Genomic DNA, 54,024 nt, shown 5'->3' on the forward strand with positions numbered 1-54,024 from the left:
TCGCTGTCCTTGACGACGCCGTCGGCGAGGATCATGCGGAACAACAGCAGCAATTCTGCCGACAGCACCGGGTCGCCGGCGACCTTGCGCACGCCGGGGTCGCCCTCGAAGATGTCCTTGAGTTGAGAAAGCAGTCCTGAAGCCATCAGCGGATCCCCGAGCCTAAAGGATTGATAGCGCGAAATCCGCCTTGCGCAAACGAAAAGCGTGTGGTCGATACGGGGACCCGCCCGGCGACCCAGCGCCCCGAGATCATGCCCGACCTCGAAATCCAGATCGTCCTCCTGCTCGGCCTCGCAGCATTTGCCGCGGGCTTCATCGATTCGATCGCCGGCGGCAGCGGCCTGATCACCATTCCGGCGCTGCTGCTGGCCGGTTTTCCGCCGGTCGCCGCGCTCGGCACCAACAAGCTGCAGGGGCTGTTCGGCACCGCCTCGGCGACACTTCACTATGCCGCCAAGGGCCATGTGGACCTGAAGCGCCAACTGCCGGCCGCGATGCTTTCCTTTGTCGGCGGCGTGCTGGGCGCGCTTCTGGCGACCGTCATTCCCGGCGGAATCCTGACGGCCGCCCTGCCCTTCATCCTGGTCGCCATTGCGCTCTATTTCGCGCTTAAGCCCGGCATGGACGACATCGACCGCGCCGAGCGCCTGCCGCCCTTCCTGTTCGGCCTGACGGTCGTGCCGCTGATCGGCTTCTATGACGGCGTCCTCGGCCCGGGCACCGGTTCCTTCTTCATGCTGGCCTTCGTGTCGCTCGCCGGTTACGGCCTGCTCAAGGCGACGGCCCACACCAAGCTGCTGAACTTCGCCTCCAACCTCGGTGGATTCGTGCTGTTTGCGCTTGCCGGCGCCATCTACTGGAAGATCGGCCTCTTCATGGGCGTGGCGCAGTTTTTCGGGGCCCGACTCGGCGCCAGCCTCGCCATCGCCAAGGGCGCCCGGCTGATCAAGCCTCTGCTCGTCATCGCCTGCGTCGCACTGGCGGCACGGCTGCTGATGGACCCGAACCACCCGCTTCGGTTGTCGCTCGGCTTCTGATTTGGGCTGGTCGAGGTATCCAGCCTCAGGCGTTGGCATTGCCGGCTCGACCGGAGGTGCTTTGCCCGGGCAGGAACGCCTGCTAACATCGACTGCAATTCACGGACAGGCGCATGATCGACCTTAATACCGCCGGCTCCGACCCGGTGCCGCCGAGCCATTGCGAGATGACGGCGCGCCAGCCCCATTTGAAGCTGGCGGGTCTTGTCGTCCGGCTGACCGGGTACAGCGAGACGCTTGCCGGCCATTTCCGCCACACCGCCGCGGCATCGCTTTCCGTCCCGCTGGTCATCAGCTTCGGCGAGGCCTTCTCGATCGGATTGGGCCGAAGACCGGGCAAGAGGGACCGTTTCGGCAGTTTTGCCGCCGGGCTTTATGCCGGGCCGGTGGTGATCGATTCCTACGGCCGGGCGAGTTGCGTCCAGATCGATTTTACTCCACTCGGCGCACGCCGGTTCCTCGGCCTGCCGATGAACGAGATTGCCGGCCGCATGGTCGATCTGGAGGATGCGCTCGGGACCGAGGGGCGAATGCTGCGCGAGCGACTGACAAACGAACCGGGCTGGAAGCGCCGGCTGGACATGGCCGAACGTTTTGTGGCCACGCGCCTGGCGGTGGCGGGATCAGGCTGTGAACGGATCGCCTGGGCCTATGACCGGCTTGCGGAAAGCGGCGGCCGTGTTGCGATTGCCTCGATTGCCGCCGACGTTGGCTGGAGCCGCAAGCACTTCGGCCAGCGCTTCGCCGAGGAGGTCGGGCTCGGACCGAAGGCCGTTGCCCGCATCATGCGCTTCAACCAGGCGCTCGACGCCGCGCGTAGCGGAACGAAAGATTGCTGGGCCGGCATCGCGGCGGACTGTGGCTATGCCGACCAGGCGCATATGGTGCGCGAGTTCCGCGAATTCGCCGGCGTCCCGCCCTCCGCTTTCCAGCCTTTGGGCGTTTCCGGGTAACATTTGTTCAATCACCGGACTTCCCGAGTGACCTAGACTGCGGTTTCCAACCTGGGAGATCTGACATGCCTGCACAGAGCGAGCCGCCGCGGCTCTTTCCGACATTCCGTTATCGCGATGCCGCCGCAATGATCGACTGGCTGGTCGAGGCATTCGGCTTCGTCGTCCATGCCCGCTATGAGGACAATGGCGTCGTGCACCACGCCGAACTGTCGCTAGGCTCATCGATGATCATGCTCGGCAGCGTCCGCGACAATGACTATGGGCAGATGGTTGGCGGTCCGGGCGTGCACGGCGGAAAGTCAGTCTATGTGGCGGTCGACGATGCCGATGCCGTCTATGCAAGGGCCAAGGCCGCCGGCGCGACGATCCTCAAGGACCTGGCCGACCAGGACTATGGCAGTCGCGACTTCATCTGCGCCGACCCGGAGGGCAACGTCTGGTCCGTCGGCACCTACTGGCCGAAGGCGGGCGACAAGGCATGAACGGGGCTGCGAAACGGCCGCCCGTGGTGCTGCAGCCCTGGGAGGGCCGCTCCTACCGGATGCCCGCCATGCGTGCCGTCTTCAAGGCCGACGGCGAGGAGACCGAGAACCGCTATGCCGTCTCTGAATGGTGGCTTGAGCCGGGCTGCGACGGGCCCGGCGCCCATTCGCACGAAGCCAATGACGAGATCTTCTACGCCATAGAAGGAATGCCGTCAGTGCTTGTCGGCAAGCACTGGATCGACGCGCCAGCGGGCAGTTGCATCATCGTCCCGGCGGGCGTCACGCATGATTTCGCCAACCGGACCGAGCAGCGCGCCGGCCTCTTCAACGTCTTCCTGCCCGGCGGCTTCGAACAAAACATGCCGGCGATCCTGAAATGGTACGCCGAGAACGGCTGACGCCTCAGCGCGCCGCCGCGAAGATGGCGTCGCAGTCGAGGTGCTTTTCGAGATGCGCGGCAAGCTGGTCGAGGGCGCGCTCGACCTCGGCGCGATAGTCGACGATGCCGCCGCGGATGCCGAGGCTTGTGAGATAGGCGGCGCGAAATTCATCCGATGAGAACAGGCCGTGCATGTAGGTGCCGAACACCTTGCCGTCGGCCGACGTCGCGCCGTCCTCGACCCCGTTGATCACCGCCGATGGGCGCAGGCAGTCCGCACCCGTCGTACGGCCGAGGTGGATTTCGTAGCCGGTCAGCGGCACGTCGAACTGCAGCGAACGGGCGGTGACGTTGCGCACCGTCTTTTCCGGCTCCATCACGGTTTCGATGTCGAGCAGTCCGAGCCCGTCGGCCTCGGTGACGCTGCCCTCGATGCCGTCGGGATCGCGCACCAGGCGGCCGAGCATCTGGTAGCCGCCGCAGATGCCGATGACATGGCCGCCGCGCCGCCGGTGCTCGGCAAGGTCGCGGTCCCAGCCGTTCTCGCGGAAGCGCAGCAGGTCGCCGATCGTCGACTTGGAGCCCGGAATGACGACCAGCCCGGCGTCATGCGGCAGCGGCCTGCCCGGCGCCACGAAGACGACCTCGACCTGCGGCTCCGCCTTCAGCGGATCGAGATCGTCGAAATTGGCAATGCGCGACAGCATGGGCACCGCGACCTTGAGCGCCCCGCGCCGACCCTCGGCGAGCCGCTCCAGCACGACGCTGTCTTCCGACGGCAGCAGTGCGGCGGCCGGCAGGAACGGCACGACGCCGAACGAGCGCCAGCCGGTGAAGCGCTCGATTGCCTTGAGCCCGTCGTCGAACAGCGAGACGTCGCCGCGGAACTTGTTGATGATGTAGCCCGCGATCATCTTGCGGTCTTCGTCGGGCAGGATGAGATGCGTGCCGGCGATCGAGGCGATGACGCCGCCGCGGTCGATGTCGCCGACCAGCACTACCGGCACGTCGGCGCGGGTTGCGAAGCCCATATTGGCGATGTCGCGCGGGCGAAGGTTGATCTCGGCCGGCGAGCCGGCGCCCTCGACGATGACGAGGTCGGCGCCCTCGCCCACCCTGGCCCAGGAGTCGAGAACCGCCTCCATCAGCTTCGGCTTCAGGAGCTGGTAGTCGCGCGCCCGCGCCTCGCCATACACCTTGCCCTGGACGACGACCTGGCTGCCGATGTCGCTCTGCGGCTTCAAGAGCACCGGGTTCATGTGGATCGACGGGGCAGCCCCGCAGGCGATGGCCTGCAGCCATTGCGCGCGACCGATCTCGCCGCCGCCGGTCTCGCCCGGAATGTCGGCGACGGCGGCATTATTGGACATGTTCTGCGGCTTGAACGGCCTGACGACCATGCCGCGATTCCTGGCGGCGCGGCAGAGGCCGGCGACCAGCACCGTCTTGCCGACGTCCGAACCGGTGCCCTGCAGCATGATCGCCCGCGCCATGCCTAGCGCTCCCCCGCCCGCGCGCCGGTGATGGTGGAGCGCGCCGCCAGCGGCCCTCCGCGCCACAGATAGAGCGCCAGCAGCGGCTCGTCGCCGCTGCGCATGGCGTGGTTGACGTTCGATGCGTGGTGGACGATCTCGCCCGCCGCGCGGCGGCGATACGGCCCCTCGCCCATGCGCCACTCGGTGCCCCCGGACAGCGGGATGTAGATTTCTTCGGCGACATGGTGGTGGTCGGGATAGGCGATGTTTGGCCCAAGAATCAGGAAGCCGCCGGCAGCCTTGCGGTTCTCGAAATGGCCGCGCGTGCCGAACACTTCGAGCCAGCCGTAATTGTCCATGAATTTCTGGCCGAAATCGGCGTTCGTGTAGGTCTGGCCCCAGCGAAAGTCATGGCAGCGCTCGTCGAGGAAGCGGACGACGGGTGCTGCCTGTTCGCCGGCGATCCGTGCCGCTCTGGAGAGTTGGCCAAGGCACGGCAGGCTCTTGGGTTCGAGCCTGCGGGGGCGCATCTGCCAATCATGGATGAAACGCGAGACGGCAGGACTGTCAGCCTGGGCGACGAGGCGTTGGAAACCCGCAAGCAGTTCGTCGAATACGGTGGTCAAGTCTCATCCCCATCGTGTGCGGCAGTCCGGTTGCGCGCGCGCATCATTGGTCTAGATTGGATGACGCGCATAGGCAAAAGTTCTGGAGGACGCCATGGATGCCGCAGTCGAGGTGCCGGCTGGCCAGTTCGAGCTCAACGAGGACCAGCGCGCCATTCAGGCCATGGCCGAGAGCTTCGCGGACGAGCGCGTCGCGCCCCATGCGCTCGCCTGGGACCGGGAGTGTCATTTTCCCGCCGATGTGATCCGCGAGACCGGGCCGCTCGGCTTCGGCGGCATCTATGTCGGCGAGGAAGGCGGCGGATCGGGCCTTGGGCGGCTGGACGCGGTGCTGATCTTCGAGGCGCTGTCGCGCGCCTGCCCGGGCTTTGCCTCATTCATCTCGATCCACAACATGACCGCCTGGATGGTAGACCGCTTCGGCAATGACGAGCAGCGCGAGCGCCTGCTGCCGAAGATGGCGTCGATGGAGTGGCTGGGCAGCTACTGCCTGACCGAGCCGGGTTCGGGCTCGGACGCCGCGGCGCTGAAGACGCGCGCCGTGCGCGAGGGCGACCACTACGTGGTCAACGGCGCCAAGCAGTTCATCTCCGGCGCCGGCGACAGCGATGTCTACGTCACCATGGTGCGGACCGGCGGCGACGGGCCGAAGGGCATCTCGACGCTTGTCGTGCCAAAGGACGCTCCGGGCCTCTCCTTCGGCGCGCCGGAGCACAAGATGGGCTGGAACATGCAGGCGACGCGGCAGGTGATCTTCACCGACTGCCGCGTTCCGGCCGAAAACCTGCTGTCGGCGGAGGGCGACGGTTTCCGCATCGCCATGGCCGGGCTCGACGGCGGGCGGCTGAACATCGCCGCCTGTTCGCTCGGCGGCGCGCAGGCCGCGCTCGACAAGACGCTGGCCTACATGGCCGAGCGCCAGGCCTTCGGCCGGTCGATCGACCAGTTCCAGGCGCTGCAGTTCAGGCTGGCCGACATGGAAACCGAACTGCAGGCGGCACGGATCTTCCTCTACGCCGCGGCGACGAAGCTGGACCGCCGAGCGCCGGATGCGGGAAAATGGTCGGCGATGGCCAAGCGCTTCGTCACCGATACCGGCTTCAAGGTGGCCAACGAGGCGCTGCAACTGCACGGCGGCTATGGCTACCTGCACGACTATGGCATCGAGAAGCTGGTCCGCGACCTGCGCGTGCACCAGATACTCGAGGGAACCAACGAGATCATGCGGGTGATCGTCGCCCGCGCGCTGATCGGGCGGTGACGGGTGAATGGGACACGGCTGAATCGAAATGCGCAGCATCCGTCCCGGTTCACCATTCTCCATTGACCATGCTTTCTTGACCTTCCGGAGGAACACATGACCACCATCGCCTTCATCGGCCTCGGCAATATGGGCAACCCGATGGCCGCCAACCTCGTCAAGGCGGGTCACGCGGTGCATGGTTTCGACCTGCAGCCGGAAAACCTGTCGATCGCGGCCGACAACGGCGTCGTCGCGGAGGCCGGCGTCGCCGCCGCGGTGAAGGGCGCGGAAGTGGTCATCACCATGCTGCCGGCCGGCAAGCACGTTCTGTCGGTGCATGAGGAGATCGCGGCGGTAGCGTCCAAGGGCACGCTGATCATCGACAGCTCGACCATCGACGTCGATTCGGCGCGCAAGGCGCACGAGATCGCTGCCAGCCACGGCCTGCTGTCGATCGACGCGCCGGTTTCGGGCGGCACGGGCGGTGCGGCGGCCGGCACGCTGACCTTCATGGCCGGCGGCTCGGAAGAAGCCTTCGCGAAGGCCGAGCCGATCCTCAAGCCGATGGCCGGCAAGATCGTGCATTGCGGCGCGGCAGGCGCGGGCCAGGCCGCCAAGATCTGCAACAACATGATCCTCGGCATCTCGATGATCGGCGTCGGCGAGGCCTTCGTGCTGGCAGAAAAGCTCGGCCTGTCGCACCAGGCGCTGTTCGACGTCGCCTCGACCTCGTCGGGCCAGTGCTGGTCGCTGACCACCTACTGCCCGGTGCCGGGTCCGGTGCCCACCTCGCCCGCCAACAATGATTACCGTCCGGGATTTGCCGCGGCCCTGATGCTGAAGGACCTCGGACTGTCACAGGACGCGGCCAAATCGACCGGCGCTTCCACGCCCCTGGGCAAGCATGCGGCGGAACTCTACGGCCGCTTCAACGAGAGCGGCCACGGCCACGAGGACTTTTCGGCGATCATCCGCTATCTGCGGGATAACCCTGCGTAAATATTTGTTTCGCAGGTATATTTGCGAATTAGGCAAGAAAAGTCGCAAATTTAGGTTTGCTTAATCTCCTGATAACCGCGCGGTAACGATGTCCCTATAGAACGGACTGCGAGGCGGTCATCGCAGCCGCCTCCACGCTCCGGATCAGGTCTCGCGTACCGGAGCCGTTACCATCGCAGTGTATTGTTGGCGATGGGCCATGCGTATCGATGGCAAAGCCGTGTTCCTGTCGGGAGCGCGGTCTTTGCCGTATCAGCCAAGCGGCGACAATCTCTTGAAGTTGGCCTTGACGCGCCGGCTTGCTGGCCTGAGCGCGGCGTTCACCGTGCGCTCGACAGCGACGCCATTGAGGATCGAAGGCGTCCTGCCCGAAAACACCTCGGGCCAGAACTGAGTGGCCGAATGGATCAGCGACATCTGGGCGGCGAATACGCCCTCGGCGATTGCCGAGGTCTTTTCGTGGACCGCACGTTCGGTCTCGGCGCGGCGCGTTTGACCGCTGCCGGCTTCGGCTGCCATCAACGGCAGTCGCATCAGCGCCACCATGGGCGCGAGCATGAGGTCTCCGGCGATCGACGTCGACTGCCGTGCGGTCTTGCGCTGCTTTTTCATGGAACTTCCGATGCTGAAAACGCCGGGATGCGGCGTGCACACTATAAGCCGGCCAGCCGCGTTTCGTTCCTGTTCATTGATCGATGATCGGGCGATTGCGAAAGGGTGCGGCCGAAAAGCCGCACCCTGCCGCGCCGCGGACTAGCGCAGGTCGGCTTCTGCCAGGTCGAGCGCCTTCAGGATGCGCTCGCAGGCAAGGTCGATCGTCTCGCGCGTCCAGATCAGCGGCGGCGAAAGAATCATCGTGTCGCCCGTGGCGCGCAGCATCAGCCCGTTGGCGATGGCGTGATCGCGCACCAGGACGGCCGCCCTGCCGACCGGCTGGAAGCGCTCACGCTTCTGCTTGTCGCTGACAATCTCGATGGCGCCCATCAACCCGATGGCACGCGTCTCGCCGACCAGCGGATGCCCCGAAACCCGCTCCTGCAGCGCCTTGGCGAAATAGGGGCCGGTGTCGGTCCTGACGCGCTCGATCAGCCCTTCGCGCTCGATGATCTCGAGGTTCTTCAGCGCCACGGCGCAGCACACAGGGTGCCCCGAATAGGTGTAGCCGTGGTAGAATTCGCCGCCCTTGTCGACCAGGGTCTTGGCGATGCGGTCGCCGACGAAAAGCGCCGACAGCGGCAGGTAGCCGGAGGTCAGCGCCTTGGCGGTGGTCATCGTGTCGGGCTCGATGCCGAAGGTCTGGGCCGCGAACCATTCGCCGGTGCGGCCATAGCCGGTGATGACTTCGTCGAGCATCAGCAGCACGTCGTATTTGCGGCAGATGCGCTGGACTTCCGGCCAGTAGCTCGCCGGCGGGATCTTGACGCCGCCTGCCCCCATGATCGGCTCGCCGATGAAGGCCGCCACCTTGTCGGCGCCGGCTTCGAGGATGGCGTCCTCGATAGCCTTGGCAGCGCGCAGCCCGAAATCGTGCTCGCTCTCGCCGGGTTCCGCCAGTTCGTAGGCATAAGGCATCATCACATGCACGATGTTGGGCACCGCGCCGCCGAGCTGGTTGTGCATGCCTTCCATGCCGCCGAGCGACGTGCCAGCAACCGTCGAGCCGTGATAGGCCATCTTGCGCGAGATGATGCGGTTCTTCTCCGGCTTGCCCTCCAGCGCCCAGAAATGACGCACCAGCCTGAGCGCCGTATCGTTGCTTTCCGAGCCTGACGAGCCGAAGAACACCTGGTTGAGGCCTTTCGGGGCAATCTCGGCGAGTTTCTGGGCAAGCAGCACCGCCGGCGGCGTCGCCGACTTGAAGAAGGAATTGTAGTAGGGCAGCTCCTTCATCTGCTCGTAGGCCACCTCGGCCAGTTCGTCGCGGCCGTAGCCGATGCTGACGCACCACAGTCCGGCCATGCCGTCGAGCAGCTCGTGCCCCTCGCTGTCATAGACATAGGGACCCTTGGCGCCGACGATCATGCGCGAGCCGGACTCGCGCAGCTCGCGGTGGTCGGTGAAGGGATGAAGATGGTGCGAGGCGTCGATCGCCTGCAGCTGCTTCAGCGAATAGTTCTTGTAGGTCATGGGCTTGCAGCCCTCCGTTGAATCTGTCCGGCGGAGCCGGCGAAGGAATTCAGCGTGACGGAGGCGGCGAGTAGCCGATGCGCGCGCAGAGCCGCAGCATCTCGGCGTGCAGTGTCCGGGACGACGGTTTGGAGGCGAAGTCGCCCAGAATATGTTGCCTGTCACTGCAAGCCATGGCGCGACTGTAGTCGAGCCGGCCGCTGCCTATCAAGAGGGCGTCGATCACCGGTCGCGGCGCCAGCGCACGAGGCTACGGTAGAGGGAAAAGACGACAAGCGTGCCGCTCAGCACCGCGATGACGGCTGGCAGGCCGGTCGGGCCGACATGCTGGATCGCAAAGCCAGATCCCGGCGGGCCGATGATGCCGCCGACGCCCCACATCAACCCGAAGGCGGCATTGCCGGCGACCAGCATCGAACCGCGGAAGCGGTTGCCGAGCTCGACCAGCGCCATCGTATAGACACCGTAGCCGACGCCACCGATGACGAGCAGCACCGGCCAGACCAGCGGCGTGGTGATGACGGCCGTCAGTGAAAGCGCGCAAGCCATGGTGAACGCCGCACAGACGACGATCATGGAGCGCGCGCCGAAGCGTTCGGCCAACAGGCCCAGCGGGATCTGCAGCACGATGTTGCCGAGCGACATTACCGAAATCATTGCCGCGAGCGTCGGAGACGGCAGCGCATAGGCGGCGCCAAAGACCGGCAACAGCGAATAGACGCTCTGCTGGGTCGCCGCTGCCACGGTGACGGCGACGAGCAGCGCGGGCGCCAGCCGCCAGAAACTCCAGAAGCCGCCCGGCCTTTCTTCGTCCGCCTCGAAGCCGGCGAGGTTTGCGGTGGTCAGATAGAGGATCAGCGCGCAGCCGGTAAAGCCGACGACGCCCACCAGCAAGGGCGGCCAGCCATGGCTGCCGACCAGCGCCAGCGTCAGCGGACCGGCGGCGTAGCCGGCCCCGGTTACCGCATTGAAGATGCCCATGATGCGGCCGCGACGCGCCTCGGGCGCCAGCGCGATCATCCACACCTCGCCCAGTATGTAGAGCGGGTTGATCGCCACGCCGATCAGGAAACGCACCGGAAACCAGGCGAAATCGTTCTGCAGCAGGCCGATCGCCGCAAAGAGGACGGCTGCGGCTAGCGCGCTGAACACGGCGAGCCCCCTAGCCCCGAAACGCTCGACGAGCTCCGGCACGAAGATCGACGAGGCGATCAGCCCGGCGGGCGTCATGGCCGCCGACAGGCCGATATAGGAAGGCGACATGCCCTGGCGCTGCATCAGGAAGGTGAACAGCGGGTAGCTCAGTCCCTGCGCGACGGCAAAGACCGACACGCTGGCGGTGACACCGAGGAGAGCGGCGCGCGGCATGGGCTGGTCGGGCACTTCGGGCGAAGAGCGAATCTGCATCGCCTCCGCTAGCACAGCTTTTCGGGCTGCGCCTCAGCGCCTGGCGCCACATGGGTCGCAGCCGGGACAGCGGTAGCCATTTTCCGGCGAATTCTTTTCAGGACAAGGGATCGGGCGCAGCCGCGAGCGCCACGAAAACCGGCACTGTCAGGCTGAATTGACCGATTATGCCCTGTTTTGTTGCTTTTTCCGAGAAACCGCACGGATACACAGCTGAAATCCCGCAGCATCGGTCCGATACACAGTAACCCTAAGTCAGGGCACGGCTGGTGGCACAGTCATGAACCAAGAGGGAATTTTTGAAATGGAACAGTCATGGACGGTCGACAAGTACGACGTACCGTCTGGCGACCTCGAATTCTGGGCGCGGCGGCGCGGATTGATATCCGATGCCGGGCCCAGGCGTAATGCGAGCAAGTCTTCAGGCGGATCTGTTACATCCAAGGCCCTGCCCGGACGCTTCGCGGTCGCGGCATGGCTGGCGGTTGCAGTACTCATTGCCTACAACATGGCGACGCACGCGGAGCCCTTCGGCGCGCTGGCGCTCGCCGCGGCATCCTAGGCATCGCCTGCCTGCAGGCGGCAGTTTGAAGGGCGTGTCCTTGCCCCGGGACGCGCCCTTTCCTGTACAGGCAAGACAAGTTGCGCAATGTCGCATCCCTCGCGCAAAGGGTCGCCGGCTCCGCAACCCTGCCGCGCCCGCCGGTCCATGATGCAGCGCATCATAGCACCGCGTGAGGATTTCATGACCGCAGCTCTTCAACCTGCTGAACCACCGCTGGCCACCGACAGGGCGCGCCGCGGCGGCCGCGCCGGAAGCCGTGCCCGGGGCTCGGCCGCCTTCGAACAGCCGGCATTCCGGCAGCTGAAGAACCCGTTCCAGCCGACCAAGCTGGTGTCGGACGACGAGCTGGAATCGATCCACCTGGCCTCACTGAAGGTTCTCAAGGAAATCGGCGTCGACGTGCTGCACGAAGAGGCGCGCCGCATCATGAAGGAACATGGCGCCGACGTGCGCGAAGGCACCGAGCGGGTGCATTTCGACAGCGACATGCTGATGGAACTGGTCGCGCACTGCCCGTCGGAATTCACGCTGCACGCGCGCAATCCGGCGCACAACGTCCGTTTCGGCGGCAACAATCTGATCTTCTCGCAGATGGGCTCGGCGCCCAACTGCTCCGATCTCGACAGCGGCCGCCGTCCCGGCAACCAGGTCGATTTCCGCAATCTCATCAAGCTGGCGCAGATGCACAACGTGCTGAACACGACCGGCGGCTATCCGGTCGAGCCGACCGACATCCATCCGGGCGTGCGCCATCTCGAATGCATCCGCGACCTCGCCACGCTGACCGACAAGGCGTTTCACATCTATTCGCTCGGCAAGGAGCGCAATGTCGACGGCATCGAACTGGCCCGCATCGCGCGCGGCGTTTCACGCGAGCAGCTGCAAGACGAGCCGTCGGTCTACACCATCATCAACACCAACTCGCCGCTGAAGCTCGACGTGCCGATGATGGAAGGCATCATCCAGATGTCGGGCAACGGCCAGATCGTCATCATCACGCCGTTCACGCTGGCCGGCGCCATGGCGCCGGTGACGATTGCCGGCGCGCTGGTGCAGCAGAACGCCGAGGCGCTGTCGGGCATCGCCTTCACGCAGATGGTGAAGAAGGGCGCGCCGGCCGGCTATGGCGGCTTCACCTCCAACGTCGACATGAAATCGGGCGCGCCGGCCTTCGGCACGCCCGAATACATGAAGGCGCAGCTCGTCGGCGGGCAGCTGGCGCGCCGCTACAAGATTCCCTACCGCACCTCCAATGTCTGCGCCGCCAACCAGGTCGATGCGCAGGCCGCCTATGAGAGCGTCTTCTCGCTCTGGGGTGCCGTTCAGAGCGGCGCCAACTTCATGCTGCATTCGGCCGGCTGGCTGGAAGGCGGGCTGCGCTGTTCCTACGAAAAGACGATCCTCGACATTGACCTGCTGCAGATGGTCGCCGAGTTCCTGACCCCGCTCGACCTTTCGGAAGATGCGCTCGGCGTCGAGGCGATCCGCTCGGTCGGACCGGGCGGCCATTTCTTCGGCACCCAGCACACGCAGGACCGCTACAAGACGGCGTTCTACTCGCCGATCCTGTCGGACTGGCGCAATTTCGAGAGCTGGGCCGAGGCTGGCAGCCCGACCGTGCTGGAGCGCGCCAACCGCGTCTGGAAGGAGCGGCTCGCCGCCTACGAGGAGCCCTACATGGACCCCGCCATCCGCGAGGAGCTCGACGCCTTCGTCGCAAAGCGCACCGCAGAAGGCGGCGCGCCGACGGATTTTTGAGTTCCCTGCCACCAATCGCTGACCGCCGTCTCACGCCGGCAACGGATTCATTCTCTTCACATACGGACCTATCCTCATGAAATCTCACGTCAAAGCAGTTGTCATCGGTGGCGGCGTCGTCGGTTGTTCGGTGCTCTATCACCTGGCCAAGGCCGGCTGGACCGACATCATGCTGATCGAGCGCTCGGAGCTGACCTCCGGCTCGTCCTGGCATGCGGCGGGCGGCTTCCACACGCTGAACGGCGACCCCAACGTCGCCAAGCTGCAGGCCTATACGGTGCAGCTCTACAAGGAGCTGGAGGAGCTTTCCGGTCAGTCCTGCTCGCTGCACCTGACGGGCGGCGTGATGCTGGCCGACAGCCCCGAGCGCATGGACTTCCTGCGGCTCGCGCACGCCAAGGGCCGCTATCTCGGCATGGACACCGAGCTGATCACGCCATCCGAAGCCAAGGCGATGTTTCCCTTCATGGACGAGAGCCATTTCGTCGGCGCCATGTGGGACCCGGTGGAAGGCCATCTCGACCCCTCAGGCACGACGATTGCCTACTCCAAGGCGGCAAAAAAACTTGGCGCCGAAATCGTGCTCCGAAACCCGGTCAAGGAACTGACGCAGGAGCCGGACGGCACCTGGAACGTCATCACCGAGCAGGGAACGGTCAAGGCCGAGCACGTGGTGAACTGCGGCGGCCTGTGGGCGCGCGAGATCGGCCGCATGGTCGGCGTCGAGCTGCCGGTGCTGGCCATGGAGCACATGTACCTCCTCACCGAGCCGATGCCGGAGGTCGAGGCCTTCAACAAGGAAACCGGCCGCGAGATGGTCGGCGTGCTCGACTTCAAGGGCGAGATCTACACCCGCCAGGAGCGCAACGGCATCCTGCTCGGCACCTATGAGAAGGCCTGCAAGCCGTGGTCGCCGGTCAACACGCCGTGGGATTTCGGCCACGAGCTGCTGGCGCCCGACCTCGACCGCATCGCGCCATCGCTGGAACTCGGCTTCCAGCATTTCCCGGGCATTGCGAATGCCGGCATCAAGCAGGTCATCAACGGCCCCTTCACCTTCGCGCCCGATGGCAACCCGCTGGTCGGGCCGGTGCAGGGCCTGACCAACTACTGGGTCGCCTGCGGCGTCATGGCCGGCTTTTCGCAAGGCGGTGGCGTCGGACTGGCGCTCTCGAACTGGATGGTCAACGGCGATCCGGGCTTCGACGTCTGGGGCATGGACGTGGCGCGCTGGGGCGAATGGGCGAGCCTGCGCTACACCAACGCCAAGGTGCGCGAGAACTATTCGCGCCGTTTCTCGATCCGCTTCCCGAATGAAGAGCTGCCGGCGGCAAGGCCGGCGCAGACCACGCCGCTCTACGACACGATGATCAAGCAGAACGCCGTGATGGGCGACTCGTGGGGGCTGGAGACGCCGCTCTGGTTTGCGCCGGACGGCTCCGAGCCCAAGGACGTCGTCTCCTTCCACCGCTCCAACGATTTCGAGCACGTCGGCAACGAGGTGCGCGCCGTGCGCGAGCGGGTCGGCGTCACCGAGATCGCCAACTTCGCGAAATATGAAGTGAGCGGAAGCGGCGCGGAGGATTTCCTCAACCGGCTGATGACCAACCGCATGCCGAAGAAGGGCCGCATCGTGCTGACGCCGATGCTGAACGAGTTCGGCAAGCTGATCGGCGACTTCACCATCGCCAGGGCCGGCGACGAGCGCTACATGATCTGGGGCTCATCGGCCGCCGCCAAGTACCACATGCGCTGGTTCGAAAAGCACCTGCCGAAGGACGGCTCGGTGCGCATCCACCGCTTCGACCAGACGCTGGTCGGCCTGTCGATCGCCGGCCCCAAGAGCCAGGAACTGCTGCAGAAGCTGGTCGATGTCGACGTGTCGTCGAAGAGCTTCCGCTTCATGGATTTCCGCGAGATGGCGGTCGGCGGCGCGCCCTGCATGGTCAACCGCATTACCTATACCGGCGACCTCGGCTACGAGATCTGGATGGCGCCGGCCTATGAGCGGCTGGTCTATGCCGAGATCAAGAAGGCGGGCGAGGAATTCGGCATCGTCGATTTCGGCATGCGCGCGCTGCTGTCGATGCGGCTCGAGAAGAACTTCCCGACCTGGTTCCGCGAGCTCAGGCCGATCTACGGCCCCTTCGAGGGCGGCATGGAGCGCTTCGTCAAGCTGGAGAAGAACGAGTTCGTCGGCCGCGAGGCAGCCGCGAAGGAGCATGCGGACGGTCCGAAGCTGAAGCGCGTCTCGCTGATCGTCGAGGCAACGGATGCCGACGTGATGGGCGACGAGCCGATCTGGGCAAAGGTCGGGACGAAGGACTACGGCACGGTCGGCAAGACGCACGAATTCGGCGCGCCGCGCTTCGACGCCGCCGGCAAGGAAGTGCGCGGCTCGACCGCGGCGACCGGCGCGTCTGCCGTACGCGGGCTGGTCGATGGCGACTGGCGCGTCGTCGGCTGGGTGACCTCGGGCGGCTATGCGCATTACGTCGACAAATCGATGGCGCAGGGCTATGTGCCCGCCGAACTCGCCGAGAACGAAAGCGAAGGCATGTTCGAGATCGAGATTCTGGGCCACCGCCGCCCTGCCCGCATCAATGTCGAGCCGCCCTTCGATCCGTCGGGCGAGAAGATGCGCGGCTAGGATTGAGCTGTGCTAGCATGCCGGCCGAACAAGCCGGCATGCCGCCGGACCTGAAAGGGAATTCAATTGGCTGCAGAACCACGCTCCCCCCGCCTCGCCGTCCTGATCGATGCCGACAATGCCTCGGCCAAGATCGCCGACGGCCTGTTCGAGGAAATCGCCAAGATCGGCGAAGCCAGCGTGCGACGCATCTACGGCGACTTTTCGAGCCCGCATTCAAAGGCCTGGGAAAACCAGCTGGCCAAGCACGCCATCATCCCGCAGCAGCAATTCGCCTACACCAAGGGAAAGAACGCGTCCGACATCACGTTGGTGATCGACGCCATGGACCTTCTGCATGGCGGCCGGCTCGACGGCTTCTGCCTGGTCTCCTCCGACAGCGATTTCACCCGGCTTGCCTCGCGCATCCGCGAACAGGGCGTCGACGTCTACGGCTTCGGCGAGCAGAAGACGCCGGAAAGCTTCCGCCAGGCCTGCCGCCGCTTCATCTACACCGAGAACCTGCTGCCGGCTCCGGCGTCCAGTGCCAACGCATCGCAAGGCGCCGCCAAGCCGCTGCAACCGCCGAGCGCTGCAGTACCGATCATCAGCAAGATCATCGAGGAAATGGACAGCGAGGACGGCTGGGTGCTTCTCGGCGTGGTCGGCAACCGGCTTGCCAACCTGACATCGGACTTCGATTCCCGCACATTCGGCTCCCGCAGCCTGGGCGACCTGGTCAAGAAGGCGGGCGCCTTCGAGGTCGATCACCCGAAGGAAGGCTCGATGCGGGTGCGCATCAAGCCTGCCGCCGAAAAACCGGCGGCGGCTGCGAAGACCGGCCGGTCGCGCCGCAAGAAGACCTAGCGCTCCAGGGCCGTAACGCACGAGACCTTCCATGGAAACCATGGTTCCCGCTTCCTTCGGCCGTCACAGAAAGATCATGCCGTTCGAGCCGGGTGGTGCCGACTCGGTGGAGGCTTTGCGCGCCAAGGCGCGGGAAAAGGCTGCCGCGCTCAACCAGCATGCGCTGGGCTACGGCGCGCTGGCCGAGGCGGAATGGGCAACTGCCGGCATCGCCGCCCCCGACCTGCCCGCCATGCGATCATACCGGCTGGAGCGCATCCGCGCCGAGCTGAAGCGGCGCGGCTATGCAGGCGCCCTGCTCTACGACCCGATCAACATCCGCTACGCCACCGACTCGACCAACATGCAGCTCTGGGTGGCGCACAACCCGACGCGCCACTGCTTCGTGGCGACCGAGGGTCCCGTCGTGTTGTTCGACTATTTCTCCTGCGAGCACCTGTCGGACCATTCGGGCGTCGTCGACGAGGTGCGACCCGCCGTTTCCTTCATGTACATGTATGGTGGCGAGCTGAGCGAAAACCGCGCGCGGCGCTGGGCGGCAGGCATCGCCGATCTGGTGCGCGAGCACGGTGGCGGCAACGGCCGCATCGCAGTCGACCACCTGAACCCGGAAGGCGTGGCGGAACTGGCGCGGCTCGGCGTGAGCATCGGAAATGGCGAGGCGGTGATGGAAGAGGCGCGGCTGATCAAGTCGCCCGACGAGATCCTGTGCATGCGCCGCGCGATCGTCGCCTGCGAGGCGGCGATGGGCGAAATGCAGGCTGCTCTGAAACCGGGCATCTCCGAAAACGAAGTATGGGCGGAACTGCACCGCGGCAACATCGCGCGCGGCGGCGAGTGGATCGAAACGCGGCTGCTGGCGTCGGGCCCGCGCACCAACCCGTGGTTCCAGGAATGCTCGTCCCGCACCATCGAGGCGGGCAACCTCGTCGCCTTCGATACCGATCTCATCGGCCCCTACGGCTTCTGCGCCGATCTGTCCCGCACGTTCCTGTGCGGCGACGGCGAGCCGAGCGAGGAGCAGCGCTGGCTCTATCGCACGACCGCCGACCAGATTGCTTTCAATACGGCGTTGATGCAGCCCGGCACGTCATTTCGCGAACTCGTCGAGCGCTCGATAAACCCTCCGGATGACTGCTTTCCGGCACGTTACGGCGTGCTTTATCACGGTGTCGGCCTGGCCGACGAATACCCAACCCTGCCGCATGCCGCGGATTGGACGGCGGATACGCCGGACGGCGTGCTGGAGCCCGGCATGGTGCTCTGCGTCGAAAGCTATATCGGCAGGCTCGGCGGCCACGAGGGTGTCAAGCTGGAGGAACAAATCCTCATCACCGCCACCGGCAACGAAAAACTCTCGCACTTTCCTCTCGATCCGCGGCTGAACGCGCGCTGACCTCGCACGGCGGCCTAGTGCCTGTGGCGCGAATGCAGGTCGTTATTGATCAGCAGCAGATAGGACACCACGGTCGCAATCACGAGCGGGGCGAAGACGGTCAGCGTCGGCAGCAGATAGTCGGACATGGCGATGCTCCTTTGCGCCATGAACGCTGCAACGGCGGTCAGGTTGCACGGATCGCGCCAATGTGAACGGCAGTGAAGTCAGGCCCAAGGCAGCGCGGCACGGATTTTCGCCAGCGTTTCGGGCGGCGTCCGCAGCGAGGTGATGAGAGGCAGACCCTTGCGCCTCGCCGTCCAACCCACGGCCAAAACCTCCTGGGCGCGCCGTTCGTACTGGCGCGCAAGCTGCCAGCTGCGGCAGTCGATGGCGCAGACATCCGCCCTGCCCTCGGCTACCGCCACGATCGAGCCGCGGTGCGAGCCGGTTTCCAGCCTGTCGGCGAAGATTGCGAGGCTTTCGCCCGCAGCCTCCAGGTCCCGCGTCAGCGCCAGGATGCCCGACATCGAGTCCGGCCCGTTAAAGGCGAGGCGTTTTCCGCGCAAAGAGCTGAGTGGCAGCACGGTGCCGCCCTCGGCAGGAGACGGCAAGCTGCCGCCGCCGACGCCCCGACGCATCAGCACGACGCTCGAATAGTACTCCCCCTGCCCGCCCTCGATGCCGTCATAGCTGGGCTGGCCGGCGACGGCGACATGCGCCGACAGGCCATGCTCCATCGGGCCCCAGCAGGTCTGCGCCAGAAGCAGCGCCGGGTGACGCCAGAGCGTATGAAAGTCGAGTTCGTCGGCTGGCAGTGTCGCCGGGTCGGGCGCGATGACCCGGCCGGCCCCGTCGCGGATGCCGCCAGGTACTGCCGGCATCTCGGCATTGCGGCGCGTCAGGCTTTCCGGCGCCTCGATGCCAGCCTGTCGAAGTCGCTCGCGCAGGCGCTGCCACTCGGCGTCGACCGAGGCACGCGCCTCGGGCCAGTCATACATCGGTAGGGCAGCAAGGAACGCGTTCATGCGGTCCTTTTGCCAAAGCCGGCGGCAAAGGCAAGCGTCAGCGCGCTATTCCTTCGGCGGCTCGGCGGGAACAGCCGCGGCATCGAGGCCGGTCAGCGTGTGGCCGTGCACGTGCGGGCGGAAGGCGCGGCCGGGGTCCGGCATGCGGCGCAGCACCGGGTGCGCCACCGGCTCCTTGGCGCGGAAAGCATAGCGCCAGAGCATCGCGGCGTAGCCCGAAAAGACATAGTCGTTGTTCATCGCGATCCACTGGTCGCGGCGCTCCTGGAACAGCGCCGGCAGCCTGTACCAGGCGACGTTCGGGCTCTTGTGGTGCACGAGGTGCAGGTTGTTGTTGAGGAACAGCAGCGACAGCGGCGAGCTCTCGACGATGATGGTGCGCCCGTCCGGCCGCTCCGACCATTGATGCTCGGCATAGGTGCGAACCGCGATCAGGGACTGGCCGAGCCACACCGGGCCGAGCACGTAGAGCCAGACCGGAATGCCGAAGCCATAGGCCACGACCGGCAGCACAAGCGCGAGGCCAAGCCCGTGCAGCAGCCAGGCGCGGCGCACGGCGCGGTCGCCCTCCGAGATGAGCTTCAACTCGGAGAGCACGAAGCCGATCGTTGCCAGGGGCGGCCCGATGATCACGCGGCCAAGCATGGTGTTGTTGATGCGCAGCACCGCCTTCATCGCGGGCGGCAGGCCCTGATGGTGCCAGAGCGCCTGGTAGTAGCTTTCGGGATCGTCGAACGGGTCCGTCAGCCGTTCGTCGGCGTGATGGCGCAGGTGCAGCGTCTTGAAGCGGCGAAACGGATAGACGAGCCCCACAGGAAGCGCGACGAGCAACTCGTTGATCCAGCCCTTGCGGGTCGGGTGGCCGTGCGATGCCTCGTGCATCAGCGAGGACTGCATGGCCAGAACGACGGCAAGCAGGAGAAGAGCCGTGATGGGGTAGGATGACCAGAGCAAAAAGCCGATGCCGGCCCAGGCGGTGTAGGTGACGATGATCAGTCCGACGGTCGGCCACTCGATGGAGCCGTTTCGCCGCGCGTGATTGCTGCCTGACATTCCTTCTCTCGCGCCCCTCAACGCCGGAACCCCCGCGATTCCTGACAGCATTGTGTCAGTAGTCTTCGGTGCCAACAACGCGACAATGCGCACAAAGCGTTGATTTTGCGCACCACTCACGGCAATTGTGATACATTGTCACCAGAGAGACGGAATTTCGATCCGGGATAAGCCGTATCACCCTGCGGAAACGGAAAATTCATCTTTCGAGGAGCCGGAATGGACAAGAGGAATCTCTCCGACCTGTTTCGCGAGCGGCTGAAGACGCTGCTGCAGCGATCCGATCTCAACCAGTCGGCCTTTTCCGCAGCGGTCGGCATCGATCGTTCGGCGCTGTCGCAGTTGCTGTCGGGCACGTCGACCCGCCTGCCGCGCGCCGAAACGCTGCTCAACATCGCTGCCGAGCACAAGGTGTCGCTCGACTGGCTGCTTGGCCTCAGCCAGGACGAGGGCGTCACCGGCGAGATCCGCGCCAGCCTCGAGATCGAGGAAGGCCAGAGCGATTTCGACCGCACCCTGCTCGCCCGCTGGCACGCCGAGGCCGTCGGCACCAAGATCCGCTACGTGCCGGCCGGCCTGCCCGACCTTCTGCGCACCGAGGCGCTGATCGACTATGAATCCGACATTTCCAACCGCAGCCGCGAGCGCCAGGCAGGCGAGACGCAGTACCGGATCGACTACAACCGCCGGCCCGAGACCGACATGGAAGTCTGCATGCCGCGCCACACGCTCGAGATCTTCGCGCGCGGGCACGGCATCTGGAGCGGCTTCCCGGCAGAGCAGCGCCGCGAACAGCTCGCCCACATGGCCGAACTTCTCGACGACCTCTACCCGACCTTCCGGCTGTTCCTCTATGACGGCAGGCTGCGCTATTCGGTGCCCTACACGATCTTCGGGCCCTACCGCGCGGCGATCTATGTCGGCGACATGTATCTGGTTCTGAATGCCACCGACCCGATCCGCACGCTGACCCGGCATTTCGATAATCTGATCCGCGCAGCCGACATCAACGCCCACGAGGCGGCCGCCTATGCCCGCAAGCTGGCCGAGAAAGATTTTTCGACGGAATGACGGCGGCGGCGCCAATCGGCTCGTTGACTGGACATAAAGACTTCTTTATATCGTTATCTCAAATAGATTTGCCGGAAAGCCGACTGCCATGACCAATCCCATCGACGCCCTGCTCGCAGAAAAAGGCGTTCTTCTCGCCGACGGCGCGACCGGCACCAACCTCTTCGCTATGGGGCTGGAGGCCGGCGAGGCACCGGAGCTGTGGAACGAGAGCGCGCCGGAGAAGATCATGGCGCTGCACCAGAATTTCGTCGATGCCGGCGCCGACATCATCCTCACCAATTCCTTCGGCGGAACCAGCCACCGGCTGAAGCTGCACAACGCGCAGGACCGCGTGCACGAGCTCAACAAGCGCGCCGCCGAGATCGCCCGCGCCGTCGCCGACAAGGCCGGCCGCAAGGTCATCGTGGCCGGCTCGGTCGGCCCGACCGGCGAGCTGCTCGTGCCGCTTGGCGCCATGACCTATGACGAGGCGGTCGCCTCATTCGAGGCGCAGTTGCGCGGCCTGAAGGAAGGCGGCGCCGAGATCGCCTGGATCGAGACCATGTCGGCTCCCGACGAGGCCCGTGCCGCCGCCGAGGCCGCCATCCGCGTCGGCCTGCCCTATACCTACACGGTGTCTTTCGACACGGCCGGCCGCTCGATGATGGGCCTGGCGCCGAAGGACATTCACGGCATCGCCGACAGCCTGGCGGAGAGCCCGGTGGCGGTTGGCGCCAATTGCGGCGTCGGCGCTTCCGACATTCTCTCCTCGCTGCTCGACATGACCGAGGCGCGGCCCGATGCGACGGTGATCGTCAAGGGCAATTGCGGCATCCCGCAGTTTCACGGCACCGAGATCCATTATTCCGGCACGCCCGAACTGATGGCCGACTATGTCCGCATGGCGGTCGATTCCGGTGCGAAAATCATCGGCGGCTGCTGCGGCACGTCTTTTGCGCATCTCGCCGCCATGCGCGGTGCCCTCGACAGCCACAAGAAGGCAACACGGCCAACGGTCGAGGCGATCGAGGCGCGCATCGGCCCGATGCGCAACAAGCAGGCCAGCCAGAGCGGCACCACCGGCGAGACCGGCGATGCACGTCGCGAGCGCCGCCGCGCACGCGCCTGACGGCCTTGCGGCTCAGCCCTTTCCGGCCAGGCCGCGCAACACCAGATCGTTGAGCGCGCGGCAGTAGCGCTCCTCCTCCCGCTCGAGCCATTCATAGGCTTGCGGCCAGCTCGCCGGGTCGGTAGCCGCAAGCGGCAGGCGGCCGAGGTAGCAGCAGCCCGGGAAATCCCGAAGGCCCGCGCCCAGCGTCCGGCCGAGACCGGGTTCATACGCCGACAGCCGGCTGGCGGTGGTCGCAAAGCTCTCGCCGCGCTGCCCCCTGACGAAAAGCCCGACGCTGCGGTTGGCGACATAGAGCGACAGCACGAGGTCGTCGGCCAGGAGGCGCCAGCGCGAATAGAGGCTGCCATGCACGATCAGCCCGTCGCCGCGCCGTGCGATATAGCCGTCCCAGAAGCGCCTGATCTCGGGCGCCGAGAGCGAGCGCAGGCTGCCGTGCGAAAAATCCCATTCGTCCAGTTGGCGCTCTGGCATCGCTTCGTTCCATCCCCCGTAGTCGCCGGACCATAGCCATTCCGCGGCAAAAGCGCAGGCCGCCGCCGAAGCATTCCTGACATCCGGGGTGCCGTAAGCAAAAAGACCGGCGGAGCTTTCGCCCCGCCGGTCTGCCTCACCCGCCCATCGGTCGTGCCCGTGTCAGAACGATCCCATCTGCAAGGACGCGGCCGTCATCGCCACTACCGCTTTCCGCTGTCGAGCGCCGAGGCAAGGCGCGCCAGCGAGAGGAATTCCGACCGGTAGCCAAACGGGTCGGCTCCTCGGGCGGCGGTGGCAATCTCGATGATCCTGTCGTAGCCGAAACCGGCTGTCTGGTCGGTGTCGCGCAGCTTCTGGCCGAAGGCCGCGATCGCGACGGAGAAGCGCTGGTCGGCACTTGCCGCGTCGAAGGACGATACCTCGTTGGCCTTCGTCACCGGCGTGGTGATCAGCTTGGAGACGTCTTCGTCCGGCAGCTTGTAGCGAATCTTCACGAAGGCATATTCGTCGGCATGGGCAACGCCGCCATTGTCGGTCGAGGCCTCGCCGTAGCGCAGGTCGTCGATCTGCTGCGGCGCGCCCTTCGGCGTGATCTCGTAGATCGCCGTCACCGAATGGCCCGAGCCGATCTCGCCGGCATCGACGCGGTCGTTGTTGAAATCCTCGGTGGCGAGCGCCCGGGTCTCATAGCCGATCAGCCGGTATTCGGAGACCGCGGCCGGGTTGAACTCGACCTGGATCTTGACGTCCTTGGCGATCGGGAAGAGCGTCGAGGAAGCGTCCTGCACCAGCACCTTCTCGGCCTCGGCCAAGGTGTCGATGTAGGCCGCCGTGCCGTTGCCGTTCTGCGCGATGGTCTGCATCATCCGGTCGTTGAGGTTGCCACGGCCGAAGCCGAACACCGACAGGAAGACGCCGGACTTGCGCTTTTCCTCGATGATGCGCTTGAGATCGTCGTCGTCGCTCTGGCCGACATTGAAGTCGCCGTCGGTGGCGAGCATGACGCGGTTGACGCCATCCTTGACGAAGGACTGTTCAGCCAGCCGATAGGCCTCGCGGATGCCGGCCTCGCCGGCCGTCGAACCGCCGGGCGTCAGCGTATCGATCGCCGTCAGGATCTTCGCGCGTTCCGACACCTTGGTCGGCTCGAGCACCGTCCCGGCATTGCCGGCATAGGTTACGATCGACACCGTGTCATCGGGGTTGAGCTTCGACACAAGGAGCCTGAAGGCCGACTGCAGCAGCGGCAGCTTGTCGGGTGCGTTCATCGAGCCGGAGACGTCGAGCAGGAAGACGAGATTGGCCTTCGGCTGCTCGGCCGCAACGATGTCGTAGCCCTTGATGGCGACATGCATCAGCTTCGTGTGCTCGTTCCACGGCGTCGGCATGACGGTGACGGTCGAGTTGAACGGCGTCGCGGCCGCATCCGGCCCCTCCCAGTCATAGGGGAAATAGTTGATCATCTCCTCGACGCGCACCGTGTCGGCCTGCGGCAGGAACCCTTCCTTCAGCGAACGACGGACGAAGGAGTAGGACGCCGTGTCGACATCGATCGAGAAGGTCGAGACCGGGTCGGTGGTGGCCGAGCGCACGGGATTGGTCTTGAACTCGGCAAAGCGCTCGCGGTCTTCCTGATCGATGATGATCGGGTCGGGAAGCGGCGGGCTGATCGCCTTGTCGGCCATCAGCTTCGACGTTGCTGCGACGCCCGGCTGAAAGGCCGCCCTGCCGCGGCTTTCGTCGGACGGCGCGGAAAGCAACCCGGAGACCTCGCGGGAAACCGCCTCGCTCTCGGCCGGCGCCGCGTTCATTTCCCGCTTCGGGGCGGTGGGCGGAGCCGCGAGTTCGGAAAGCACGTCGCGTTGCTGTTCGTCGCCGTCCTTCTTCTTCAGCTCGGCCGTCGCCTGGTCCGCCTCCTGCCGCGCAGGTTGCTCGGCGGCATCCTGGCCAATGCTGAAGCGGAACGGGGACTCCTCCATCAGGTAGAAGGTGGCGTAGCCGGCGATCGGCAGCGCGACCAGTCCGGCAAGTGCCGGTGCCGCGAGAAGCTTCTTTTGCATCGTTTCCCTCCAGAGCTTGCGTATCTGGTGGGTAAGACGAAGCCCTTCGGCCGATCCTTGGGGTGCGGTCGAATTATTTTCGCCGTCGAAGGCCTGCATGGCCGCATGCATCGCGCGCGCCCTCGCCTCGGCGCCCGGTTCCGGTGCCTTCATGCGGCCGAGCCGCTCGAGTTCCTTGTCGTCGACCATGGTCACACTTCCCCGGCCGTGCGCATCAGCGTGCGCAGCCGTTTCTTCGCTTCATGGATGTGCCAGGAAACAGTCGCCTCGGCGCAGGCCATCGCATCGGCCGCCGCCGCATGGGTGAGCCCCTCGCCATAGACCAGCAGCACCGCATCGCGCTGCTTGTCCGGCAGTTGCCGCACCGCGAGCCAAAGCGTCTCTGCCTGGTCCTCGGGCTCGGGCTCCACGCCGCTCTCGATCAGCGCCTGTACGCCGAAGGCATCGACCTTGGCCGTTTCGCGTGCGCTCTTGCGCTTCATGTCGCGCGCCGCGTTCAGCGTCATGGCATAGAGCCATGTCGTGAAGGCGGAGCCGCCGCGATAGTCACGGATCGCCCGGCCGAGCCGCGCGCAGACTTCCTGCGCAATGTCCTCGGCATCGGGTTTGGAACCGCACCAGCGCCATGCCACGCGGTAGACAAAGCCGTAGTGCCTTTCGACCAACGTGCCGAAAGCCGCCCTGTCGCCCTTTTGAGCCTGACCGATCAGATCGAGATCGGAAGCCTCGGTTTCTTCCAGCATCATCGCCGTCATTTGTCCGTTGGACGAATGCTTTTGGGCGATCCTTGGGGTGATGGGAAGATTTTTCCGGCTTTTTTCACGCAGCATGCGGGGACGCACGGCGCAGCGCGCGTCCCCCGAGCGAAATGCGCTACCGCCTACATGTGGTTTGCCGGGTCGGTTTCGGCGTTGTAGGCGACCAGCCATACCTTGAGGATGAGGACCGCCGTGGGGATGGCGAGGACCGCGGCGATTATCCAGAGGTCTTTGCCTTCGACCCCCAGAATGGCGGCAATGAGCCAGCCCAGGGTGCCGAAGCAGAACACGATCTGGACGGACAGAAAGAACGCGGCCGACACGAAATAGGTGAAGGTCCGCACAGTGAGATGGCGAGTCATGAGACGTGTCCCAGGTCCACGCGGGGGCCAGCCGATATTCGGCTGCCGGCGGCGTGGCGAGATTGATGAGGGGTGTGGATGGTCCGGAGACCGGCAGTCCTCAGTCCCGCGGTGGACCGCGCACACGCGTCAGCCGGACGCGACCGTCGTGCATCGACAGCCAAGCCGGGGCGGAACCGGCCGCGTCGGGGTGCGGCAGGCAAAGAGCCGCATCCTCCGGCCGCAGCGCCCCGTCGGAAGCCGGGAAGATCTTGCTGTGCTGCCCGTTTCGGGTCTCGAGGTCCTGTTCGGGATGCGTGAACCGCAGCAAGGCCGAAGGGCCCGAATCGGGAGCGGCGGTTAGCAGCGATTTCGGCGTTGGGGCTGTCGGGATGTGGGCGTCAGCCGCTGCCAGCGAGGCGGCGATCAACGCCAGTGCGAGCACCAGGCGGGCGAGCCCGTCGCCGAGATACGACAGAAGACGACGGATGTTCATCGAAGGAGCTTCGCGCCAGTGACCGCCCTTCCCTTAGAGGCTTTTCCCGCCGGGCGGAAGAGACCTGAATGGACGAGTTCCGGTCTTTCGATATTGCGGCGGCTCGTCGCAGCAGGCTCGCGGCGGCGTGGGTGCTGCCGCGAGCCTGTCGATGAGTGCGCGGGTTACTCGGCTGCCTGCGCGGTGAGGCTGGCGCGGTCCATCCGGCCCGAGACCCGACGGTCGTAGTCGTCGGCGAGCACGGAAAGGGCTGCAGCACCGTCGCCCTCGAAGGACGGGCCGTGCATCAGGGCAAGCGTCTTCGGCGCCAGCGCCGAAAGGCCCCGGATCGTCGCGCCCATGCCCGGGTTGAGGCTCGAATAGTTGAACAGGTCCTCTGCCGCGACGGCCGGGCCGACGATGTCGCTGCCGGTGATGTCACGGTCGTTGCCGAGCTGCGTGAACAGGTCGCCGCACATCAGCGTGCCCGTGGTTTCCTCGAACATCACGCCGGCGTCCCAGCCGTGCGGCGTATGCGGCGTGTCGATGAAGCGCACGCGCTTGCCGCCGCCGAGGTCGATGACCTCGCCATCGGCCAGCATGCGCGGCTTGCGGTCGGCGAAGTCGTCGAGCGAGACCATGCAGCCGGTGGCGCCATGCGCTGGCGTCGCCTGCGGTGCTACGGCCAGCCATTCGTTCATGGCACCGCATTCGTCGGCCTCGAAGTGGCCGAAGGCCAGCCAGCGCAGCTTCTCGGGCGGCAGGATACGCGAAAGTGCCTCGCGGTTGAGCGCGAACATCTTGCGCAAGCCCGTGTGGAACATCAGCGGCTCGTCGCCCATGACGAGGAACTGGTTGAAGGTGAAGCCGGCCGGCGGCGCGATATCGGCTACGAAGGTCGACAGTCGGAATATGCCATCTGCGATCTCGGAAATCCTGGTTTCCATGACGTCCTCACGGTCAAGAGCACAAGGTTTGGCTGTGGCAGGCGAAGGGCGCTGGACAGCCGGTTCAATTTCATAGTACATGGCTGTGTATTGAATTTTACGGCCTTCGTCAATATTGGATGAACGCCATTGTGCAGTGAAAATAAATGGCGCGGACATACACACTCGGAAAGCGGGCAGAACAGCAGGCGGAGACGCGGCAGCGCATCGTCGAGGCGGCGGTGGACCTGCATGGCAGCGTCGGGCCGGCAGCGACGAGCCTTTCGATGGTTGCCGAACGCGCCGGCGTGCAGCGGCATACGCTCTATGCGCATTTTCCGGACGAGAGGCTGCTGTTCGAGGCCTGTTCCGGGCTGGCCATGCAGCGCGACCCGCTCCCGGACCCGCAGTCCTGGCAGGAGATCGGCGACCGGGGGGAAAAGCTCAGAACCGGGCTCGCGGCGATTTACGGCTGGTACGAACGCAATGCCGATCTCGCAGCCTGCGTGCTGCGCGACGCCGAGCACCACGCCCTTACGCGCGACATCGTGGAAGCGACGATGGGTCCGCCCATGGCGGCCTGCCGGGCCGTGCTCGGCGATGGGTTGCGGCCGCCGGCCGTGGCGCTGCTTGGCCTCGCCATGAGTTTTGCTACCTGGCGCACGCTGACCCGCGACGAGGGGCTGACCACCGGCGCTGCTGTCGCCGCGATGACGGGGGTGGTTATCGGCGCCCCCTAGGACTGCGAGGGAACACCCGGCGCCTTTTCGACTTTGGTACCCGACACCGGAACCAAGGGAGACGCCAATGTCCTACGGACGCTTCGCCGCCATGATCGCAACCTCGACGGTCGTGATGTTCGGCCTGATGTATCTCAACACCTACGCAATCGACCATGTCTGGTTCAGCCAGACGCGCGCCTGGATGGCGTTGCTGATGGGCGCCGTGATGGCCTTCATCATGCTGGCCTTCATGCTAAAGATGTACGACAGCCGCGCCACCAACATGGCGATCTTCGCTGGCAGCGTGATCGTCTTCGCCGCTTCGCTGTGGCTGGTGCGCAGCCAGGAGACGGTCGACGACGTTTCCTACATGAAGGCGATGATCCCGCACCACTCGATAGCCATCATGACCAGCCGGCGCGCCCATATCCGCGACCCGAGGGTGCGCGAACTTGCCGACGGCATTATCAAGGCGCAGGTGGAAGAGATCGGCGAGATGGAAGAGCTGATCGCCGATCTCGAGCGCAACGGCGTCCCCGCCGATGCGCCCGATCTTCAGCCGGCCCAATAGGCCGGATCGCCGTCAGCCGACGGCGGCAGTAACGATGATCTCGACCTTGTACTGCGGCGTGGCGAGCTTGGCCTCGCCGGTGGCGCGCGCCGGCGGGTTGGCCGGGTCGACCCAGGCGTCCCACACCGAGTTCATCTCGGCGAAATTCGCCATGTCGTCGAGCCAGATGATCGCCTGCAGTATGTTGGCCTTGCTTGAACCGGCCTTGGCCAGCAGCGCGTCGATGGTCGCCAGGATGTCCTTGGTCTGCGCGGCAACGCTGTCGCCCGCGCCGACCTGGCCGGACAGGTAGATGGTGCCGTTGTTGACGACAATGTCGCTCATGCGTTTGCCGATACCGATGCGTTGAATGGCCATTGCCGTCTCCTTGCTGTTTCAGTGCGGCCCTCACTACGTTTTGCACCCCCCGCAACGCAAGGGCAGCCAGCCGGAAATTGGGTAAGCCAGGCATTCCCCGCGGTGGATAGCGGGTCGGTTGCAACTCCGTCGCGTTGACATATGTAATAACATCACATACCAGATTGTCCTCGACGAACCACCGAAAAGCCCCTCGCGCAACCGCCATGACAGACGCCTGCCTGACCTTCCGCGACCTGACCCTCGGCTATGGCAGCCACCCCGCCGTGCATCATTTGAATGGCGTGGTGAAGAAGGGTTCGCTGACCGCAATCGTCGGCGCCAACGGGTCGGGAAAGTCTACCTTGATGAAGGGCGTCGTCGGCGTGCTGAAGCCGATGGCAGGCGCCGCGACGAAGGCCGGCGATGCGCAGATTGCCTACCTCCCGCAGCAGTCCGAGCTCGACCGCACCTTTCCGGCCCGCGTTGTCGATCTCGTTTCGCTTGGTCTCTGGCCAAAGCGCGGACTGCTCGGCCGCTTCACGCCGCAAGATCGCGGCGTCGTTTCGCGGGCGCTCGCAGCCGTGGGCCTCGAGGGTTTCGACAAGCGCGGCATCGACACCCTGTCGGGCGGGCAGTTGCAGCGCGCGCTGTTTGCCCGCGTGCTGGTGCAGGACGCCGAGATCATCCTGCTCGACGAACCCTTCAACGCCATCGACGCCAAGACGGTGATCGACCTTGTCGCACTCATCAAGCGCTGGCATGGCGAAAGCCGCACCGTGATGGTCGCCGTGCATGACCTTGACCTGGTGCGGGCGCATTTCCCCGAAACCCTGCTGCTGGCTCGCCGCCCGGTTTCCTGGGGCCCGACGGCCGAAACGCTGAAGCCGGAAAACCTTCTCAAGGCGCGACGCTTCGAGGAAGCCTGGCTCGACGACGCACCGTGGTGCGAGACCGACGAGATCGGCCATGTGCATGGCCACGCAAGCGACCACGCCCATGACCACCCCTCCAGGGTGGCCTGATGCTCTACGATCATCTGATTGCGCCCTTCGTCGAGTTCGGCTTCATGCAGCGCGCATTGGCCGGCTCGCTCATGCTGTCGGCCGGCGCCTGCCCGGTCGGCGTGTTCCTGATGCTGCGCCGCATGAGCCTTGCCGGCGACGCCATGGCGCACGCCATCCTGCCGGGCGCCGCGGCCGGATTCCTGCTTTACGGGCTCGAGATCGTGCCGATGACCATCGGCGGGCTGATCGCCGGCGTCATCGTTGCGCTCGGCGCCGGGGCGGTTTCACGCTTTACCATCCAGAAGGAGGACGCCTCGATGGCCGCCTTCTATCTGATCTCGCTGGCGCTGGGCGTGCTCATCGTGTCGCTGCGCGGCTCCAGCGTCGACCTGATGCACGTGCTGTTCGGCACTGTGCTGGCGCTGAACGACGAGGCCCTCACACTGATCGCGACGATCGCCGGCACGACGCTGCTCCTTCTCGCCGTCTTCTGGCGGGCGCTTGTCGCCGAGTGCCTCGATCCGCTCTTCCTGCGCTCGGTGAGCCGGCTCGGCACGCCGGTGCACTTCATCTTCCTCGGCCTTGTCGTGCTCAATCTCGTCGGCGGCTTCCAGGCACTCGGAACCCTGCTGTCGGTCGGATTGATGATGCTGCCGGCTGCCGCTGCGCGCTTCTGGACAAGCCGGGTCGGGCCGATGTGCGCGCTGGCAGTGGCCATCGGCTTCGCCTCCTGCATCGCCGGACTGCTCCTGTCCTACCATGCGTCCCTGCCCTCCGGGCCGGCGATCATCCTGTCCGCCGGCGTCGTCTATCTCGCCTCGATCCTTGCCGGACCGCGCGGCCTGCTGCGCGCGCGCGTCCGCCACCACCGCCACCGTACCGCCTGAAGAAGGAACAGCCTATGCTGCGCAGAATTGGGCTTGCCGCCACCTTGATAGCCACGACCCTGGGCAGCCTGCCGGCCGCGGCCGAGCCGCTGAAGGTCATTGCAAGTTTCTCGATCATCGGCGACTTCGCGGAAAATGTCGGCGGTGACCGCATCGAGCTCAGTACGCTTGTCGGTCCCGACAGCGACGCCCATGTCTACGAGCCGAGGCCGGCCGATGCGGCCGCCATGGCCGGCGCAGACGTGGTGCTGGTCAACGGCCTGCATTTCGAGGGCTTTCTGCAGCGTCTGGTCGAGGCAAGCGCCACCAGCGCGACTGTCGTCGAACTGACGAAGGGCGTCGAGCCGCGCGAGATGGGCGGCGACGCCCATGGCGACGAGGAAGCCGACGGCCATGGCCACGGCGCCATCGACCCGCATGCCTTCCAGTCGATCCCGAATGCAAGGATCTATGTCGCAAACATTGCCGACGTCTTCTGCGATGCCGACGCCGTAGGCTGCGCGACCTACCGCGCAAACGCCGCCGCCTATACCGCAAGGCTCGATGAACTCGACGCGAAGGTCCGTGCTGCGGTCGCGGCCATTCCGGTCGACAAGCGCACCATCATCACCTCGCACGACGCCTTCGGCTATTTTGCGCATGAGTACGGCCTCACCTTCCTGGCGCCGGAAGGCATATCGACCGAGGCGGAGGCCTCCGCCGCCGACGTTGCGGCGCTGATCGAGCAGGTCCGCCACGACAAGGCCTCGGCCATCTTCATCGAGAACATCACCAACCGTCGGCTGGTCGAGCAGATCGCCGGCGAAACCGGTGTGCGGATCGGCGGGACGCTCTATTCGGACGCCCTGTCGGTGCCCGACGGCCCGGCTGCGACCTATCTCGAACTGATGGAAAACAACATCGGCGCCATTCGCGGCGCTATACTGGGAAGCTGAACTCCCGGTTGCCCAGGCGGCTCGGGAATGGATACACTTGTATCGACAGACCGCCAGGCGGTCGCCACAACGAGGACGACAGATGGAATATCGCCAGATCAGCGACCAGTATTCAGTTGCCGGACAGATTCTTCCCCAGGATGTGGCCGCCATCAAGGCTGCCGGCTTCAACAGCGTGATCTGCAACAGGCCGGATGGCGAACAGCCCGGCCAGCCCTCGGCAGCCAGCGTCGAGGCGGCAGCGAAGGCGGCCGGCCTGGAATTCCGCTACATCCCGGTCATCAGCGGTCAGGTCACCGGCGAGAACGTCGCCGAGCAGGCCGCGGCCCTGCAGGACCTGAAGGGCCCGGTCTTCGCCTATTGCCGGTCCGGCGCCCGCTCGACAAATCTGTACGGGCTGATCCGCGAGATGGGCGAGTAACGACGCCAGGCACTCACACCTGGCGCGCGAAGGCCGCCATGTGGAAAGCCTGCTGGTCCGGAACATAGCGGTAGGCCGTCCCATAGGGACAGGCATTGCGGTCGAAACAGCCGCCCGACATGCAGTCTTGGCCGGTCGCGCCGCGCACATGCGTCAGACAAGCGGCGTGGTTGAAGCCCGCAGCGGAATGCGCGCCGACGGGACAGGCACTCAGGCAGGGTTTTCCGGCACATAGGTCACAAAGGTGAATCGCTGCGCGAGGCGGCGCAAGGTCCAGCTCCACATCGAAGAGCAGCGCGCCGCGATAGGCGTGCCACAATCCGTAGTCCGGATGCATCAGGATGCCGAGCGGCGACGGACGCAATCCCTCGGCACGCATCGCCCATTGCTGGAACGGCTGGTAGGGCCGATCGTTGGGCGAGACCGCCCTCGCCCCGCAATCTTCGGCAACCGCACCGATCACCGCCCGCGACCATGCGTCCAGCGGATTGTCGAGTCCGCCGGGCTGCGCCGCGCGCCAGCGCAGGAAATGCGGCCAGGGTTCCGCACCCGCCTGCCCGACGAGCAGCACGGCCCGCGCCGGGTCCCCGGCGGGGCCGAACGGCGGCTGGTCCTCATGGTGGAAGTTGAACCCGCCGCGCAGGATCAGGCCGTGGCGCAGGAGCGCCGCGGCGACATTTTCGAGACGAGCTGGCTGCCCCGCGGTCACGCCCGGCTTCTTTGCGGCCTCAGCATGCGCGTCAGCACGTCGGTTCGGGCATAGAAATGCTGCCACAGCGCCCCCGCCGTGTGCAGGACAACGGCGGCGATGATGACGGGCTTGGCCAGCTCGTGGACTTCTCCGGCTGCGCCGACGCCGAGAAACCAGGCAAGGGCACCGGTCACCGGCATGCCGAGGATCGCCACATAGAGCAGCCCGTGGACGATCCCAGCCACGATGCGCTGCGCCTTCGAGCCGCCCTCGGGATAGGCAGGCACGCCGCGCCACAGGCGAAGCCCCAACCGCGCTAGCGCCAGCACAAGCACGGCGATACCGACATAGACGTGGATATTGGCGTCGAACAGGGCGTCCGCCGAGATTTCGGTTCCACGCCGGAACGCCCGGTAGGCAGGCACGATGTCCTCACCGATGATGAGCTGGAGAATGACAAGCACGGCAATCGTCCAGTGCAGCGCGACCTGCGCCGTGGAGTAGCCCGTGGGACGATGAAGAGTAGCCATGGCAGTCGTTTCCCTCGATGACGCACTGCACAAGATTAGGCTGTGGCACCCGGAAAATCACAAGTTAACGCTTGTTCATCTTGGCCGTTTTCCGCCAACCGCGACAGCAGGCCGCAGCCCTACTTTCTGTCCGGGTCGGAAAACGCGCTGCGCCAGACTTCCTTGTGAATGATGTTGGCCACTTTAGCCCGGCCTGCATCGGGCTCCTTTCAAGTGAAGGCGTCGGGCATCGACTCCTTCTTCCTTGCGATGAAGTCGAGGAGCCCGTCGTCGATGCCCTGGTCGAGCGCAGGCGCTTCGTAGGTTTCGAGCCAGCGCCGCGCCAGTTCGTTGGCACGCTGCGGCGCGGTCTTCTCGCCTTCAGCCAGCCACTGCTCGTAGGAATTGTTGTCTGCGATCGCGGAGCGGTAGAAGGCCGACTGGAAGTTCGCCTGCGTGTGGTCGCAGCCGAGATAATGGCTGCCCGGACCGACCTGGCGGATGGCGTCCATTGCCTGGCCGTTCTCGGAAAGATCGACACCCTGGGCGAATTTCTGCTGCATGCCGAGCTGGTCGATGTCCATCATGAACTTCTCGTAGCAGGAGGCGAGCCCGCCCTCGAGCCAGCCGGCCGAGTGAAGCACGAAATTGGCGCCGGCAAGGATCGTCGAGTTCAGCGTGTTGGCGCTTTCATAGGCCGCCTGGGCATCCGGCACCTTCGAGGCGCAGAGCGAGCCGCCTGTGCGGAACGGCAGGCCGAGGCGGCGCGCCAGCTGGGCGGCGCCATAGGAGACCAGCGACGGTTCCGGCGTGCCGAAGGTCGGTGCGCCCGACTGCATAGAGATCGACGAGGCGAAGGTGCCGAAAAGCACCGGCGCGCCCGGCCGCACGAGCTGAGTGACGGCCGCGCCGGCGAGAACCTCCGCCAATACCTGCGTCAGCGTGCCGGCAACCGTAACCGGGCTCATCGCGCCCGCCAGGATGAACGGCGTGACGATGCAGGCCTGGTTGTGCCGCGCATAGACCTTCAGCGCGCCGAGCATGGTGTCGTCGAAGACCATCGGCGAGTTTGCGTTGATCAGCGACGTCAGAACGGTGTTGTTGTCGACGTAGTCGTCGCCGAACACGATCTTGGCCATCGCCACCGTGTCCTCGGCGCGCTCGGGCGCCGTCACTGAGCCCATGAACGGCTTGTCGGAATATTTGATGTGGCTGTAGATCATGTCGAGGTGGCGCTTGTTGACCGGCACGTCGACCGGCTCGCATACGGTGCCGCCCGAATGGTGGATCGACGGCGCCATGTAGGCGAGCTTCACGAAATTGCGGAAATCCTCGATGGTGGCGTAGCGGCGCACGCCATCGAGGTCGCGCACGAAGGGCGGGCCGTAGACCGGCGCGAAGACCGTGGCGTCGCCGCCGATCTGAACCGAGCGCTCGGGGTTGCGCGCCTGCTGGGTGAAGGTGGACGGCGCGGTCTTCAGCAGCGAGCGCGGCAGTCCCTTCGGGAAATGCACGCGGTCTCCCTGAACGTCGGCGCCGGCTTCTTTCCACAAGGCCAGTGTCTCGGGGTCGTCGCGGAAGATGATGCCGGTTTCCTCGAGCACCGTGTCGGCATTGGCCTCGATCAGCGCCAGGCCTTCCTCGTCAAGCACCTCGAAGGACTTGATGGCGCGCTTGATGTAGCTCTGCTGGATGCCCGGGCCGCCGCCCGAGCGGGCTGCACGCCTCGCTGCGGCGCCGCCGCTTGCTGCACGGCCGCGCCGTGCCGTCGAGGCTTCCTGATCGGTAGCGAGATTGTCGGCCATAGAATCCGTCCTGCAAGATATTGGCGCGATCACGCGCGCTCCGTCGCCCGGATCGTAGTCATACACCTTATTGGAAACGGCTTGGCAGCGCCAAGAGCTGTCGCAAAATCGACAAGGAAAGCGATTGATTTCCAGTCGCTTTCCTTTTGCAGGAAGTCGCAAATCAGCTAAGGGTTCGGGCACCGTGCAGGCTAGGTATGGGCCTAGAAGCGCGCGCCGTGACACCCGCCCGGTTCTAACTGGAGCATAGAAAAATATGTCCGACGACGAAATCATCCTTTCCGAACTCTCCGACGACGAGCTCGTGCAGCAGATGCATGATGACCTTTACGATGGCCTCAAGGAGGAAATCGAAGAAGGCACGCAGATCCTGCTCGGCCGCGGCTGGGCACCCTACAAGGTGCTGACCGAGGCGCTGGTCGAGGGCATGCGCATTGTCGGCGAGGACTTCCGCGACGGCATTCTCTTCGTGCCGGAAGTGCTGTTGTCGGCCAATGCCATGAAGGCCGGCATGTTCATCCTGCGCCCGCTGCTCGCCGCCACCGGCGCTCCCAAGCAGGGCAAGATGGTGATCGGTACGGTCAAGGGCGACATCCACGACATCGGCAAGAACCTTGTCGGCATGATGATGGAAGGCGCCGGTTTCGACGTCATCGATCTCGGCATCAACAACCCGGTCGAAAAATACCTCGCCGCCATCGAGGAGCATCAGCCCGACATCATCGGCATGTCGGCCCTGCTCACGACGACCATGCCCTACATGAAGGTCGTCATCGACACGATGAAGGAAAAGGGTATCCGCGACGACTACGTCGTTCTGGTTGGCGGCGCGCCGCTCAACGAGGAATTCGGCAAGGCCGTCGGTGCAGACGCCTACTGCCGCGATGCGGCCGTGGCGGTCGAGACAGCCAAGGACTACATGAAGCGCAAGCACAACGTGCGCGCCTAGCAACGGCCACGCTGGTCACGGCCCGGGGACGGGCCGCGACGCGCTGCGGAGGTGGCCTAAGCCGCTCAGTCCGGCTATTCTTCGATCGCGTTGGCCGTGGCTGCGACATCGCGCTTAACGCCGCGAACGGTGTTTGCGCAGGATGCGACGGCCAGGGCGCACACGAGGATCGTGGCAAGCGACGCTAGACGCGACAGTTTCATGGACAGTGTCTCCCTCAGGGGCTGATGACGCGCAGGGCAACGGATGAAACGATAGTCGGTTCCGACCGCCTCGGGCAAGCTCCCGCGGGAAGAAGCGCCGCACTATCGACAGGCAGGCCGATGATGGACAAGCCAGTCGACACGCCAGACGTGATCGCGAAAGGCGGCAACATTGCTGCCTCGGCCCCGCTCGACAGGAGAGTGAGGGTCATTGCCTGCGGCGCCATCGCGCGCGAAATCATCGCCATCTGCCGCAACAATGGTCTCACCCATGTCGACCTCGTCTGCCTGCCGGCGATCTGGCATGTCTATCCTGCGAAGATCGCGCCGGCGATGCGCGCGGCCATCGCCGGAGCCCGCAGCGAGGGCTATCAGCGCATCTTCATCGGCTATGCCGAATGCGGCACCCAGGGCGAGCTCGACAAGATCTGCGCCGAGGAAGGCATTGAGCGGATCGGCGGCCCGCACTGCTATTCCTTCTTTACAGGCAACGAAGAATTTGCAGCCGCCTCCCACGATGAAATCACTGCCTTCTACCTGACCGATCTGCTGGCACGGCAGTTCGAGGCCTTCGTCATCGAGCCGCTGAGGCTCGACGAGCATCCGGAACTGCGCGACATGGTGTTCGGCAACTACACCAAGATCGTCTACCTGGCGCAGACCGAGGATGCCGAACTACAGAAAAAGGCGAAGTGGGCGGCTGACTATCTTGGCCTCGACTACGAGTACCGCTTCACCGGCTATGGCGACCTGACGCCGGCAATCATGACCGCGGGCGCCTGACCAAAACAGCGGCCCGACATGCCGTCCGACAGAAAAGCGCCGGATTCCGCTGTCTAATCCGTCTCCGACAACGGAGACCGCCATGACCCTTCGCCACTTCGCGCTTACAGCACTGCTCCTCCTGCCCGCGGGAACGGCGCTCGCAGACGGCGTCGTCCAGAAGCTGATGACGCAAAGCGACAAGGCGCGGCTCGAGGCCTTCGATGCGACGCGCAAGAGCGCGCTCGACGAGGCCCGGGCGGGCGGCACGCCTGCCGACATCGCCGTGCTGGACGAACTCGTCGCCCGGGAGCCGCAGTCATTCCAGGGTCTTGACCTCACCGGCGACTGGCAATGCCGGACCATCAAGGCCGGCGGCCTTGCCGAACTGATCGTCTATGGCTGGTTCAGGTGCCGCGTGACTGACGACGGGTCCGGCTGGATGCTGACCAAGCTGACCGGCTCGCAGCGTACCACCGGCCGCTTCTACGACGACGGAGACACGCGCCTGATCTATCTCGGCTCCTTCTCCGTCAACGATGAGACGGCCAGGCCCTATGGCAGCGGCCCCGAAAGCGACCAGGTCGGCTATGCCTACCGCATCGGCGAGCAGTCATGGCGCATCGAGCTTCCGGCGCCCTATTATGATTCCAAGCTCGACATCATGGAGTTCCGGCGCTGAACCGGGTCGCGCGGGTTGAATTTCCGACCTCCGCACGGCAAATAGAGCTGCGCCGAGCACTCATGTCATCTTGGGTTAACCCGCCCGGGACAGAATGGGCTTCAGGGCGTACCCCGGTGGGGCTTGGGATCGATTCGGCATGAAAGCGGACGCAGACAGTTTTGAGAGCGGTCTCATTGGCACGCCGAAACACCGGCGCTCCAGGCGGCTTTCGGTGCTGTTTGCCCAGCTTGCACGCGATGCAGACGGGCCGGTTTCCATCGCCCATATGCGCAATGCGCTCGGCAACCGCAGCTTTGCGCCGCTGCTCGTGCTGTTTGCCGCCTTCAACCTGCTGCCGCTGCCGCCCGGCGCCTCCGTCGTGCTCGGGATCCCGCTGATCATCGTCTCGGCCCAGATGGTCTACGGGTCCAAGCAGGCATGGCTGCCCTCCTTCCTGATGAAGCGCTCGATGAGCGCCGACCAGTTCCGCCGCTTGATGGACTGGATCATCCCGCGCCTGATCCGCCTGGAAAGGCTGGTCCGTCCGCGCTACTGGCCGTTCTGGCGCAGGCAGGGCGACCGGGTGATAGGCATGGTCTCGCTGTTCCTGGCCATCGTCGTCACCCTGCCGATACCGCTCGGCAACTGGCTGCCGGCCCTTGCGACCGCGCTTCTCGGACTGGCTCTCTCCGAACGCGACGGCATCCTGCTTGCCATAGCCGGCACCGTGGGGATCGTTTCGCTGGCGATCGTCGCGGCCGTAATCGGCGCCGCAAGCTTTGCCACCCACGCCGCGCTCGGCTGGTTGATGTAGCGGACCGGATGCCGGATTCCCGTATTGTCATCGTCACCGCCGGCGGTCCGCACGTCTGGGTCATCGTCAACGCCGTGCAGGACAGGCTCGGTCCCGTGACCGTGGTCATGGAAGAGCCGGAATCCAAGGCCCGCCTGCTGCGCAACCGCGCCCGCAAGCTCGGCTGGTTCAACGTTGCCGGCCAGCTCGGCACCATGGTCTTCACAAGGGTCCGCAAGCTCTTTCTCTCCCGACGCGATGCAACCGCGCTTGCTGGCGAGAGTGTGAAGCCGGAGCCCGCCGCGGACCAGGCGATCGTCACGGTGGGCTCGGCCAGTTCGCGCGAACTGGTCGACACGCTGGAGAAACTGCGGCCGCAGGTCGTGCTCCTCGCCGGATGCCGCATGCTGTCGCAATCGACGCTCGACGGCATCCCCTGCCCGGTTCTCAACTACCATGCCGGCATCAACCCGAAATACCGCGGCATGAACGGCGCCTACTGGGCACTGGCGACCGGCGACGCGGATAATTTCGGCGCCACGGTGCATGCGGTCGATGCCGGCGTCGATACGGGCGACGTGATCTACCAGGTTCGCGGCAGGCCCGAAGCGGGCGACAATCTCACCAACTACGCGCTGCGGCTCGCGGTCATGTCGCGCGATATCTGTGTCCGCGCGGTCGAGGATGCGCTCGAGGGGCGGCTGAGACCGGTCCGGACCGACATGCCCTCGCAGCAATGGTACCACCCGACGCTCTGGTCCTATATCTGGACAGGCGTGACCAAAGGCGTCTGGTAGCCACGCGCATTTGATCGTCTTTGGATTGCGACACCGCGGCGCGTCGTTTTTGAAGGCGCGCGCGTCGTCCCATAACAAGCAGGGGCCGTGCGCTTGCGGCAATGCTGAAATCCTTGAAATCGCGAGAGTTGCATGGCCGACCTGATCATCGTCTTCTGGCGCGATATCCCCGCGCAAGTCATCGTCAAGAAGGGGCGCCAGAACGCCAAGCGCGAACTGCCGCTGCGCTTCACCGAGGCGATCGACATGTGCGCCATGCGCACCGGCGCGGCCGAGACCGACGACTACCTGGCAGAATGGCGCAAGGCTGATCCGATTCCGGTCGGTGACGATCTCGAGGCCGAGGCCGACAAGGCGCTTGCCGACTATGACGCCAGATACGACCGCGAGCGCCTCGTCGCGCTCGTGAAGGCGGGCGGGCGGGAAAATGCCTGAGACGAACCGCCACTCGACGACCGCCGCGGGGCCGGCAAGTGCTGCACCCGAAACCGTGCCGCCGAGCGCCGCCTTGGGCGTCACCCAGGCAACCATCGTCAAGAATACGGCGCCCAAGAGCGCCTACAAGCCCGCCGACGTGTCGCCGCAGCGCCGCGTCCAGCGCTCCTACGCCATCCGACTCTGGTCGGTGCGCCATTCGCGCACGCTGGAGTGGTTCTATGCGAAATTCGCCGATCTCTTCCTGACGCTGCATCCGATCTGGAACGCCATCGGCTACGGCCGCGTCGAGGGGCCGATCAAATTCGTCGAGAAGCGCGTGAAGGGCTTCATGTTCGACTGCCGCATGTGCGGCCAATGCGTGCTGTCCTCGACCGGCATGTCCTGCCCGATGAACTGCCCCAAGCAGTTGCGCAACGGCCCCTGCGGCGGCGTCCGCGCCAACGGCAATTGCGAGGTCGAGCCCGACATGCCCTGCGTCTGGGTGAAGGCCTGGGAAGGCTCGCGCAACATGGTCAACGGCGACGCCATCCTCAACGTCCAGAAGCCGGTCGACCAGTCGCTGCGCGAAACCTCGGCCTGGCTGCGCGTCACCGCCCAGAGCGCGGCGACGCGCGAAGCGGTCAAGCAGGTGTCAGCATGAGCATTCACGACCAGAACCCGGCCGGCATCGACCTGCCGCTCGATCCCCTGCCCGGCCATTCCTCGCGCGGCCGGCTGGAGCGCGTGCTGCGGCGCGGCGAGTTTGCCGTCACCGCCGAGCTCAACCCGCCCGACAGTGCCAATCCACAGGACGTCTACGACCGCGCCAAGATCTTCGAGGGCTGGGTCGACGGCATCAACGCCGTCGATGCCTCCGGCGCCAACTGCCACATGTCCTCGGTCGGCATCTGCGCGCTGCTGACCCGCATGGGCTATGCGCCGATCATGCAGATCGCCTGCCGCGACAAGAACCGCATCGCCATCCAGGGCGACGTGCTCGGCGCCGCGGCAATGGGCGTTGGAAACATCCTGTGCCTGACCGGCGACGGCGTGCAGGCCGGCGACCAGCCAGGCGCCAAGCCGGTGTTCGATCTCGACTGCATGTCGCTGCTCGAAACCATCCGCATCATGCGCGACAACGGAAAGTTCCTGTCGGGCCGCAAGCTGACGACACCGCCCGCCGTGTTCCTCGGCGCCGCCATCAACCCCTTCGCGCCGCCCTATGATTTCCGGCCGCACCGGCTCGGCAAGAAGATCGAGGCCGGCGCGCAGTTCGTGCAGAGCCAATACTGCTTCGACGTGCCGATGTTCCGCGAATACATGAAGCGCGCCACCGATCTCGGCCATGTCGAGAACTGCTACATCCTGTGCGGCGTAGGCCCGCTGGCGTCGGCCAAGACGGCACGCTGGATCCGCTCCAACGTGCCGGGCATCCACATTCCCGATTCCGTCATCCAGCGGCTCGAGGGCGCTGCCGACCAGAAGAAGGAAGGCAAGCAGCTCTGCATCGACATCATCAACGAGGTGAAGGAAATCCCGGGCGTCTCCGGCATCCACGTGATGGCCTACCGCCAGGAGGAATACGTCGCCGAGATCGTGCATGAATCGGGCGTGCTGAAGGGCCGTCAGCCCTGGAAGCGCGAGGCGCGCGCCGACGACCAGATGGTTGCCGACCAGCTCGAGCACCTGCTGCACGACGAAGCCAACGCCAAGACACCGCAGCAACTGGTCAAGGAAGCCGCGCAATAAGGCGGCTTAGCCGTCCGGAACCTGCCAGCGCTTGATCGAAATCAGATAACGATATAAAGAAGTCTTTATATCACACGGAGAGATTCATGACCCGCACGATTGTTGCCTCTGCCACGCGAGAAATCGTCATCGGCTTCGACCAGCCCTTCTGCGTCATCGGCGAGCGCATCAATCCGACCGGCCGCAAGAAGCTCGCCGCCGAGATGATCGCCGGCAATTTTGAAACCGTCATCAAGGACGCGCTCGAGCAGGCTGCCTGCGGCGCCACCATGCTCGACGTCAATGCCGGCGTCACTTCGGTCAACCCCAACGAGACCGAGCCGGGGCTTCTGGTGCAGACGCTCGAGATCGTGCAGGGCCTGGTCGACCTGCCGCTGTCGATCGATTCCTCCGTCACCGCTGCGATCGAGGCGGCACTGAAGGTCGCCAAGGGCCGCCCGCTGGTGAACTCCGTCACCGGCGAGGAGGAAAAGCTCGAGGCGATCCTGCCGCTGATCAAGAAGTACAACGTGCCGGTCGTGGCCATTTCCAACGACGAGACCGGCATTTCGATGGACCCGGACGTGCGCTTTGCCGTCGCCAAGAAGATCGTCGAGCGCTGCGCCGATTTCGGCATTCCCGCGCACGACGTGGTGGTCGACCCGCTGGTCATGCCTATCGGCGCTCTGGGCGACGCCGGACGCCAGGTCTTTGCACTGCTGCGCCGCCTGCGCGAGGAACTCAAGGTCAACACGACCTGCGGCCTGTCCAACATCTCGTTCGGCCTGCCGCACCGCCACGGCATCAACGCCGCCTTCATCCCGATGGTCATCGGCGCCGGCATGACCAGCGCCATCATGAACCCGGTCCGGCCGCAGGAAATGGAAGCCGTGCGCGGCGCCAACGTCTTGAACGGCACCGACAAGGACTGCACCAACTGGATCCGCACCTACAAGGATTACAAGCCGGCCGAAGGCGGCGCGGCGGTTGCAGCGCCGACGCAGGTCAACGCGCCGGGCGAAGGCGGCTCGGGCGGCGGACGCCGCCGCGGTGGCCGCGAGGCCCGGATGGGTCGGGGCTAAGCAAGACAACCGTGAACCCTCCCGCAAACATCACCGATCCGCTCGTCCTGTTCATGCCCTCGGGCAAGCGCGGGCGCTTTCCCGTCGGCACCACCGTGCTCGACGCGGCGCGCCAGCTCGGCGTCTATGTCGAGAGCGTGTGCGGCGGGCGCGCCACCTGCGGCCGCTGCCAGGTCGAGGTGCAGGAAGGCAATTTCGCCAAGCACAAGATCGTCTCCTCGAACGACCACATCTCGGCCCTGGGCGCCAAGGAACAGCGCTACGCCGCGGTGCGCAACCTCATGGAGGGTCGCCGCCTGTCCTGTTCGGCGACGATCCAGGGCGACCTCGTCATCGACGTGCCGCAGGATACGGTCGTCAACGCGCAGACGATCCGCAAAGCCGCGACGGACCGCATCATCGAGCGCAACCCGGCCGTTCAGCTTTGCTATGTCGAGGTCGACGAGCCCGACATGCACAAGCCGCTCGGCGATCTCGACCGGCTGAAGGTGATGCTGGAAAAGGACTGGGGCTGGCAGGACCTGCTGGTCTCGCAGCACCTGCTGCCGCAGGTGCAGGGCATTCTGCGCAAGGGCGGCTGGAGCGTCACCGCGGCCATCCATCGCGACCTCGACTCCTCGCGCCCGACCATCATCTCGCTGTCGCCCGGCCTGAAGAACGAGGCCTACGGCATCGCCTGCGACATCGGCTCGACGACGATCGCCATGCACCTGGTGTCGCTGCTGTCCGGTCGCATCCTCGCCACCTCCGGCACGTCAAACCCGCAGATCCGCTTCGGGGAGGACCTGATGAGCCGCGTCTCATACGTGATGATGAACCCGGACGGCCGGGAGGCGATGACCAGGGCGGTCCGCGATGCCGTCAACGAGCTGACGGCCAAGGTCTGTGACGAGAGCGGCGTCGACCGAAACGACATCCTCGATGCCGTCTTCGTCTGCAACCCGATCATGCACCATCTGTTTCTCGGCATCGACCCGACCGAGCTTGGTCAGGCGCCCTTCGCGCTCGCCGTCTCCGGCGCCGTGCATACCTGGGCGAGCGAGATCAACCTCAAGATCAATACCGGCGCGCGTGTCTACATGCTGCCCTGCATCGCCGGCCATGTCGGCGCCGACGCCGCGGGTGCCACCCTGTCGGAAGGCCCCTACCGGCAGGACAAGATGATGCTCCTGGTCGATGTCGGCACCAATGCCGAGATCGTGCTCGGCAACCGCAGCCGTGTCGTTGCCGCTTCCTCGCCGACCGGCCCCGCCTTCGAGGGCGCCGAGATTTCGTCTGGCCAGCGCGCCGCGCCGGGCGCCATCGAGCGCGTCCGGATCGACCCGGAGACGCTGGAGCCGAAATACCGCGTCATCGGCTCGGAAAAATGGTCCGACGAGGCGGGCTTCGACGAAGCCGTCCAGGCGACCGGCGTCACGGGCATCTGCGGCTCGGCGATCATCGAGGTGGTGGCCGAGATGTACCTGTCGGGCGTCATCTCCGAGGACGGCGTCGTCGACGGCTCGCTCGCGGCCCGCTCGCCGCGCATCGTGCAGAACGGCCGCACCTGGTCATACCTGCTGCGCGACGGCGAACCGCGCATCACCATCACCCAGAACGACGTGCGCGCCATCCAGCTCGCCAAAGCCGCGCTCTATGCCGGCATCAAGCTCCTGATGGAAAAGCAGGGCGTCGAGACGGTGGACATGATCCGCTTCGCCGGCGCCTTCGGCTCTTTCATAGACCCGAAATACGCCATGGTGCTGGGCCTCATCCCGGACTGCGCCCTCGACGAGGTCAAGGCGGTCGGCAATGCCGCGGGCACCGGCGCACTGATGGCGCTGCTGAACCGGGACTACCGACGCGAGATCGAGAAGGAAGTCGCCGGCATCGAGAAGATCGAGACGGCGCTGGAGCCACACTTCCAGCAGCTCTTCATCGACGCCATGGCCCTGCCCAACAAGGTCGATCCCTTCCCGAAACTGTCGGCGGCGGTGAAGCTGCCGCCGCGCAAGACGGTCAGTGCCGAGGGCGTGGCGGGCGATACCGCGCCGCGCCGGCGCGGCCGCGAGGGCCACGCGGCAAGGCGCGCCAGGGACTAGGCGCCTAGAACTTGCCTGTTTCGCGGAACGTCTCGAAGGTCGCGCGGATATGGTCGGCGGCCGCCTGCACCGGTGCGTCGGCGTCCGGCGCCACATACATGCCGAGGCTGTAATTGCCGATCTCGGGCAGGCCGTCCTTGGCGGTCAGTTCGACCATGTCGGTACCGAGGAAGGATTTGGGCAGCGGCGCCACGGCGAGATCGGCCATGATCGCCGAGCGCTGGCCGGCCGTGTGGGCGCTCATATAGGCGACGCGGTAGTTGCGCCCTTCCCGGCCGAGTGCCTCGACCGCTCCCGCACGCCAGGCGCAGCCCTCTTCCCAGAGCGAAACCGGAAGCGGCTCGCGCATATGCGCGCAGCCGCCCTTGGCACCGGCCCAGACGATCGGTTCGGAGAGCAGTACCTCGCCGCCCGCCATGGAAGACTTGTAGGACGCCGTGACCAGCGTGATGTCGAGGCCGCGATCGTCCATGCGACGCCTCAGATTGGAACTCTGGTCGATGATCACGTCGACGGCGACCGAGGGATGCGACTGGGCGAAACGCTTCAGCACATGCGGCAGCACGCGTTCGCCGTAATCGTCGGGCGAGCCGAGCCTGACCACGCCTGAAATGTCGGGAATGATGAACTTCGACACTGCCTCACGGTTGATCGCCAGCATGCGCCGCGCATAGCCGAGCAGCATCTCGCCGTCCGGGGTCAGCGAAACGGAACGCGCGTCGCGCGAAAACACAGACCGGCCAAGGATATCCTCGAGTTTCTTGATCTGCATGGAAACGGCCGAAGGCGTGCGGAAAACCGCGCTCGATGCCGTCGTGAAGCTGCCGGTCTCGGCAATGGCGACAAAGGTGCGCAGCACGTCCAGATCAAGCAGCGGCAGAGGGTGATTGAGGGGGGCGTTCATGACCGCGTATCCTTCAATTAAACTGATCCCAACCATCATTTCAATTCGATTGATTGAACACCAGATCAGCGCGATAGTCAACGTCATCGAAGGCATCCGCTCTTCGGTCCGGCCTGTAACAAGACTGAAACACGGGTGCCCTAGAGGCGAAGTCCTGCCGATACGCAGGCTTCGTATTCACGCCAGGAACCGGTATTGCCCGGTTCGTAACCCGAGAGGAAAATGTCATGTCCATCATCGCATCGATCGGACGCATTGCCGCCGAATTCAGTGCTGCGCGAGCGCGCCATCATACCGAACGCACGATCAGGTCACTGCCCGTCGAACTCCAGAAGGACATCGGCTGGCCGGATGCCTTCAACCCGCAGAACGGTCTGCGCCGCGGTTCCGACTCCTGGACAGGAAAGCACTGACCGTGACCGACCCGAAAACCATCTCGCCTGCCGAGTGCTTCTATGCATCCGGCAGGCCTTTTTCGTTGCGCTCCCGCCAGGCCTAGCGCCCGCCTGCCCGGCAGGCCGCACCGCCGCAAGAAGCCGGTGACGCCGGCCGCATTTCCCCGACAACTCCATCGCATCTACTGCCTGCCGAAACGCGACGCATTCGATGTCGCATTCCTCTCTTGTCGCTTCGCATTTGCCGCTTATCGACGGCGCGAACGCGCCTATATGTGCAGCAGAAACGAGATGCCCCACTCCTTCCAGCGAAGGCACCCCGTGTAACGACCACTGCATGGAGATGTGTCATGAAGTTCCTTTCCCGCCTGTTCGGCAAGCGCCGCGAGATGAACCTGTCCACCGCGCTGGAGCGCCAGAAGCTGAGCCGCACCATGCCGGGCCAGACCGGTGCGGTCGCCGCCGCCCGCCTCGGCATCATCGCCTGATATTCCGGCCTGCCCGAAAGGCCGGCTGACAGACATTCCTTGAGCGCTGCCGGTTCGCGAGACCGGCGGCGCTCTTGGCGTTTTCGCGCGCGTACGGGCAGCCGGATGCGCCCTCGCTCTGCCGACCGGAGACAGAAATATAATTGTCCCGTATGCGGCACGGCTAATTGACAGCGCCCGGATTTCCTGATGTCGATTTTGCTGATCGCGACATTCCAGTCGCGCGTGACGCGACGTCTGGTTCGCGTGTGTGTTTAGCGTGGGGGTCCCGTGAACGCCGATAAGAAGCCGATCAAGCGCTCGCTGGTTTTCTACCTCATCCCCGATTTCACGATGATCGCCTTTGCCACGGCGCTGGATCCGTTGCGCTCGGCCAACCGCATGCTCGGCTACGAGGCCTACAAGTGGCGGCTGGCCAGTCTCGACGGCAAGCCGGTTCGCGCCTCCAACTTCGTCGAGTGTGCCGTCGACACCTCGCTGGAGGACGAGCGGCGCAAGATGGCCGGCCCGGACCGCCCTTCGATGGTGATCGTGTGCAGCGGCATCAACGTCGAGAAATACCACTCCAAGTCGACCTTCGCCTGGCTGCGCGAGGAGTATAATCGCGGTGTAGCCATCGGCGGCCTGTGCACCGGAGCGCATGTGCTAGCGACCGCCGGCCTGTTGTCCAACAAGCGCTGCGCCATCCACTGGGAGAACCTGCCCGGCTTCTCCGAGGCTTTTCCGAAGGCCGATGTCTATGCCGATCTCTTCGAGGTCGACCAGAACATCTACACCTGCGCCGGCGGCACGGCGGCGCTCGACATGATGCTCAAGCTCATCGGCGACGATTTCGACGACAACCTCGTCAACCGCGTCTGCGAGCAGGTGCTGACCGACCGGGTACGCAGCCCGACCGACCGCCAGCGCCTGCCGCTGCGCGCCCGCCTCGGCGTCCAGAACTCCAAGGTGCTGGCGATCATCGAACTGATGGAAGGTCACCTGTCGGAACCGCTGTCGCTGATCGAGGTCGCCGACCACGTCGGCCTGTCGCGACGCCAGATCGAGCGCCTGTTCCGCACCGAGATGGGCCGCTCGCCGGCGCGCTATTACCTCGAAATTCGCCTCGACCGGGCGCGGCATCTCCTGATCCAGTCATCGATGCCGGTGGTCGAGGTCGCGGTCGCCTGCGGCTTCGTCTCCGCCTCGCATTTCTCGAAATGCTACCGCGAGCTCTATTCGCGCTCGCCGCAGCAGGAGCGCCTCGACCGCAAGCAGTTGCTGGCCGCCTGACGGTCCGCAAGGGCGACCGCTGACCTGCGGACGCCCTTGCGCTCTGCTTGCAGGATCATTGCAGGGGCTTGCCGAGGATCAGGAGCGGACAGGACTGCGCCACCGGATAGTCGCCACTCGAAACAAGCTGCACATCGCCAAAATGCCGCGACGCTTCCTCCGCGATTGTATCTCCATCGGCCCAGGTGCAGACCGTGTCGGAATTCTTGTAAGTTTCAATCAGACTGAAAACATTCGGTTGCCAGCCGGCAGCGGCGAGAAGTGCGTCCCTGTCTGGAAACATCTCATTGATCGCATCCAGAACGGCGCTCATTTTCAGCGTTCCGTCACAGTCCGGAGGCGCGAGCACCAACGACATGCGCAGCACCAGTTCGGCAATGGCTTTCATTCTGCCCGCGAGGGCATCTTCCTTGATCGCAGCAAGCGTTTCCGGAGTCTCGCTCCTCGTAAAGAGCCGAATTGCGGCGCGACCGTCGGGCCTGAGCACTCGGGCGATCTGTCCGAGGACTTCCAGCCGGACCGCCCGATTGGGAAGCACCCCGAGACAACCATCACCCACGACCGCGTCGCAGCTATTGTCTTCGAGCGGCAAGTCGGCCCAGTTACCGACCACGGCACGCCTCGTCGCATCGTCGCCGATCCACAGCGCACCGATCATGTTTGGCATGAGGTCCACTGCGATCATGGTTTTTCCCCATCGGGCGAATTCCGGCGTCACCCCAAGCAGGACGATATCGGTATCGGCCGTGTCGATCTCACGTTCAAACGCACCGACCACCTCGGGATGAGGCCTGAGCGGCGGCTTCAGAATGTCCCACGTTTCGCTGATCTTTGCCCACATGTCGGACATGCCACCCCCACTTTCCATTCATTACCGTCTGTGCGAACAACGTGGTTACCTTACGTCAGACAAAAGTAAAAGTGTTTGAGGACATATGGCCCGGATCGTCTTGATTACGCACGAATATGACCGGTTCTCGAATCGACGCGGGCTGTTTCATCGGCATAACCGCTGCATGTTTGCCACCGCGGTGCCCGAGCTGCGCGCCCGAGGACACACCTGCATCGTGCTGCAAGGGCTGGGCGACCGTCCGCAAGGCGACGCCGCGCTGCTGCATGTCGATGCGACCGTCACGCCGCAAGACTATGTCGACTACGCCAGCAGCTTCCCGATATGTGTGACCGAGCCACCGACATATCCAAGCGAAAGATCAGCCAGGCGGTTGTCGAACCCGGCGGCAGCTGGGAAGGCCCGGTGATCGTGAAGAGCAATTACAATCATGGCGGCTCGCCGGAACAGCATCTCAACCGCATGGCGAGACGGTCGGGACGGCCCATGCCATTTCCGGACGCGCGCCGTCTCAAGGACTACAGGGTCTACGACCATTCCTCGGAGGTGCCCCCGGAGGCGTTCGATGATGCCGCACTCGTCGTTGAGCAGTTTCTGCCCGAGCGGGAGAAGGACGGCTATGCCATGCGCCACTGGATCTTCTGTGGCGACGGCGAGTTATGTGGCCGGTTCGTTTCCAGGAGCCCGCTGGTCAAGGGTGGCGACATATTCCGCTTCGAGCACGCCGAAGTGCCTCAAGACTTGCGTCGCAGGCGGCAGGAACTCGGCATCGACTTCGGAAAGTTCGATTTCGCCGTCCATGACGGCAAGTCCTATCTCTTTGACGCCAACAAGACGCCGGGGGCCGCACCTCGCAATGTCGATGCGATCTCGCCCGCAACCCTGGCCGACGGTTTTGAGGGCCTTATTCGCGGCATCCTCTGAAATTCGGCCCGCAGGCCGGCGCGCGACGGGTCGGCCGCTCAGCGCGTGTCGTCGTCGTACATCCAGCTTCGGTTGCGCCACATCTTCTCGCCGATCATGCAATCGTAGGGCGGTGCCGCTTGCGCGCGAACGACCGGCGGGTGCGCCGACTCTTCCGCAGCCCGGGCCGGCGAGTGCGGGCCTGCCAGTTCCAGCACCAGCTTGCGTCGGATCGCCTCGGGAAACTGCGACCAGTCGTTGACCGGGATCATGAAGGCGCCCGGACCGCCGATCACGCAGTCGGTGTAATACTGGTCGAGATCGTTGACGTCATAGGCGCTGGTAAAGCCGCTGCTGGTCATCAGCGGCAGGCCGTTGATGGTGATTCGCTGCCGGGTCACCGCGTCGCGCGTCAGGTCGACCGGCGCGCCCTGGTTGTTCGGTCCGTCGCCGGAAACGTCGATGACCCGCTTGATGCCCTGGAACGGGCTCTCGGCGAGCAGGTCGGCGCCGAATTCAAGCGCCCCCGAGATCGATGTCCGGCGCGCGCTTCTTGGCGGCTGCGAGGCGAGCTGCTGCGCCACGTGCTCGGCATCGCTGCGACTTGCGATCACTGTCCATGGCACGACAACGTTGTGCGATACCGTGCCGGCCCATTCGAAATAGGTCACGGCAATCTTGCCGTGAACCCCCTCGGCTATCGCCTGGAGGACCCGCTCATGCGTCAGTGCGGCGGCATAGCCCGCGCGCTGAATCTCAAGCTCGGCCGGTGACATGGACAGAGACACGTCGACTGCCAGCACGAGCTCGACGTCAACCGGCTCGGCGGCGTCCGCACCCAGGGAGAATGACAATGCGGACGCCAATGCCGCGCCGGCCCCAAAACCCCGCCACACGGATCCTGGACGATTCATGCCTGGATGTTACGCCAATATCGGGCGCTGCAAAGCCGGAGCCCGCCATTCGGCTTCACAATGTTGCGATCACGATTATCGCCCGGAGCCCGAGGAGAGATAATCGTGATGGTTGCATAAAAATTGACGATACACACATTAGGTGTTATCAACCGCGCTACATCGGGTTGCAGGCCGCCAGCGGGTTGGAGCGATGATGACAGACTTCTTTTCGACGATCGGCACGATCGTCGCCGCCTTCTTCATCCTGTCCCTTGCCGTCGAGACGATTCTGGAGAACTTCAGGGGCGTGCTCGCGCTGGTCGGCATCCCGCTGCTCAAATCCAAGACCTCGCTGGACGACGCGCTCGCCGAGGTCTCGGAGTTCGTCAAGCCGGAGAGCAGGGAGTATGCCCGCTTCGCCGGGCTGGTCGAACTCGTCAAGGTGCAGGCAGGCGCCATGGACGAGACCCGCGCCCGCTGCACCCGGATCGTCGAGGAGCTCGCCCGCGCGATAGACCCGGCCGACAAGGACGCAGTGATCGAGCGCGAGCGGCTCTGGCTGCACGAGACGGCGGCACCGCTGCGCGCCGCCACGGCGCGGAGCGAGGAGAAACGGGTCTTTGCGCTGCGCATCATCTCGGCGGCGATCGGCGTTGCCGTCGCCTGGTATGCCGACCTCAACGTCCTGCATATCACCGGGGCCGGCACGCCCGGCCGCCCGGAGGTCGAGTTCGTCGGCTACCTGCTCTGCGGTCTCGCGGCGGCCGGCGGCAGCTCGTTCTGGCACGACCAGCTAGACCGCGTGCGCAGCGTCAAGCAGATCGGCCAGCAAGTGGCGTCGTTCGGAACCGAGACGGCCAAGACCTAGCGCCGGTCGTCACCCGGACGTCTCGGGGCCGCAGCCAGCGTCAGCTCTAGCTCCGGGGCTTGAGGTTCTCCGGATCGTAGAGCGGCTTGTAGCCCACCGCCGCGACCTCAACCGGATAGGTCTCGCCGAAGTATTCGACCGCCAGCTTGCGGCCCTCCTGGCAATGCGACCAGGGCAGGTAGGCGAGCGCGATGTTCTTGCCGATCGTCGGGCCGAAGGCCACGGACGTGGTGAAGGAGCGGCGGCCGAGTTCATCGACCAGCGTCTCGCCGGTCGTGGGATCCATCACCGGCATGATGCCGACGGGATAGCGCGCGACACCCTTCGAATCCACATTGTCGGTCATCACCAGCGTGCACAGCATTGCCGGCTGGTGATCGCGCGCCCGGTATTCCAGGTGCTTGGCCTTGCCGCGGAAATCGGCGTCCTTGACCTTCGGTCGGGCGAGGTCGGCCTCCAGCAGGTTGTATTCGGTCAGGAGGTCGGCATTCTGCAGCCGCAGGCTCTTTTCCATGCGGCGGGTATTGGCATAGGTCTCGACGCCGAAGGGCATGACGCCAGTCTCGCGCAGCGCATCCCACACGGCCAGCCCGTCCTCGTAGCGCATGTGCAGTTCCCAGCCCTGCTCGCCGACATAGGAGATGCGGAAGGCGGTGACGTCCTTGCCGCCGATCTTCAGCGGCTTGATCGCGGCGAAGGGGAAGTTTTCCTGCGACAGGCTGTCGGGATTCTCGACCACCTTCTGCAGGGTCGTGCGCGCATTCGGGCCCCAGATGCCCAGCGTGACGAATTTCTCGGTCACGTCGGTGATGGTGACGTCGAAACCCTTATCCTCAGCTTCGCGGCGCATGTAGTGGAAATCGCGCGGGCCGGCGTCCGCCCCGTCGATCACCCGGCAGCGGTCGGCCATCCGGATGACGGTCAGGTCTGCCCGCACCATGCCCTCGTCGTCGAGGAAATGGGTGTAGATGCCCTTGCCGATATTGGCGTCGCCGCCGATCCGCGCCGCGCAGATCCACTCCATCAGCGCTACATGGTCCGGCCCCTCGACGTCGTACATGGCGAAGTGCGACAGGTTCACGATGCCGCAATCCTCGCTCATGGCGAGGTGCTCCGCGTTGGAGACACGCCAGAAATGGCGGTTGTCCCATTCGTTCGCACGGACCGGCACGCGGTCGCCGTATTTTTCCAGCAGCGGTTCGTTGGCGGCGTAGCCGTGCGCGCGTTCCCAGCCGCCGAGTTCCATGAAGTGTCCGCCGAGTTCCTTCTCGCGCTCCCAGAAGGGCGAGCGGCGGATGTTGCGTCCCTTGGAGAAAGGCTCGCGCGGATGCACCGCCGGGTTATAGACCTTCTGCGCCGTCTCCGTGCAGCGGTCGTGGATGAACTGTTCCCCGGTCTGGTGCGGATAGAAGCGCGCATAGTCGAGCGCGTGGTGGTCCACCTCGGTGCGACCGTCGGTCATCCAGTCGGCGATCAGCTTGCCCATGCCGGGCCCATCCTTGACCCAGACGGCGACGGCGTACCACAGCCCCCTCACCTTCTGGCTCTCGCCCATGGACGGGCCGCCGTCGGTCGTTACCTGCAGCAGGCCGTTGAAGGAATGACCCTCGTTGTAGCCGAGTTCGCCGAGGATCGGCGTCAGTTCCATGGCCCGCTCGAGCGGCTCCAGGATCTGTTCCATGTCGAGATCGCGCTGCGACGGCGACAGCCGGGATTCGTGCTTTTCCAGAAGCTCGCGCGGATGACAGAGACGCGGATTCTTCTCCTCGTAGTAACCCCACTCGATCTGTCCGCCTTCTGCCGTCTTCGGGTCGCCGGTGTCGCGCATGTAGGCGGAGTTGCCCTGGTCGCGCAGCAGCGGCCAGCCGATCTCCTTGCCGGTGCCGGCAAACTCGTTGTACGGCCCGAAGAACGTCAGCGGATGGTCGATCGGCATGACCGGAAGGTCCTCGCCTGCCATCTCGGCGATCAGCCTGCCCCAGATGCCGGCGCAGACGACGACGTAGTCGGCCTCGATCGTGCCGCGGTCAGTGACGACGCCCCTGATGCGGCCGTTCTCGATGACCAGCGATTTTGCCGGCGTATTGGCGAAGGCCTTCAGCTTGCCGGTGGCTTCCGCCTGGTCGACCAGCTTTCCGGCAACGGTCTGGCTGCGCGGAATGACGAGGCCGGCGTCGGGGTCCCACAGACCGCCCTGCACCATGTCCTCCTCGATCAGCGGGAATTTCTCCTTGATCTCAGCCGGCTCTAGCAGCCGGGCGCGCGTTCCGAAGGCCTTGGCCGAGGCGATCTTGCGGCGGATCTCCTCCATCCGGTCGTCGTCGCCGACGCGCGCGACTTCGAGCCCGCCGATGCGCGCGTAGTGGCCCATCTTCTCGTAGAAATCGATGGAATAGAGCGTCGTCCAGCAGGACAGGAAGTCGTGGCTGGTCGTGTAGCAGAAGTCGGAGGCGTGCGCCGTCGAGCCGATGTCGGTCGGGATGCCCGACTTGTCGATGCCGACGATGTCGTCCCAGCCGCGCTCGATCAGGTGGTGGGCGACCGAGGCGCCGACGATGCCGCCGAGCCCGATGATGACGACCTTCGCCCTTGCCGGAAATTCTGCCATTGGACGCTGCTCCGAAATGCTGATGCGGGCCGACTATATGGCCGAGCCGCACGACGATTGCAGCCTGTTTGCGACATTGCCCGAAAGCCGCGCGACGACCGGCCCCGCGATTGCCCGATACGGCTGCCGCCGCGCCTCATCGGAACCACAGAAGAGGGACCGCCACAACGACAAAAGGCCGGATTGGCGTCCGGCCTTTGTCGTTCTGTGGAATGCGCGATCTACTTGACGCGGCCGACGCCGCCGACG

The 54,024-nt window shown here is 65.2% G+C and carries 59 protein-coding genes (2 of these 59 cut by a window edge); 35 read left to right on the forward strand and 24 right to left on the reverse strand.

Going from position 1 to position 54,024, the window contains the following annotated elements:
- Positions 1-146, reverse strand: the start of a protein-coding gene (locus ACT2BZ_RS20890; RefSeq protein ID WP_457937439.1) for a TerB family tellurite resistance protein. 301 nt of this gene lie to the left of the window's left edge; the window shows 146 of its 447 coding nt (coding positions 1-146); the start codon lies at positions 144-146; its stop codon lies beyond the left edge, outside the window.
- Positions 147-254: 108 nt separating this feature from the next.
- Here ACT2BZ_RS20890 and ACT2BZ_RS20895 point away from each other — a divergent pair, with 108 nt between their 5' ends.
- The 4 genes from ACT2BZ_RS20895 to ACT2BZ_RS20910 all read left to right on the forward strand — a co-directional run bounded on the left by ACT2BZ_RS20895 (position 255) and on the right by ACT2BZ_RS20910 (position 2,879).
- Complete coding sequence (locus tag ACT2BZ_RS20895; RefSeq protein WP_457941398.1) at positions 255-1,040, forward strand: TSUP family transporter; 786 nt, start codon at positions 255-257, stop codon at positions 1,038-1,040.
- A gap of 113 nt (positions 1,041-1,153) precedes the next feature.
- Positions 1,154-1,993, forward strand: coding sequence for a helix-turn-helix domain-containing protein (locus ACT2BZ_RS20900; RefSeq protein ID WP_457937440.1), 840 nt, complete (start codon positions 1,154-1,156; stop codon positions 1,991-1,993).
- A gap of 65 nt (positions 1,994-2,058) precedes the next feature.
- On the forward strand, positions 2,059-2,478 hold the full coding sequence (locus tag ACT2BZ_RS20905; RefSeq protein WP_457937442.1) for a VOC family protein: 420 nt from the start codon (positions 2,059-2,061) through the stop codon (positions 2,476-2,478).
- On the forward strand, positions 2,475-2,879 hold the full coding sequence (locus tag ACT2BZ_RS20910; protein ID WP_457937443.1) for a cupin domain-containing protein: 405 nt from the start codon (positions 2,475-2,477) through the stop codon (positions 2,877-2,879). The genes ACT2BZ_RS20905 and ACT2BZ_RS20910 overlap by 4 nt, the downstream gene beginning before the upstream one ends.
- Positions 2,880-2,883: 4 nt before the next feature.
- On the opposite strand, the gene ACT2BZ_RS20915 is transcribed toward ACT2BZ_RS20910, so the two are convergent.
- Both ACT2BZ_RS20915 and ACT2BZ_RS20920 read right to left on the reverse strand, forming a co-directional pair.
- A complete protein-coding gene (locus ACT2BZ_RS20915) occupies positions 2,884-4,353 on the reverse strand; it encodes a cobyric acid synthase (protein ID WP_457937445.1) in 1,470 nt (489 codons plus the stop codon).
- A gap of 2 nt (positions 4,354-4,355) precedes the next feature.
- Positions 4,356-4,961 carry a dimethylsulfonioproprionate lyase family protein gene (locus ACT2BZ_RS20920; RefSeq protein ID WP_457937447.1) on the reverse strand — a complete coding sequence of 202 codons (606 nt, stop codon included), beginning with the start codon at positions 4,959-4,961 and terminating at the stop codon, positions 4,356-4,358.
- Between the two features lie 94 nt (positions 4,962-5,055).
- Between ACT2BZ_RS20920 and ACT2BZ_RS20925 the strand changes: the two genes are divergently transcribed.
- Together ACT2BZ_RS20925 and mmsB are read left to right on the forward strand one after the other, a co-directional pair.
- Positions 5,056-6,222: an isobutyryl-CoA dehydrogenase gene (locus ACT2BZ_RS20925; protein ID WP_457937449.1), complete on the forward strand. Its 1,167-nt coding sequence runs from the start codon at positions 5,056-5,058 to the stop codon at positions 6,220-6,222.
- A gap of 96 nt (positions 6,223-6,318) precedes the next feature.
- Positions 6,319-7,203, forward strand: a complete 885-nt coding sequence (gene mmsB, locus ACT2BZ_RS20930; RefSeq protein ID WP_457937451.1) for a 3-hydroxyisobutyrate dehydrogenase — start codon at positions 6,319-6,321, stop codon at positions 7,201-7,203.
- A gap of 252 nt (positions 7,204-7,455) precedes the next feature.
- Here the strand turns inward: mmsB and ACT2BZ_RS20935 are convergent, their stop codons facing one another.
- From ACT2BZ_RS20935 to ACT2BZ_RS20945, 3 genes are all read right to left on the reverse strand, one after another.
- Complete coding sequence (locus ACT2BZ_RS20935) at positions 7,456-7,815, reverse strand: hypothetical protein (protein ID WP_457937453.1); 360 nt, start codon at positions 7,813-7,815, stop codon at positions 7,456-7,458.
- 141 nt (positions 7,816-7,956) lie between these two features.
- Entirely contained in the window at positions 7,957-9,330 is a 1,374-nt protein-coding gene (locus ACT2BZ_RS20940; RefSeq protein WP_457937455.1) for an aspartate aminotransferase family protein, read from the reverse strand.
- A 222-nt stretch (positions 9,331-9,552) separates the two neighbouring features.
- Positions 9,553-10,737, reverse strand: coding sequence for an MFS transporter (locus tag ACT2BZ_RS20945; protein WP_457937457.1), 1,185 nt, complete (start codon positions 10,735-10,737; stop codon positions 9,553-9,555).
- A 304-nt stretch (positions 10,738-11,041) separates the two neighbouring features.
- Here ACT2BZ_RS20945 and ACT2BZ_RS20950 point away from each other — a divergent pair, with 304 nt between their 5' ends.
- The 5 genes from ACT2BZ_RS20950 (at position 11,042) to ACT2BZ_RS20970 (ending at position 17,952) form a co-directional block, all read left to right on the forward strand.
- Positions 11,042-11,299, forward strand: coding sequence for a hypothetical protein (locus ACT2BZ_RS20950; protein WP_457937459.1), 258 nt, complete (start codon positions 11,042-11,044; stop codon positions 11,297-11,299).
- A gap of 183 nt (positions 11,300-11,482) precedes the next feature.
- Positions 11,483-13,060 carry a trimethylamine methyltransferase family protein gene (locus ACT2BZ_RS20955; RefSeq protein WP_457937461.1) on the forward strand — a complete coding sequence of 526 codons (1,578 nt, stop codon included), beginning with the start codon at positions 11,483-11,485 and terminating at the stop codon, positions 13,058-13,060.
- A 76-nt stretch (positions 13,061-13,136) separates the two neighbouring features.
- Positions 13,137-15,710: a GcvT family protein gene (locus ACT2BZ_RS20960; RefSeq protein ID WP_457937463.1), complete on the forward strand. Its 2,574-nt coding sequence runs from the start codon at positions 13,137-13,139 to the stop codon at positions 15,708-15,710.
- Between the two features lie 66 nt (positions 15,711-15,776).
- Complete coding sequence (locus ACT2BZ_RS20965; RefSeq protein ID WP_457937465.1) at positions 15,777-16,556, forward strand: NYN domain-containing protein; 780 nt, start codon at positions 15,777-15,779, stop codon at positions 16,554-16,556.
- Between the two features lie 31 nt (positions 16,557-16,587).
- Complete coding sequence (locus ACT2BZ_RS20970) at positions 16,588-17,952, forward strand: M24 family metallopeptidase (protein WP_457937467.1); 1,365 nt, start codon at positions 16,588-16,590, stop codon at positions 17,950-17,952.
- Positions 17,953-18,158: 206 nt separating this feature from the next.
- Here ACT2BZ_RS20970 and ACT2BZ_RS20975 read toward each other — a convergent pair whose 3' ends face one another.
- Both ACT2BZ_RS20975 and ACT2BZ_RS20980 read right to left on the reverse strand, forming a co-directional pair.
- On the reverse strand, positions 18,159-18,959 hold the full coding sequence (locus ACT2BZ_RS20975) for a phosphate/phosphite/phosphonate ABC transporter substrate-binding protein (protein ID WP_457937469.1): 801 nt from the start codon (positions 18,957-18,959) through the stop codon (positions 18,159-18,161).
- Between the two features lie 45 nt (positions 18,960-19,004).
- Positions 19,005-20,012, reverse strand: a complete 1,008-nt coding sequence (locus ACT2BZ_RS20980) for a fatty acid desaturase (RefSeq protein ID WP_457937471.1) — start codon at positions 20,010-20,012, stop codon at positions 19,005-19,007.
- 219 nt (positions 20,013-20,231) lie between these two features.
- Between ACT2BZ_RS20980 and ACT2BZ_RS20985 the strand changes: the two genes are divergently transcribed.
- A complete protein-coding gene (locus ACT2BZ_RS20985; RefSeq protein WP_457937473.1) occupies positions 20,232-21,083 on the forward strand; it encodes a helix-turn-helix domain-containing protein in 852 nt (283 codons plus the stop codon).
- 88 nt (positions 21,084-21,171) lie between these two features.
- Complete coding sequence (gene bmt, locus ACT2BZ_RS20990; RefSeq protein WP_457937475.1) at positions 21,172-22,194, forward strand: betaine--homocysteine S-methyltransferase; 1,023 nt, start codon at positions 21,172-21,174, stop codon at positions 22,192-22,194.
- A 12-nt stretch (positions 22,195-22,206) separates the two neighbouring features.
- Here bmt and ACT2BZ_RS20995 read toward each other — a convergent pair whose 3' ends face one another.
- From ACT2BZ_RS20995 to ACT2BZ_RS21020, 6 genes are all read right to left on the reverse strand, one after another.
- Positions 22,207-22,668: a hypothetical protein gene (locus ACT2BZ_RS20995; protein ID WP_457937476.1), complete on the reverse strand. Its 462-nt coding sequence runs from the start codon at positions 22,666-22,668 to the stop codon at positions 22,207-22,209.
- A 203-nt stretch (positions 22,669-22,871) separates the two neighbouring features.
- On the reverse strand, positions 22,872-24,920 hold the full coding sequence (locus tag ACT2BZ_RS21000; RefSeq protein WP_457937478.1) for a vWA domain-containing protein: 2,049 nt from the start codon (positions 24,918-24,920) through the stop codon (positions 22,872-22,874).
- A 2-nt stretch (positions 24,921-24,922) separates the two neighbouring features.
- Positions 24,923-25,486 carry an RNA polymerase sigma factor gene (locus ACT2BZ_RS21005; RefSeq protein WP_457937479.1) on the reverse strand — a complete coding sequence of 188 codons (564 nt, stop codon included), beginning with the start codon at positions 25,484-25,486 and terminating at the stop codon, positions 24,923-24,925.
- 125 nt (positions 25,487-25,611) lie between these two features.
- Positions 25,612-25,851, reverse strand: coding sequence for a hypothetical protein (locus ACT2BZ_RS21010; RefSeq protein WP_457937480.1), 240 nt, complete (start codon positions 25,849-25,851; stop codon positions 25,612-25,614).
- Between the two features lie 100 nt (positions 25,852-25,951).
- Complete coding sequence (locus ACT2BZ_RS21015; protein WP_457937481.1) at positions 25,952-26,326, reverse strand: hypothetical protein; 375 nt, start codon at positions 26,324-26,326, stop codon at positions 25,952-25,954.
- 164 nt (positions 26,327-26,490) lie between these two features.
- Positions 26,491-27,252, reverse strand: coding sequence for an oxygen-binding di-iron domain-containing protein (locus ACT2BZ_RS21020; RefSeq protein ID WP_457937483.1), 762 nt, complete (start codon positions 27,250-27,252; stop codon positions 26,491-26,493).
- Positions 27,253-27,398: 146 nt separating this feature from the next.
- On the opposite strand from ACT2BZ_RS21020, the gene ACT2BZ_RS21025 reads away from it, so the two are divergent.
- Together ACT2BZ_RS21025 and ACT2BZ_RS21030 are read left to right on the forward strand one after the other, a co-directional pair.
- On the forward strand, positions 27,399-27,971 hold the full coding sequence (locus tag ACT2BZ_RS21025) for a TetR/AcrR family transcriptional regulator (protein ID WP_457937485.1): 573 nt from the start codon (positions 27,399-27,401) through the stop codon (positions 27,969-27,971).
- A 67-nt stretch (positions 27,972-28,038) separates the two neighbouring features.
- On the forward strand, positions 28,039-28,524 hold the full coding sequence (locus ACT2BZ_RS21030; protein WP_457937487.1) for a DUF305 domain-containing protein: 486 nt from the start codon (positions 28,039-28,041) through the stop codon (positions 28,522-28,524).
- A 12-nt stretch (positions 28,525-28,536) separates the two neighbouring features.
- Here the strand turns inward: ACT2BZ_RS21030 and ACT2BZ_RS21035 are convergent, their stop codons facing one another.
- A complete protein-coding gene (locus ACT2BZ_RS21035; RefSeq protein ID WP_457937488.1) occupies positions 28,537-28,881 on the reverse strand; it encodes a RidA family protein in 345 nt (114 codons plus the stop codon).
- A 206-nt stretch (positions 28,882-29,087) separates the two neighbouring features.
- Between ACT2BZ_RS21035 and aztA the strand changes: the two genes are divergently transcribed.
- The 4 genes from aztA (at position 29,088) to ACT2BZ_RS21055 (ending at position 32,110) form a co-directional block, all read left to right on the forward strand.
- Positions 29,088-29,885 carry a zinc ABC transporter ATP-binding protein AztA gene (gene aztA / locus ACT2BZ_RS21040; RefSeq protein ID WP_457937489.1) on the forward strand — a complete coding sequence of 266 codons (798 nt, stop codon included), beginning with the start codon at positions 29,088-29,090 and terminating at the stop codon, positions 29,883-29,885.
- Positions 29,885-30,754 (forward strand): zinc ABC transporter permease AztB, encoded by an 870-nt coding sequence (gene aztB, locus ACT2BZ_RS21045; protein ID WP_457937491.1) that lies wholly within the window; start codon positions 29,885-29,887, stop codon positions 30,752-30,754. Before aztA ends, aztB begins: the two co-directional genes overlap by 1 nt.
- Before the next feature lie 14 nt (positions 30,755-30,768).
- Positions 30,769-31,689 (forward strand): zinc ABC transporter substrate-binding protein AztC, encoded by a 921-nt coding sequence (gene aztC, locus ACT2BZ_RS21050; protein WP_457937493.1) that lies wholly within the window; start codon positions 30,769-30,771, stop codon positions 31,687-31,689.
- Positions 31,690-31,771: 82 nt separating this feature from the next.
- On the forward strand, positions 31,772-32,110 hold the full coding sequence (locus ACT2BZ_RS21055; protein WP_457937494.1) for a TIGR01244 family sulfur transferase: 339 nt from the start codon (positions 31,772-31,774) through the stop codon (positions 32,108-32,110).
- A 13-nt stretch (positions 32,111-32,123) separates the two neighbouring features.
- On the opposite strand, the gene ACT2BZ_RS21060 is transcribed toward ACT2BZ_RS21055, so the two are convergent.
- The 3 genes from ACT2BZ_RS21060 to ACT2BZ_RS21070 all read right to left on the reverse strand — a co-directional run bounded on the left by ACT2BZ_RS21060 (position 32,124) and on the right by ACT2BZ_RS21070 (position 35,115).
- Positions 32,124-32,819 carry a hypothetical protein gene (locus tag ACT2BZ_RS21060; protein WP_457937496.1) on the reverse strand — a complete coding sequence of 232 codons (696 nt, stop codon included), beginning with the start codon at positions 32,817-32,819 and terminating at the stop codon, positions 32,124-32,126.
- Complete coding sequence (locus ACT2BZ_RS21065; protein WP_457937497.1) at positions 32,816-33,331, reverse strand: cytochrome b; 516 nt, start codon at positions 33,329-33,331, stop codon at positions 32,816-32,818. Before ACT2BZ_RS21065 ends, ACT2BZ_RS21060 begins: the two co-directional genes overlap by 4 nt.
- A 209-nt stretch (positions 33,332-33,540) precedes the next feature.
- The gene (locus tag ACT2BZ_RS21070; protein WP_457937499.1) at positions 33,541-35,115 is read right to left on the reverse strand and encodes a trimethylamine methyltransferase family protein; all 1,575 of its coding nucleotides are present in this window, start codon (positions 35,113-35,115) and stop codon (positions 33,541-33,543) included.
- A gap of 256 nt (positions 35,116-35,371) precedes the next feature.
- On the opposite strand from ACT2BZ_RS21070, the gene ACT2BZ_RS21075 reads away from it, so the two are divergent.
- A complete protein-coding gene (locus tag ACT2BZ_RS21075) occupies positions 35,372-36,064 on the forward strand; it encodes a corrinoid protein (RefSeq protein WP_457937501.1) in 693 nt (230 codons plus the stop codon).
- A gap of 74 nt (positions 36,065-36,138) precedes the next feature.
- Here the strand turns inward: ACT2BZ_RS21075 and ACT2BZ_RS21080 are convergent, their stop codons facing one another.
- Positions 36,139-36,267, reverse strand: a complete 129-nt coding sequence (locus ACT2BZ_RS21080; RefSeq protein ID WP_457937503.1) for an EncA/B family entericidin — start codon at positions 36,265-36,267, stop codon at positions 36,139-36,141.
- 120 nt (positions 36,268-36,387) lie between these two features.
- On the opposite strand from ACT2BZ_RS21080, the gene ACT2BZ_RS21085 reads away from it, so the two are divergent.
- The 9 genes from ACT2BZ_RS21085 (at position 36,388) to ACT2BZ_RS21125 (ending at position 44,591) form a co-directional block, all read left to right on the forward strand.
- Entirely contained in the window at positions 36,388-37,050 is a 663-nt protein-coding gene (locus ACT2BZ_RS21085; protein ID WP_457937505.1) for a DUF1638 domain-containing protein, read from the forward strand.
- An 82-nt stretch (positions 37,051-37,132) separates the two neighbouring features.
- Positions 37,133-37,711: a DUF4893 domain-containing protein gene (locus tag ACT2BZ_RS21090; protein ID WP_457937506.1), complete on the forward strand. Its 579-nt coding sequence runs from the start codon at positions 37,133-37,135 to the stop codon at positions 37,709-37,711.
- A gap of 139 nt (positions 37,712-37,850) precedes the next feature.
- Positions 37,851-38,507 (forward strand): exopolysaccharide biosynthesis protein, encoded by a 657-nt coding sequence (locus tag ACT2BZ_RS21095; protein ID WP_457937508.1) that lies wholly within the window; start codon positions 37,851-37,853, stop codon positions 38,505-38,507.
- 8 nt (positions 38,508-38,515) lie between these two features.
- Positions 38,516-39,283, forward strand: coding sequence for a formyl transferase (locus ACT2BZ_RS21100; protein WP_457937509.1), 768 nt, complete (start codon positions 38,516-38,518; stop codon positions 39,281-39,283).
- A 132-nt stretch (positions 39,284-39,415) separates the two neighbouring features.
- On the forward strand, positions 39,416-39,718 hold the full coding sequence (locus ACT2BZ_RS21105) for a virulence factor (protein WP_457937511.1): 303 nt from the start codon (positions 39,416-39,418) through the stop codon (positions 39,716-39,718).
- Complete coding sequence (locus ACT2BZ_RS21110; RefSeq protein ID WP_457937512.1) at positions 39,711-40,361, forward strand: methylenetetrahydrofolate reductase C-terminal domain-containing protein; 651 nt, start codon at positions 39,711-39,713, stop codon at positions 40,359-40,361. The genes ACT2BZ_RS21105 and ACT2BZ_RS21110 overlap by 8 nt, the downstream gene beginning before the upstream one ends.
- The gene (locus tag ACT2BZ_RS21115; protein WP_457937513.1) at positions 40,358-41,449 is read left to right on the forward strand and encodes a methylenetetrahydrofolate reductase; all 1,092 of its coding nucleotides are present in this window, start codon (positions 40,358-40,360) and stop codon (positions 41,447-41,449) included. Before ACT2BZ_RS21110 ends, ACT2BZ_RS21115 begins: the two co-directional genes overlap by 4 nt.
- An 86-nt stretch (positions 41,450-41,535) precedes the next feature.
- Positions 41,536-42,510 carry a methyltetrahydrofolate cobalamin methyltransferase gene (locus tag ACT2BZ_RS21120; RefSeq protein WP_457937515.1) on the forward strand — a complete coding sequence of 325 codons (975 nt, stop codon included), beginning with the start codon at positions 41,536-41,538 and terminating at the stop codon, positions 42,508-42,510.
- 53 nt (positions 42,511-42,563) lie between these two features.
- A complete protein-coding gene (locus tag ACT2BZ_RS21125) occupies positions 42,564-44,591 on the forward strand; it encodes an ASKHA domain-containing protein (RefSeq protein WP_457941399.1) in 2,028 nt (675 codons plus the stop codon).
- A gap of 4 nt (positions 44,592-44,595) precedes the next feature.
- On the opposite strand, the gene ACT2BZ_RS21130 is transcribed toward ACT2BZ_RS21125, so the two are convergent.
- Positions 44,596-45,495 carry a LysR substrate-binding domain-containing protein gene (locus ACT2BZ_RS21130; RefSeq protein WP_457937517.1) on the reverse strand — a complete coding sequence of 300 codons (900 nt, stop codon included), beginning with the start codon at positions 45,493-45,495 and terminating at the stop codon, positions 44,596-44,598.
- 227 nt (positions 45,496-45,722) lie between these two features.
- On the opposite strand from ACT2BZ_RS21130, the gene ACT2BZ_RS21135 reads away from it, so the two are divergent.
- The 3 genes from ACT2BZ_RS21135 (at position 45,723) to ACT2BZ_RS21145 (ending at position 47,650) form a co-directional block, all read left to right on the forward strand.
- Entirely contained in the window at positions 45,723-45,908 is a 186-nt protein-coding gene (locus ACT2BZ_RS21135; RefSeq protein WP_457937519.1) for a hypothetical protein, read from the forward strand.
- Between the two features lie 332 nt (positions 45,909-46,240).
- Positions 46,241-46,378, forward strand: a complete 138-nt coding sequence (locus ACT2BZ_RS21140) for a hypothetical protein (RefSeq protein ID WP_457937521.1) — start codon at positions 46,241-46,243, stop codon at positions 46,376-46,378.
- A gap of 333 nt (positions 46,379-46,711) precedes the next feature.
- The gene (locus ACT2BZ_RS21145) at positions 46,712-47,650 is read left to right on the forward strand and encodes a GlxA family transcriptional regulator (RefSeq protein ID WP_457941400.1); all 939 of its coding nucleotides are present in this window, start codon (positions 46,712-46,714) and stop codon (positions 47,648-47,650) included.
- Positions 47,651-47,705: 55 nt separating this feature from the next.
- Here ACT2BZ_RS21145 and ACT2BZ_RS21150 read toward each other — a convergent pair whose 3' ends face one another.
- Positions 47,706-48,500, reverse strand: coding sequence for a class I SAM-dependent methyltransferase (locus ACT2BZ_RS21150; RefSeq protein WP_457937523.1), 795 nt, complete (start codon positions 48,498-48,500; stop codon positions 47,706-47,708).
- Between the two features lie 85 nt (positions 48,501-48,585).
- On the opposite strand from ACT2BZ_RS21150, the gene ACT2BZ_RS21155 reads away from it, so the two are divergent.
- Together ACT2BZ_RS21155 and ACT2BZ_RS21160 are read left to right on the forward strand one after the other, a co-directional pair.
- Positions 48,586-48,909, forward strand: a complete 324-nt coding sequence (locus ACT2BZ_RS21155; protein WP_457937525.1) for a hypothetical protein — start codon at positions 48,586-48,588, stop codon at positions 48,907-48,909.
- The gene (locus tag ACT2BZ_RS21160; protein WP_457937527.1) at positions 48,906-49,424 is read left to right on the forward strand and encodes a hypothetical protein; all 519 of its coding nucleotides are present in this window, start codon (positions 48,906-48,908) and stop codon (positions 49,422-49,424) included. The genes ACT2BZ_RS21155 and ACT2BZ_RS21160 overlap by 4 nt, the downstream gene beginning before the upstream one ends.
- Before the next feature lie 38 nt (positions 49,425-49,462).
- On the opposite strand, the gene ACT2BZ_RS21165 is transcribed toward ACT2BZ_RS21160, so the two are convergent.
- A complete protein-coding gene (locus ACT2BZ_RS21165; RefSeq protein WP_457937529.1) occupies positions 49,463-50,317 on the reverse strand; it encodes a DUF1194 domain-containing protein in 855 nt (284 codons plus the stop codon).
- 193 nt (positions 50,318-50,510) lie between these two features.
- Here ACT2BZ_RS21165 and ACT2BZ_RS21170 point away from each other — a divergent pair, with 193 nt between their 5' ends.
- Entirely contained in the window at positions 50,511-51,167 is a 657-nt protein-coding gene (locus ACT2BZ_RS21170; protein WP_457937531.1) for a hypothetical protein, read from the forward strand.
- Positions 51,168-51,213: 46 nt separating this feature from the next.
- Here ACT2BZ_RS21170 and ACT2BZ_RS21175 read toward each other — a convergent pair whose 3' ends face one another.
- Complete coding sequence (locus tag ACT2BZ_RS21175; protein WP_457937533.1) at positions 51,214-53,775, reverse strand: GcvT family protein; 2,562 nt, start codon at positions 53,773-53,775, stop codon at positions 51,214-51,216.
- Between the two features lie 221 nt (positions 53,776-53,996).
- A protein-coding gene (locus tag ACT2BZ_RS21180; protein WP_457937534.1) for a hypothetical protein crosses the window boundary here: on the reverse strand, positions 53,997-54,024 show its 3' end. The gene runs 236 nt beyond the window's last position; the window shows 28 of its 264 coding nt (coding positions 237-264); its start codon lies off the right edge, out of view; the stop codon is at positions 53,997-53,999.

The sequence above is a fragment of the Mesorhizobium sp. 10J20-29 genome (genome assembly GCF_054130485.1).

Coding starts and splice junctions, on each gene's coding strand:
- ACT2BZ_RS20915 (WP_457937445.1), bottom strand. CDS start 4,353: ATGGCGCGGGCGATCATGCTGCAGGGCACCGGTTCGGACGTCGGCAAG.
- ACT2BZ_RS21005 (WP_457937479.1), bottom strand. CDS start 25,486: ATGACGGCGATGATGCTGGAAGAAACCGAGGCTTCCGATCTCGATCTG.
- ACT2BZ_RS20900 (WP_457937440.1), top strand. CDS start 1,154: ATGATCGACCTTAATACCGCCGGCTCCGACCCGGTGCCGCCGAGCCAT.
- ACT2BZ_RS21125 (WP_457941399.1), top strand. CDS start 42,564: ATGCCCTCGGGCAAGCGCGGGCGCTTTCCCGTCGGCACCACCGTGCTC.
- ACT2BZ_RS21080 (WP_457937503.1), bottom strand. CDS start 36,267: ATGAAACTGTCGCGTCTAGCGTCGCTTGCCACGATCCTCGTGTGCGCC.
- ACT2BZ_RS20910 (WP_457937443.1), top strand. CDS start 2,475: ATGAACGGGGCTGCGAAACGGCCGCCCGTGGTGCTGCAGCCCTGGGAG.
- ACT2BZ_RS21055 (WP_457937494.1), top strand. CDS start 31,772: ATGGAATATCGCCAGATCAGCGACCAGTATTCAGTTGCCGGACAGATT.
- ACT2BZ_RS21115 (WP_457937513.1), top strand. CDS start 40,358: ATGAGCATTCACGACCAGAACCCGGCCGGCATCGACCTGCCGCTCGAT.
- aztB (WP_457937491.1), top strand. CDS start 29,885: ATGCTCTACGATCATCTGATTGCGCCCTTCGTCGAGTTCGGCTTCATG.
- ACT2BZ_RS21105 (WP_457937511.1), top strand. CDS start 39,416: ATGGCCGACCTGATCATCGTCTTCTGGCGCGATATCCCCGCGCAAGTC.
- ACT2BZ_RS21170 (WP_457937531.1), top strand. CDS start 50,511: ATGATGACAGACTTCTTTTCGACGATCGGCACGATCGTCGCCGCCTTC.
- ACT2BZ_RS21130 (WP_457937517.1), bottom strand. CDS start 45,495: ATGAACGCCCCCCTCAATCACCCTCTGCCGCTGCTTGATCTGGACGTG.
- ACT2BZ_RS21175 (WP_457937533.1), bottom strand. CDS start 53,775: ATGGCAGAATTTCCGGCAAGGGCGAAGGTCGTCATCATCGGGCTCGGC.
- ACT2BZ_RS20980 (WP_457937471.1), bottom strand. CDS start 20,012: ATGTCAGGCAGCAATCACGCGCGGCGAAACGGCTCCATCGAGTGGCCG.
- ACT2BZ_RS20950 (WP_457937459.1), top strand. CDS start 11,042: ATGGAACAGTCATGGACGGTCGACAAGTACGACGTACCGTCTGGCGAC.
- ACT2BZ_RS21000 (WP_457937478.1), bottom strand. CDS start 24,920: ATGGTCGACGACAAGGAACTCGAGCGGCTCGGCCGCATGAAGGCACCG.
- ACT2BZ_RS20905 (WP_457937442.1), top strand. CDS start 2,059: ATGCCTGCACAGAGCGAGCCGCCGCGGCTCTTTCCGACATTCCGTTAT.
- ACT2BZ_RS21155 (WP_457937525.1), top strand. CDS start 48,586: ATGGCCCGGATCGTCTTGATTACGCACGAATATGACCGGTTCTCGAAT.
- ACT2BZ_RS21070 (WP_457937499.1), bottom strand. CDS start 35,115: ATGGCCGACAATCTCGCTACCGATCAGGAAGCCTCGACGGCACGGCGC.
- ACT2BZ_RS21165 (WP_457937529.1), bottom strand. CDS start 50,317: ATGAATCGTCCAGGATCCGTGTGGCGGGGTTTTGGGGCCGGCGCGGCA.
- ACT2BZ_RS20940 (WP_457937455.1), bottom strand. CDS start 9,330: ATGACCTACAAGAACTATTCGCTGAAGCAGCTGCAGGCGATCGACGCC.
- ACT2BZ_RS21025 (WP_457937485.1), top strand. CDS start 27,399: ATGGCGCGGACATACACACTCGGAAAGCGGGCAGAACAGCAGGCGGAG.
- ACT2BZ_RS20975 (WP_457937469.1), bottom strand. CDS start 18,959: ATGAACGCGTTCCTTGCTGCCCTACCGATGTATGACTGGCCCGAGGCG.
- ACT2BZ_RS21010 (WP_457937480.1), bottom strand. CDS start 25,851: ATGACTCGCCATCTCACTGTGCGGACCTTCACCTATTTCGTGTCGGCC.
- ACT2BZ_RS20925 (WP_457937449.1), top strand. CDS start 5,056: ATGGATGCCGCAGTCGAGGTGCCGGCTGGCCAGTTCGAGCTCAACGAG.
- bmt (WP_457937475.1), top strand. CDS start 21,172: ATGACCAATCCCATCGACGCCCTGCTCGCAGAAAAAGGCGTTCTTCTC.
- ACT2BZ_RS21140 (WP_457937521.1), top strand. CDS start 46,241: ATGAAGTTCCTTTCCCGCCTGTTCGGCAAGCGCCGCGAGATGAACCTG.
- ACT2BZ_RS20970 (WP_457937467.1), top strand. CDS start 16,588: ATGGAAACCATGGTTCCCGCTTCCTTCGGCCGTCACAGAAAGATCATG.
- ACT2BZ_RS21090 (WP_457937506.1), top strand. CDS start 37,133: ATGACCCTTCGCCACTTCGCGCTTACAGCACTGCTCCTCCTGCCCGCG.
- ACT2BZ_RS20945 (WP_457937457.1), bottom strand. CDS start 10,737: ATGCAGATTCGCTCTTCGCCCGAAGTGCCCGACCAGCCCATGCCGCGC.
- ACT2BZ_RS20995 (WP_457937476.1), bottom strand. CDS start 22,668: ATGCCAGAGCGCCAACTGGACGAATGGGATTTTTCGCACGGCAGCCTG.
- ACT2BZ_RS20935 (WP_457937453.1), bottom strand. CDS start 7,815: ATGAAAAAGCAGCGCAAGACCGCACGGCAGTCGACGTCGATCGCCGGA.
- aztA (WP_457937489.1), top strand. CDS start 29,088: ATGACAGACGCCTGCCTGACCTTCCGCGACCTGACCCTCGGCTATGGC.
- ACT2BZ_RS21135 (WP_457937519.1), top strand. CDS start 45,723: ATGTCCATCATCGCATCGATCGGACGCATTGCCGCCGAATTCAGTGCT.
- ACT2BZ_RS20895 (WP_457941398.1), top strand. CDS start 255: ATGCCCGACCTCGAAATCCAGATCGTCCTCCTGCTCGGCCTCGCAGCA.
- ACT2BZ_RS21095 (WP_457937508.1), top strand. CDS start 37,851: ATGAAAGCGGACGCAGACAGTTTTGAGAGCGGTCTCATTGGCACGCCG.
- ACT2BZ_RS21145 (WP_457941400.1), top strand. CDS start 46,712: ATGATCGCCTTTGCCACGGCGCTGGATCCGTTGCGCTCGGCCAACCGC.
- aztC (WP_457937493.1), top strand. CDS start 30,769: ATGCTGCGCAGAATTGGGCTTGCCGCCACCTTGATAGCCACGACCCTG.
- ACT2BZ_RS21075 (WP_457937501.1), top strand. CDS start 35,372: ATGTCCGACGACGAAATCATCCTTTCCGAACTCTCCGACGACGAGCTC.
- ACT2BZ_RS21100 (WP_457937509.1), top strand. CDS start 38,516: ATGCCGGATTCCCGTATTGTCATCGTCACCGCCGGCGGTCCGCACGTC.
- ACT2BZ_RS21030 (WP_457937487.1), top strand. CDS start 28,039: ATGTCCTACGGACGCTTCGCCGCCATGATCGCAACCTCGACGGTCGTG.
- ACT2BZ_RS21015 (WP_457937481.1), bottom strand. CDS start 26,326: ATGAACATCCGTCGTCTTCTGTCGTATCTCGGCGACGGGCTCGCCCGC.
- ACT2BZ_RS21020 (WP_457937483.1), bottom strand. CDS start 27,252: ATGGAAACCAGGATTTCCGAGATCGCAGATGGCATATTCCGACTGTCG.
- ACT2BZ_RS21085 (WP_457937505.1), top strand. CDS start 36,388: ATGATGGACAAGCCAGTCGACACGCCAGACGTGATCGCGAAAGGCGGC.
- ACT2BZ_RS21120 (WP_457937515.1), top strand. CDS start 41,536: ATGACCCGCACGATTGTTGCCTCTGCCACGCGAGAAATCGTCATCGGC.
- ACT2BZ_RS21150 (WP_457937523.1), bottom strand. CDS start 48,500: ATGTCCGACATGTGGGCAAAGATCAGCGAAACGTGGGACATTCTGAAG.
- ACT2BZ_RS20960 (WP_457937463.1), top strand. CDS start 13,137: ATGAAATCTCACGTCAAAGCAGTTGTCATCGGTGGCGGCGTCGTCGGT.
- ACT2BZ_RS21035 (WP_457937488.1), bottom strand. CDS start 28,881: ATGGCCATTCAACGCATCGGTATCGGCAAACGCATGAGCGACATTGTC.
- ACT2BZ_RS21110 (WP_457937512.1), top strand. CDS start 39,711: ATGCCTGAGACGAACCGCCACTCGACGACCGCCGCGGGGCCGGCAAGT.
- ACT2BZ_RS21065 (WP_457937497.1), bottom strand. CDS start 33,331: ATGGCTACTCTTCATCGTCCCACGGGCTACTCCACGGCGCAGGTCGCG.
- mmsB (WP_457937451.1), top strand. CDS start 6,319: ATGACCACCATCGCCTTCATCGGCCTCGGCAATATGGGCAACCCGATG.
- ACT2BZ_RS20985 (WP_457937473.1), top strand. CDS start 20,232: ATGGACAAGAGGAATCTCTCCGACCTGTTTCGCGAGCGGCTGAAGACG.
- ACT2BZ_RS20955 (WP_457937461.1), top strand. CDS start 11,483: ATGACCGCAGCTCTTCAACCTGCTGAACCACCGCTGGCCACCGACAGG.